Raw genomic sequence first — 57,671 nt, forward strand, 5'->3', positions numbered from 1 at the left:
TGCTGCTCGAGGCGCTGCTCGCCTGCGCCGGCGTGACGCTGCACTCGGTCGCCACGTCGATGGGTCTCGAGCTCCGCTCGGTGAGTGGTGCGGTGACCGGGGCGTTCGACGCCCGCGGAACGCTCGGCCTGGACCGGTCCGTCCCGGTCGGGGTCCAGGACGTGGTGGTGTCGTTCACCGTGGACAGCGACGCCGACGACACCGCGCTGGAACGGCTCGCGACCGCGACCGAGCGCTACTGCGTGGTCGGGCAGTCGCTGGCGCAGCCGCCGCGGATCGTGGTCGCCCGCGCCTGACGTCAGTCCGTGATCGAGCCGGTGCTCCGGCCGACGCTGATGGCGATGCAGGAGTAGTGGTGGTCACCCCTGCTCCAGGCGTCCTTCTCGGGGTAGATCCAGATGACCCCGACGTCGCGGTTGGCGTAGTGCTTCGGAGCCACCTGCTGGAGCTTGTCCTTGCACGGAGTCTCGCCGCTGCGCTGCAGGCTCTCAGGGCCCGGGTACGAGGCCTCGTTGATGGGCGCCTCGGCGTAGACCTCGCCCTGGTGGAGCTTGCTGCACGGGACGCCGTCCAGCGTGAAGATGGTGTCGCCCATCTTCACGTTGTCGAGTCCGTTGAAGCAGTCGCCGACCTTGAGGTCGAAGACCGAGACCTTGCCGCTCTTGGTGATGGTGCCGGTCGAGTCGCGGTCGGCGTTGTCCAGGCTGCTCACGACGGCGATGGTGACGCCGGCGACCAGCCAGATCACGTTCAGCACGATGCCGGCGATCGCGAGCCCCTTGCCCTTCTGGCCGGACTTGCCGGTCTGCACGAGCGCGACGATGCCGAAGATCAGGCCGAGGAAGCAGATCGGGATGATGCCGAAGATCAGTGCGGCGATCGCGAACCCGTTTGTCCCCGACTTCGGCGCCTGCGGCTGCTCGTAGGGCGAGCCGTACTGCGGCCAGGGTGCACCCGGTGCGGGCTGCACGGGCCACTGCTGCTCGTACGACGGCGGCGGGGTCTGGTCACCGGGAGGCGGCGGCGTCGGGTCCTCGGGAGGCTGGGTCACCCCGCGATGCTAAGTCCACCCCACCTCGTTGCGGACCTGTTCGGGTCAGCCGCCGGTGAGGTAGGCGTCGTCGATCGAGCCGGCCCGCCGGGTGTCGTACTCGACGAGGCAGGTCAGCTCACGGTCCCCGTGGTCCCACGAGCGTTGGGACGGGTAGACGTAGTCGACGCTCACCCGTTTGTCGTCGTAGGCCTGCGGGTGGTCCTCCTCGAGGCGCCGGAAGCAGTCGGTGTCGGCGCGCTTCCTGACCTGGGTGATACCGGGGTAGCGGCCGCTGGGCAGGTCGATCACGGCGAAGACCTCGCCCTCGTGCGCCAGGGCACAGGCGACCGGTTCGATGGATTCCGCCTTCAGCTCGCCCACCAGTCCGTTGACGCACTGGCCGACCTTGAGCCCGAAGCTCGCGTGTCGGCTCGGGCTCGGCTGGCTCACATCGCTGCCGTCGCTCGAGCTGATCAGCGCGACGGTGAACCCACCGATCAGCCAGACGACGTTCAGCACGATCCCGGCGATCGCGAGCCCCTTGCCCTTCTCGCCGGACTTGGAGGCCTGCACCAGGCCGACGATCCCGAAGATGATGCCGAGGAAGCAGATCGGGATGATGCCGAAGACGAGTGCGGCGATCGTGAAACCGTTCGTGCCGGACTTCGGCTGCTCGTACGGGGACCCCGCCGGTGGCCAGGGCGGGTACTGCCACGGCGGCGGCGGTGGAGGAGGCGCCGGCCACTGGTGCCCGTACGGGGGCGGCGGGTCGACCGGCGGCTGGCTCACGCGGCGATGCTAGATGTTCGGGGCAGCCCTCAGCGGGTGAAGGAGAGTTTCTGCGGCGACGTCGCCGCCAGGAGGCAGACCACGCGCCGGTCGCCCTTGTTCCAGGCCTTCTCCTCCGGGCGCACGAACCAGCGCTGGTAGGTCGCCGTCGCCGGCGGCAGGTCGTGGACACCGCACGCGGTCCGCGCCAGATCGTTGACCCCGCCGACGCCGGGGTAGGGAACGCCGACCGGTTGCGGGATCCGGGTGAGCAGGTAGACCTCCGAGGAGTGCTCGTGCGTGCACGGCACGGCGTGCACGGCGGTGTTCTTCGCGCCGAAGACGAACGGGTCGGTGATGCAGTCCCCGACCCGGAGGTCGTGCACCAGAGCCCGACCAGCCCGGACGACGGAGCCGCTGGCGTCACGTTCCGGCGGGCGGAACTTGACGTAGACGACCCCCACGGCGACGAGCACACTCACGACGCAGAAGGCGGCGAGCCCGATCAGGCGGTTCCGAGACCTCACCGGCGTGATGCTAGGCGTGATCGGTCCGGTTCATGGGCGGATCGCAACCGTGACAGTAAATCTGTCATGATCCCCAGCATGGCTATCGAACTGGGACAGGGCACCGGCCCGCTCAAGGGCATCAAGGTCGTCGAGATCGCGGGCATCGGCCCGAGCCCGCACGCCTGCACGCTGCTCGCCGACCTCGGCGCTGACGTCATCCGGGTCGAGCGCCCGGGCGGCCAGATGCTCACCGGCGGCAGCCACGACTTCCTGAACCGCGGCCGGCCCAGCGTCGCGCTGAACCTCAAGGACCCGGCCGCGGTCGAGACCGTGCTCCAGCTCGTCGAGGACGCGGACGTGCTCGTCGAGGGCATGCGCCCCGGAGTCACCGAGCGGATGGGCCTCGGCCCGGACGACTGCTTCGCGCGCAACCCGCGCCTCGTCTACGGCCGGATGACTGGCTGGGGCCAGACCGGTGAGTGGTCGCAGGCCGCCGGTCACGACATGAACTACATCGCGATCACCGGGACGTTGTTCGGTCTCGGCCAGACCAAGGACCGTCCCCAGTTCCCGACCAATCTCGTCGGCGACTTCGGCGGCGGCTCGATGTACCTCGTCGTCGGCATCCTCGCGGCGCTGCTCGAGGCCCGGGTCAGCGGCCAGGGCCAGGTCGTCGACGCCGCCATCGTCGACGGCACCGCGCACCTCAACGCGATGACCGCTGCCTTCCTCGAGGGCGGCAACTACCGGGAGGAGCGCGCCGCGAACCTGCTGGACGGCGGTGCGCCGTACTACGACATCTACGAGACCGCCGACGGCAAGCACATGTCGGTCGGCTCGCTGGAACCGCAGTTCTACGAGATCCTGATCGACCTGCTCGGGGTGCGGGACACGGCTCCCGACCGGTTCGACTTCGCCAAGGTCGACGAGCTCCGCGCGGTGTTCACGGCGAAGTTCGCCGAGAAGACCCAGGCCGAGTGGTGCGCCGTCTTCGACGGCACCGACGCCTGCGTGGCGCCGATCATCCCGCTCACCGAGGCGTTCGAGCACCCGCACATGAAGAGCCGCGAGGTCTTCGTGAAGCACCACGGCCGGATGCAGCCGGCACCGGCGCCGCGGTTCTCCCGGACCGGCGCGACCCTGGGCCTGCCGCCGGCCGGAGGGGCCGGGGAGCACACCCGCGAGGCGCTGGCTGCCTGGGGCATCGACAACGTCGACGCGCTCATCGGTTCGGGCGCCGCCGTCCAGATCTAGCCCGGACCGGCTCAGGCCAGCGCGATCACCGCGTCGCGGACGAATTCGGGATCGGTCAGCCGGTCGCCGTACAGGTCGCGGAGCTGGCCGACCCGGTAGCGCACGGTCTGCGGGTGCACGAACAACGCCGCGGCGACCTCGTCGCGCCGGCCCTGGTGCAGCAACCATGCCCGCAGGGTCTGCTCGAGCTTCTCCTGGGCAGCTGGCCGGACGGCGTCCAACGGTGCGAGGACGCGCGTCCGGAGGTCCGCCCGGGCGTCCGGCGCCGCCGTGACCACGAGGTCCGCGAGGTGCTGGTCGGTGTCGCCGAACAGGCTCAGCCGGTAGGCGTGCAGGGCGCGCAGGTACGACGTACGGACGGACGTCCACGGAACCGCCGGCCCGACGATCGCCTCGGTGTCCGCCGCGGCGCGCAGGACCGCGGCGCGGGCCCGGTCGGTGGGCATCGGGACCAGCACGACGTTCCAACCCGAGTCGAGCTCGTCCACCTCGTCGGCCAGATACAGGCTGCGGCTGTCGAGCTGGGCACGCGCGCCCCGGATCCGTGCCTCGGGGGCGACGAGGGCCGCCAGCCGCGTCGGCGGATTCCAGTCGGCCCGCTCGGCTGCGGAGACCAGCTCCTCCTCCGGCGCGCCGTCGAGGAGCCGGACCGTGAGCCGGTCGAGCCGCCGCTGACGGAGCCGGCCCGAGGTCGCGAGCTCGTCGGCATGACCGCTGACGCTGGCGTCGGAGAGCTCGTCGATGTAGGCGAAGACCAGCTCGGCGAGTCGGGCCAGCATCGGGGCGGACAGTCCGGCCGAGACCGCCGAGGTGCTCATCTCGCGCCAGGCGACCCGGGCCCCGACCCGGTAGGCCTGGGCGAGCGCGTCCATGGTCCGACCGCTGCGAGCCTCGCCACGGCCGAGTGCGTAGGCCGCCTCGAGCACCGCCTCGATCTGCTCGCCGGCGTCGATGCCCTCCCGGCGGCTGGCCAGGTCGAGGAATCCGTCCAGGGCGGTCTTCACCGCGATCTCGATGTTGCGGCCCATCTGCCCGCGGAACGGGTCCCGGTAGCTGGGCACCTCGCTGATCACCGCGGCGATCACCTGCTCGGCGACCTGGGCGATGTCGGTGCGCATCACCGCGGCGACATCGGGAGGTAGCCGTAACGCCATCTGAGAGCGGTCGCTCATGACTTCTTTATACGCTACGAACAAAAGAGAGCGCTAGATTCACTTGGCCAGGTCATGAGTTTGATCCGTGCGGACGTCATGCTTGCACCATGACCGACACACTCCTGCGCCCGAGCGAGGACCGCGCCACCCTGCGCGGTCGCCTGGTGCAGCTCGCCGAGGCGGCCACCACGCCGTTGATGCCGGCCGACTACCTCGACCTGATCGCTCCGCTGCGCCGCGGCACCGACCTGCGCGGTCGGATCGTCTCGGTGCACCCGGAGACCCGGGACGCGGCGACCATCGTGCTGCGGCCCGGCGTCGACTGGGCCGGTCACGTGCCGGGCCAGTACCTGCGGATCGGTATCGACGTGGACGGTGTCCGCGAGTGGCGGGCGTACTCGCTCACCCACGGACCGCGGGCCGACGGCTGCATCTCGATCACGGTCAAGGCCGTGCCGGACGGCAAGGTGTCGAACCACTTGGTGCACGCCGCGAAGCCCGGGACGCTGGTGCACCTGGAGCAGGCGGCCGGGGACTTCGTGCTCCCGTCCTCGCGGGGTGAGCTCGTCGAGACCAAGCTCCTCTTCGTCACGGCCGGGTCGGGGGTCACGCCGGTCATCGGGATGCTGCGCAACCTCTTCCCGGTGACGGACTCCGGCGTCGTGGACCTGCCGCGCAGCGCCGACCTCGACATCGTGGTGGTGCACGTCGCGCCGAGCGAGCCGGACTCGATCTTCCTCGACAACCTGCGCGAGCTCGATGCCCACGGCGCCGTCCGCCTGGTCCCCCGGTACGACGACGTGCACGGCGTCCTCGACGTCGCGGAGCTCTCCTCGCTGGTGCCCGACCTCGCCGAGCGCACCACCTACGCGTGCGGGCCGAGCGGTCTGCTGGACGCGCTCACCGCGCACCACGAGGCGGCCGGCCTACCGCTGTTCACCGAGCAGTTCCGCGCCGGGTTCGTCGAGGCGGGTGAGGGCGGAACCCTGACACTGGCCGACGGCCGCACCGTCGAGGCGGACGGTGCGACGCCGCTGCTCGACGTGGCCGAGGCCGCCGGCGCGCTGATGCCGAGCGGCTGCCGGATGGGCGTCTGCTTCGGCTGCGTCGTCCCCCTGAAGGAAGGCGCCGTGCGCGACCTGCGCAACGGCGCGATCACCACCGTCGACCCGATCAGCTCCGCCGCCGGCGGCGTACCGATCCAGACCTGCATCAGCGCCGCAGCCGGCGCCTGCCACATCGAGCGATAGGCCACGAGATGACCACCATCCAGAAGAAGAACGTCGACCCGACCGCGCACCTGACGCCCGAGGACATCGAGCAGCTCGGCATCGAGCTCGACGCCATCCGCCAGTCCGTGCTCGACGTGCGCGGCGAGGCCGACGCGAAGTACATCCGCAACGTCATCAAGACCCAGCGCGGTCTCGAGGCGGGCAGCCGCGCGGTGCTGCTGTTCTCGATCTTCCCGCCGGCCTGGCTGCTCGGCACCGCCGGCCTGAGCGTCGCGAAGATCCTGGAGAACATGGAGATCGGGCACAACATCCTGCACGGCCAGTGGGACTGGATGCGCGACCCGAAGATCCACTCCACCACCTGGGAGTGGGACATGGCGACGCCCGCCAAGCAGTGGCAGCACTCGCACAACGAGCTGCACCACACCTACACGAACGTCGTCGGCAAGGACAACGACCTCGGCTACGGGATCATGCGGGTCGACGAGGAGCAGCGCTGGCACCCGTTCTTCCTGGCCCAGCCGTTCTGGAACTTCATCAACGCCTGCTTCTTCGAGTACGGCATCGCTGCCTACGACCTGGAGCTCGGCAAGAACCTGAAGATCAAGAAGGAGAACCGCAGCGAGGAGTTCCAGGCCAACGTCAAGGGCGTGCTGGCCAAGATCCGCAAGCAGGCGACCAAGGACTACCTGGTGCACCCGGCGCTCTCGCTGCCGACCGGCTCGTTCCTGCCGACCCTGGCCGCGAACTTCACCGCCAACGTGGTCCGCAACCTGTGGAGCCACTCGGTGATCATGTGCGGTCACTTCCCCGAGGGGGTCGAGACCTTCGAGAAGAAGTCGATCGACGGTGAGACCCGCGGCGAGTGGTACCTGCGCCAGATGCTCGGCTCGGCCAACATCTCCGGCGGCCCGGCGATCCACATGATGACCGGCAACCTGAGCTTCCAGATCGAGCACCACCTGTTCCCCGACCTGAACAGCAACCGGTACGCCGAGATCGCTCCGCAGGTGCAGGCGCTCTTCGAGAAGTACGGCCTGAACTACCACACGGCCCCGTTCCCCCAGCAGGTGTACTCGGCGTGGCACAAGATCGTGCGGCTCTCGCTGCCGAACGGCTGGCTCGACGAGACCAACGCGAAGAACCTGCCGACCCAGCTGGTCAAGCTCTACAAGCTGACCACCGGCGGTCCGAAGGTGCGCCGGATGATCGAGCTGGCCGACCGTCGCGCTGCGAACGACAAGAAGCTCGCCGCCGCCTGACCAGGCGTCAGTCGGTCACGTCGTAGTGCACGTGGTCGCGGTGCTCGAGGATCGCGCGCTCCGCAGCGTTGTGCGCGTTCTGCGGGTCGGGCACGACGTAGTGCCGCCAGCCGTCGCGTCCCCGTGAGGCCGTCCAGATCCGGTCGTCGAAGATCACCGTCTCGATGGCCAGCCGGGACGCGTTCGCGACGAGGTACTGCGCGAGCTGCCAGCCGCGGTTCTTGTTCGCCGCGGTGATCGGGCGGAAGAACGTGTCGACGGCGCGGCCCTCGTAGTGGGCCGACCCCGGCATGTGCCCGGTGTGCACGCCGCCCGGGGCGTAGCCGCCGAGCGGGAGGTCCCCGAACCGCTTCAGCACGTCCTGCCGGACCCGCTCGGCCCGGGCTGTCAGGCCACGGCTGTCGAGGGTGTCCGGCTCCGACGTACCGGCTCCGCCGCTGCGGCAGGAGAGTGCCGCGTGCAGCCGGCCGGTGACGGCCTTCGCGACCAGGGCCGCGTCGTCGGGGGCGAGACCGGGTGCGGCCCGGTGCACGAGGGTCTTCGCCGCGGGGCCGCTCGGGCGCACCTGCGGCGCCAGCGCGGTGGTCACGGCCTCGGCCTGGTCGCTGCTGAGGTCGACCGTCCGTCCGCCCGCGGTGACCGTGCACGCCGGCCCGCTGAGCATCCGGGTGAAGATCACCACCGAGCCGGCGAGCAGCAGCAGAACGGCGGTGCCAACGACGATCCGACCGCGCCGGGTCAGGCTTCCACGAGTGCTCACGAGTCCCAGTCTTCCCAGCAGGCGCACCGTGTACCTCGTCCGCAGGTACCGACCTGCGGGCCCTGGGGAGGAGCCGCTCCGTCCGTGACGTGGACCACAGGCACCCGGCCATTGACCTTGACAGTATTACTGTCACAATGGCTGAGGCGCTCCTTCCCTGCGCGCCTTCACTTCGACATTGAGTTGGGACGGTCATGGCACAACCCGAAGCTTTTGTGTACGACGCCATCCGCACGCCGCGCGGCAAGGGCAAGAAGGACGGATCGCTGCACGCGACGAAGCCCGTCGACCTGGTCGTCGGTCTGATCGACGCGATCCAGGAGCGCAACCCGAACCTGGACCCGAACCGCGTCGACGACGTCGTCCTCGGTGTCGTCTCCCCGATCGGTGACCAGGGCGGCGACATCGCCAAGACCGCCGCGCTCGCCGCGGGTCTGCCCGAGACCGTCGCCGGCGTCCAGCTCAACCGCTTCTGCGCCTCCGGCCTGGAGGCCGTCAACCAGGCCGCCGGCCGGGTCCGCTCCGGCTTCGAGGACCTGATCCTCGCCGGTGGTGTCGAGTCGATGTCCCGCGTCGCGATGGGCTCCGACGGTGGCGCCTGGGCGGCCGACCCGCACACTGCGTTCCAGACCTCCTTCGTCCCCCAGGGCATCGGCGCCGACCTGATCGCCACCCTCGAGGGCTGGAGCCGCGAGGACGTCGACACCTACGCCTCGCAGTCGCAGGACCGGGCCGCCAAGGCCCAGGCCAACGGCTACTTCGACAAGTCCGTCGTGCCGGTCAAGGACCTCAACGGCCTGACCGTGCTCGGCCGGGACGAGTTCATCAAGCCGGGCACCACGCCGGAGAAGCTCGCCGGACTGAAGCCGTCCTTCCAGATGCACGGTGACCTCGGCTTCGACGACGTCGCGCTGCAGAAGTACCACTGGGTGGAGAAGATCAACCACGTCCACCACGCCGGCAACAGCTCCGGCATCGTCGACGGTGCGGCCCTGGTCGCGATCGGCACCGAGCAGGTCGGCAAGGACCTCGGTCTGGCCCCGCGGGCCCGGATCATCTCCGCCGCCGTCTCCGGCGCCGACCCGACGATCATGCTCACCGGTCCGGCTCCGGCTGCCCGCAAGGCGCTGGCCAAGGCCGGTCTGGAGGTCGAGGACATCGACCTGTTCGAGATCAACGAGGCGTTCGCCGCGGTCGCGATGCGGTTCATGCGCGACATGGGCATCTCCGACGAGATCACCAACGTCAACGGCGGCGCGATCGCCATGGGTCACCCGCTCGGCGCGACCGGCGCGATGATCCTCGGCACCCTGATCGACGAGCTCGAGCGTCGCGACCAGAAGCGCGGCCTGGCCACGCTCTGCGTCGGCGGCGGCATGGGCATCGCCACCATCGTCGAGCTCGTCTGAGCTCCCCACTCCGAGTCTTCAAGGAATACGCATGTCTGAATCCGCTGTGAAGTACGAGAAGGACGCCGACGGCATCGTCGTCCTGACGCTGGACGACCCGACCGCCAGCGCGAACACCATGAACGAGCTGTACGGCCGTTCGATGGACGAGGCCGTCACCCGGCTCGAGGCCGAGAAGGACTCGATCACCGGTGTGGTGATCACCTCCGCGAAGAAGACCTTCTTCGCCGGCGGCAACCTGAGCGACCTGATCAAGGTCGGTCCGGACCAGGCCGACGAGATCTTCGAGAAGGGCCAGGCCGTCAAGGCCCAGCTGCGCCGCATCGAGCTCCTCGGCGTTCCGACCGTCGCCGCGATCAACGGCGCCGCCCTCGGCGGTGGCCTCGAGATCGCGCTGGCGTTCAACCACCGGATCGCGGCGGACACCCGCCTCGAGATCGGTCTGCCGGAGGCCACCCTCGGCCTGCTGCCCGGCGGTGGCGGTGTCACCCGCACCGTGCGTCTGCTCGGCATCCAGTCCGCGCTGCTCGACGTCCTCCTCCAGGGCACCCGGTACCAGCCGGCCGCCGCGCTGGCCAAGGGCCTGATCCACGAGATCGTCCCGGCCGACCAGCTCGTCGACGCCGCGAAGAAGTGGGTCCTGGACAACAAGGACAACGACGAGGCCAAGAGCCAGCCGTGGGACCGCCCGGGTTACAAGATGCCCGGTGGCACCCCGTCGAGCCCCTCGCTGGCCGGCATGCTGCCTGCCTTCCCGGCCACCCTGCGCAAGCAGCTCAAGGGCGTCCGGATGCCGGCTCCCGAGGCGATCATGGCGGCGGCCGTCGAGGGCGCCCAGGTCGACTTCGACAACGCGGCCACCATCGAGTCGCGCTACTTCGCCTCGCTCGTCGTCGGTCAGACCGCGAAGAACATGATCCAGGCGTTCTTCTTCGACCTGCAGCAGATCAACTCGGGCGCGCTGCGTCCGCAGGGCGTGGAGAAGTTCCAGCCGACCAAGGTGATCGTGCTGGGCGCCGGGATGATGGGCGCGGGCATCGCCTACGTCTGCGCCCGGGCCGGCCTGGAGGTCGTGCTCAAGGACGTCTCGCTCGAGGCGGCCGAGAAGGGCAAGTCCTACACGGCCAAGCTGAACGAGAAGGCCGTGTCCCGCGGCAAGCTCACCCAGGAGAAGTCGGACGAGCTGCTCGGCCGGATCCTGGCGACCGACAACCCGGCCGACGCCAAGGGCTGCGACCTGGTCATCGAGGCCGTCTTCGAGGACCCTGCGCTGAAGAACAAGGTCTTCGCCGAGATCGCCGAGCACATCAACAGCGACGCGCTGCTGTGCTCGAACACCTCGACGCTGCCGATCACCGAGCTGGCCGCCGGTGTCGACCGTCCGGCCGACTTCATCGGTCTGCACTTCTTCTCGCCGGTCGACAAGATGCCGCTGGTGGAGATCATCCGCGGTGCGGAGACCACCGACGAGACGACCGCCAAGGCGATCGACATCGTCCAGCTCATCAAGAAGACGCCGATCGTCGTCAGCGACAGCCGCGGCTTCTACACCTCGCGCGTCATCGGCACCCAGATCAACGAGGGCATCTCGATGCTCGCCGAGGGCGTGCACCCGATGAGCATCGACCGGGCGACCACCATGGCCGGCTACCCGGTCGGCCCGCTGCAGATCAGCGACGAGCTGAACATGGAACTGATGTACAAGATCCGCAAGGCGTCGATCGAGGCGACCGAGCGCGACGGCGGCACCTGGGTGGCGCACCCGTCGGAGGTCGTCATCGACAAGATGATCGAGCTGGGTCGCTCCAGCAAGCTCGTCGGCAAGGGCTTCTACGAGTACGACGAGAACGGCAACCGGACCGGCCTGTGGCCCGGGCTGGCCGAGGCGTTCCCGGTCGCTGCCGAGCAGATCCCGCTCGAGGACATCCAGGACCGCCAGCTGGTCGTCGAGGCCATCGAGACCGTCAAGTGCTTCGACGAGGGTGTGCTGCACTCCGCCGCCGAGGCCAACATCGGCTCGATCTTCGGCATCGGCTTCCCGGCGGTCAAGGGTGGCGCGATCCAGTACATCAACGGCTTCGAGGGCGAGGCGGGCCGTGGCCCGGCCGGCTTCGTCGCCCGGGCCCGCGAGCTCGCCGCGAAGTACGGCGAGCGCTTCGAGCCGCCGACCAGCCTGGTCGCGGTCGCGGAGAGCGGCGGCACCTTCCCCGCCTGATCGACACCTGAGCCGAAGCCCCCGACTGGTCTGGTCGGGGGCTTCGGTCATTTCGGGCATTCTTCGCCGCGGTCAGGACGAGTCTTGGAGAATGCCTGGGTGAGCAGCTCAGGGGGGAACGAGATCGAGCGCATCCACATCCGCGGGCTGTGGGTGCGCTTCGGCTCGGTGGAGGCCGTGCGCGGGATCGACATCTCGGCGTACGCCGGACGCGCGACCGCCCTCCTCGGGCGCAACGGGGCCGGCAAGTCGACCACGATGCGGGTGCTCGCCGGCGTGATCCCGCCGACCGAGGGGGAGGTGGTCGTCGACGGTGTCGACGTCCGCCACGACCCGCTGACCGTGAAGCGCTCCACCGGCTTCTGCCCGGACGTCGGCGGGCTGGTCCCGCGGGCGACGCCGTGGGAGCACCTCCAGCTGGCCGCCCGGTTGCGCCGGATGCAGGGCTGGGAGCTGCGCGCCCAGGACCTGCTCGAACGCTTCGACCTCGGCGCCGCGGCGCACCGGGTCACCGGCGGGTTCAGCCACGGCATGGGTCGTCGGCTCTCGGTGGTGCTGGCTGCCTTCCACGAGCCGTCGGTGCTGCTGCTCGACGAGCCGTTCGATGGCGTCGACCCGCTCGGGGTCGAGGCCACCCAGCGGGTGATCTCGGACGCGAAGGACCGCGGTGCCGCCGTGCTCGTCTCCACCCACCTGCGCGACCTGGCGATGGAGGCCTGCGAGGACGCCCTGGTCCTGCGCGGCGGCTCGGCGGTCGCGGCACTCGGGTCCGAGGACCTGGTCGGGGAGGACGGCGCTCGTGCCTACCGAGCACTCCTGGACTGAGCTCCGCCGCGGCGCCGAGGACCTGCGCGCCCTGCTGGCGTTCCGTCGCAGCGGCCTGACCCCGGTCTCGCGCAAGCGGCTGCGGATCGGCGGCGGCCTCGTCATCACGCTCACCGTCGCGGCGATTGCGCTGCCGGCGTACCTGAAGGAGCCGCTGGGGCGCAACGTCGGCGACCTGGTCGCGATCATGCCGACCTTCTACCTCGGCTTCCTCGTGCTCTCCGTGCTCGCGGCGGTCAGCTCCGGCGGTGGGCGCGAGCTCGTCCCGCGCGACCAGGCCGTCGCCTACCCGGTCTCGACGGTCACCGAGCACCTCGGCGCCCTGCTGCTCGCCCCGCTCAACGTCGCCTGGCTGATCCAGGCCTGGGCGCTGCTCGGCAGCACGACCTACATCTTCGGACCGCACTACCTCCCCGCCCAGGTGACGCCGGTCCTGCTCTGGATCGTGCTCTCCACCGCGGTGGGTCAGGTCGTCGGGTGGGCCTTCGAGGGCATCCGTCGCGGCCCGCACGGGACCTGGGTCGCGCGGGGCATCACGACCGCTTTCGGGGCCGGCGTCCTCGCCCTGGTCCTGACCCACACGCTGACCAACGTGCTCGACCACAGCCCGACGGTGCGCATCTACCTGGCTGCCAGCTACGGCGGTGGTGCCGACTGGGGACGGTGGAGTGCGTACGTCGCGGTTCTACTGGCGATGATCGCCGCCGCCGTGCTGATCGGGCTGCTGCCGGCGCGGTGGGCCCTGCAGCGCCCGCAGCGGGAGGAGCTGCGACTGGAGTCCGGCCACCACGAACCTCCGCCGAACCCGCGCTCGGACCTGGTCGCGATGGTCCGGCTGGACCGGGCCTCGGTCTGGCGCTCGGTTCCGCTGCGCCGCGGCCTGCTCGTGCTCGGGATGATGCCCGGGGTGGTGGCCCTGGGCGGTGCGCTGACCTGGGACCTCGTCACGATCCTGCCGGGCTTGGTGGCTTCTGGCGGCGCGCTGCTGTTCGGGGTCAACGCCTGGTGCCTGGACGGTCGCGGCGCGCTCTGGCGCGACAGCCTGCCGACCTCGCCACGGATCTCCTACCTGGCCAAGGTGGTCGTGCTCTTCGAGGTGCTGCTCGTGACGGGCCTGATCACGATCGCACTGGCGGCGTTCCGCGCGGGTCGCCCGACGGCGGCCGAGCTGGTCTCGGTGCTCGCGGCCCTGGTGGTGGTGGCCGCCCAGGTGGTGGCGACCTCGATGCGCTGGTCGGTGACCCGGCCCTACGCCTCGGACATGCGCAGCGCCCGGGCGACGCCCGCACCGCCGGTGGTGATGGCCGGCTACTCGGCCCGTCTGGCCGTGAAGACCACGGTCGTCGGGCTGGTGTTCTCGGCGACCGCGATCGCGAGCACCTGGCTGGTGCCGTTCCTGGTCGCGGTGCCGATGCTGCTCTGGTCGGCGTACCGCCTGGCGCGCACCGAGTCGGCCTGGGCCGAACCTCTGGTGCGCGCCAGGGTGGTCGCCGTGGTCGCGAGCTAGCGCCCCGGGGCGACTACTTCTTCGAGGACTTCGCGCAGGCCGAGGCCTTCTTGTCGCTGGCCGCGTTCAGCGCGGTCGCGTCGGAGGACTGGGTCTGGTTGGCCACGATCAGCTTCTTGATGTCGGAGATCGGCATCGTCCGCTTGAAGCACGCCTCGAGCTTGGCGGCGTCGATCGTCTTGTCGCTCTTGGCGACCTGCTGGGCCTGGACCTTCTGGTAGTCGACGCAGCCGAGGAACGCGTCCGCGTAGTTGCCGGAGGTCTTCGCGTCGAGGTCGGCGCCCGCGGTGTTGAACTCACCGGTGTCGGTGATCACCTGGGAGGAGAGCAGCCGCTGCACCCCGGCAGTCTTGACGAACTTGCTCGCGAAGCACGTGACGTCGCTGTCGTCCAGCACGCCGGTGGTCGACTTCTCGAACGCCGTGGTGACGGTCTTGTCGTAGGCCTTGAGGGCGTCCTTCTCGTTGATGCAGTCGAGCAGCGCCTTCGAGAACGCGTTCGACGTCTTCTTGTCGACGTTCGCGCCGTTGGTGTTGTAGCTGTCGTCAGCGGCGACCGCCTTGGCGGACTTCAGCTTCTTCTCGCCCACGTCCCCGACGAACTTGTCCGCGACGCAGGTCGCGTCCTTCTTGGACAACAGCGCGTCGTCCGGCTTGGAGATCGCCGTGGCGATCGTCTTGGAGATCTTCTGCTCCGTCTTGGTGAGCTTCACGCCGCCGCAGGCGGTCGCGAGGAGCAGGACAAGGACACCGAGGGCAGCCGGAAGGGCCTTCTTCATGGTTTCTCCGAATGTCGAACGAGGCGCAGAGCGCGCGCGGAATCGGGTCCACCCTGCCCTATCGACCTGTGAAGGAGCCAAACGCGTCTCAGCCCGAGGTCGGGACCCTCGGATACGTAACCTCGCGTCAGGTTTCTCGTTGAGCCGAGTGATCGTGCCAAAGGATCCGGGGGGAGCCTTTGGGATTCATGGCGTCGTTCTGGGAGACCGAAGCATGAAAAAGTACGGGTATGTCTTGCTTGTGGCTATTGTCGCGCTGCTCGTGAGCGTGGGCTTGGCGACCTCCGCCGATGCGAAGGCTGATGCGAAGTCCCGGTCGACCACGACCCAGCAGGTCGGCGCGAGCCAGCCGACCCCTGCCGGCCCGGACCGAATCGTGCTGCTCAGCGGCCTGGTGCTGCTGCTCGCGGGTGCCACCGCCGTGACCGTCGCGCGACGCAACGCGGAGGAAGTCGAGCTTCCTGGTCAGACCGCCTAGTCTTCCCCCGTGGTGATCTCGCCTGGGTTCAAGCTGTCGCGCCGTCACGTGGTTGTGGGGCTGAGCCTGATCGGGTTCTTCATCGTCGGGATCTTCGCCTGGCAGGCCTGGACGGCATCGCGAGCGCTCCTCGACGCCCGCACCCACGCCGAGACCGTGCAGAAGCGGATCAAGGCGGGCGACTTCGACGGAGCCAACCGAGCGCTGGCCGAGCTGCGCTCGAACACCAGCAAGGCGCACGACTCGACCGACGGCCTGCTCTGGGACCTCGGCAAGCACATCCCGTACTTCGGTCGGAACGTGGGCGCGGTGCAGACCGTCTCCGAGGTGCTGGACACCGCCACCCAGGTGAACGCGCCGATCGCGCTCGAGCTCAGCCGGGCTGTCGACGCCGGGGTGTTCCGACCGGACAAGGGCCAGCTCAACCTGACCGAGATCCAGAAGCTGACGCCGAAGGTGAATCGCGCCGCCGCCTCGATCGAGAAGGCCAGCCGCGACCTCGACGGGATCCGCAGCGGCAAGCTGGTCTTCCCGTTCAACGACCTCGTCGGTGACCTCAAGGACGAGGTCGAACGCGCCCGGTCCGCCTCGACCGCGACCGCCACGGCCTTCGACCTGATGCCGCAGATGCTCGGCGCCGACCAGCCGCGCGACTACCTGCTCATCATCCAGAACCCCGCCGAGCTGCGCGCCACCGGAGGTCTGCCCGGATCGCTGGCGGTCCTGCACGCGGACAAGGGCCGGATCACCATGGGGTGGCAGGGCTCCGCCGGGGACGTGAACCCGTTCAGCGGGCCCGTGGTGACGCTTCCCAAGGACACCCTCCAGCAGTACGGGCCGACGATGGCCACCGACTTCCGCGACATCAACTTCACCCCGGACTTCCCCCAGGCCGCCCAGATCGCCAAGGCGATGCTGGCCCAGAAGCTGAAGATCCACGTCGACGGCGTGGTCTCGGTCGACCCGCTCGCCCTGGCCGGTCTGATGCAGGGCACCGGGCCGATCAACGCCGGCCACGGCGTGGTGCTGACCGCGAGCAACGTGGTGCCGGTGCTGCTGAACCAGACCTACCAGTCGATCCAGGACGCCGCCGCTCAGGACACCTTCTTCGAGAACGTCGCCCGGAAGATCTTCGACGCGGTCACCACCGGCCAGGGCAACCAGCAGCTCGCCATCACCGGGCTCGCCAACGCGACCAACCAGCACCGGGTGCAGCTGTGGTCGGACCGCGATGACGAGGAGTCCCGCCTGGCCGGGACCGCGGTCGGCGGTGCTCTCGGCGGGAAGTCGGGGAGGACGCCCCAGGTCGGGATGTACATCAACGACTCGACCGCCGGGAAGATGGACTACTACCTGCAGTACCGCAGCTCGGTCTCCGCGGTCGACTGCCGCCGGCACGGTGCCCAGGACCTGCGGGCCTCGGTCTCCTTCGTCTCCACGATGCCGAAGGACTACCAGCGGCTCTCCGAGTTCATCACCGGGACCGGTGCCTACGCGCCCAAGGGGACGATCGCGTTCAACCTGCGCTTCTACGCCCCGTACGGCGGGGAGATCGTCGGCCTGACCGTGAACGGCAAGCCGAACTCGGCGACCGCGGACCTGCACCACGGCCGCCAGGTGGCGTTCCTCCCGGTCGCGCTCAAGCCCCAGGAGCAGGTCATCGTGACCGCCGACATCCGCACCGCCCCCGGCCAGGACGGCGACGGCGTCTTCAGCTTCACCCCCGGGATGATCCCGGCGCCGAACGGGGTCACGTTCACCTCGGCCTGTGACTGACCTCGCTGTTCCGACGGAACCGTGACAGCGCTACTGTCATCGTCATGGATTTCTCTCCCTCGCCGCGCGCTGCCGAGCTGACCGCGCTGGTCTCCGCATTCGTCCGTGACGAGATCGAGCCGCGGATGGCCGAGTACCACCACGACGTCTCCGCCGCGCGGGAGTCGGGCACCTGGGCGGAGTCGCCGATCATGGCCGAGCTCCGCACCAAGGCGCGGGCCCAGGGGCTCTGGAACCTCTTCCTGCCGGTCGGCCACGACCAGCCGTACGCCGAGCAGTTCGGCACCCACGGCGGGGCCGGCCTGAGCAACACCGACTACGCGCCGCTGGCCGAGCTGATGGGGCGGGCGACCTTCCTGGCGCCGTACGTCTTCAACTGCAACGCACCCGACACCGGCAACATGGAGGTGCTGCTCAAGTACGGCACCGACGAGCAGAAGAAGCAGTGGCTCGAGCCGTTGCTCGACGGGCAGATCCGCTCGGCGTTCGGGATGACCGAGCCGGGCGTCGCGTCCTCCGACGCCACCAACATGGCGGCCACCGCGGTCGTCGACGGCGACGAGGTCGTGGTCAACGGTCGCAAGTGGTTCTCGACCGGCGTCGGACACCCGGACTGCAAGATCATGATCTTCATGGGGCTCTCGGATCCCGACGCCGACCGCCACCACCGGCACACCATGGTGCTGGTGCCGCTGGACAGCCCGGGCGTGAAGATCGAGCGGATGCTCTCGACGATGAACGTGTACGACGAGCCTGTCGGCCACGGCGAGGTCTCGTTCGACAACGTCCGGGTGCCGAAGGACAACATCCTGCTCGGCGAGGGACGCGCGTTCGAGATCGCCCAGGGCCGTCTCGGTCCGGGCCGCATCCACCACTGCATGCGCCTGATCGGCCAGGCCGAGGTCGCCCTCGAGCTCGCCATCAAGCGTGGCACCTCGCGGACCGCGTTCGGCAAGCCGCTGGTCAAGCTCGGCGGCAACCAGGAGCGCATCGCGGACGCCCGGATCGCCATCGACCAGGCCCGGCTGCTGGTCCTGAACGCGGCCTGGAAGCTCGACGTCGGCGGCCCGCTGAACGCGCTGTCCGAGGTCAGCCAGATCAAGGTGATCGTGCCGAACGTCGCTCAGCAGGTCATCGACATGTCCATCCAGGTGCACGGGGGTGGCGGACTCGCCCAGGACTCGATGCTCTCGGCGATGTGGACCAACGCGCGCGCCCTGCGGCTGGCCGACGGACCTGACGAGGTGCACCGCGGCGTGGTCGCCCGGCTGGAGATCGGCAAGCACCTCTGATGCGTGCGCTCGTGACGGGCGGGGCTTCCGGGCTGGGTGCTGCGCTGTGCCGGGCCCTGGTCGCCCGCGGTGACGAGGTGCTGAGCGCCGACGTGAACCCGCCCGCCGAGCCGCTCGACGGGGTCGAGTACCTGACCCTCGACGTCCGCTCCGACGACGACTGGGCCGCGGCGCACGCGCGGGTCCTGGAGAAGTGGGGCGAGCTCGACCTGCTCTTCAACAACGCCGGCGTCGCCGGTGGCGGCCGGGTCGACGTGGCCGGGATGGACGAGTGGGAGTGGATCACCCAGATCAACCTGTTCGGCGTCGTCCGCGGTACTCGTGCCTTCGTCCCGCTGATGAAGGCCCAGGGCAGCGGCACCATCGTGAACACCGCCTCGCTCGCGGGTCTCGTGCACCCGGCCGGGATGGGCTCCTACAACGCGGTGAAGGCCGCGGTGGTCGCGTTCTCGGAGACCATGGGGCACGAGCTCGCCGAGTTCGGGATCAAGGTCAGCGTGGTCTGCCCGTCGTACTTCCGCACGCCGCTCATCGACAACATGCAGGGGACCGACGTCGCGATCGGCTCGGTGATCGGGGCGCTCGTCGCGAACTCACCGACGAGCGCCGACGACATCGCCGCGGCGGTGCTCGCCGGGATCGAGGCCGGCGACGAGGTGATCCTTCCCGACGAGGCAGCGCGCGCGGCGTACGGGCTCAAGGTCGCGGACCGCGACGGCTACAACCAGGTGATGCGGCACCAAGCCGCCCGGCTGAACGCGATGGGGTCATGACGCAGATCGAAGGAGCATCCGCAGTCCGTTCCGAGGACGCCTTCGACCTCGAGGCGGTCCGGGCATGGCTCGCCGGGCACGGGGTCGACCTCGCGGGCGAGGTCGAGATCCAGCAGTTCGGCGGCGGCGCCTCGAACCTGACCTACTCCCTGCGCACCGCGGACCAGGACCTGATCCTGCGCCGGCCGCCGGTCGGCAAGAAGGCAGCGGGCGCGCACGACATGGGGCGCGAGTTCCGGGTGCAGTCGGCGCTGAAGGCGCCCTTCGGGCTGGTGCCGGACATGGTCGCCTTCTGCGACGACGAGTCCGTCCTCGGCTCGGACTTCTACGTGATGCAGCGGCTCGACGGCGTCATCCCGCGTCGCGACCTGCCGCCCGGTCTCGAGCTCGACGAGGGTGCTGCGCGGGCGCTCTGCACCACCTTCGCCGACACCCTGATCCAGCTGCACCGGGTGGACACCTCGATCCCGGAGGTCGCGGCGATCGGCAAGGGCAGCGGGTACGTCGAGCGGCAGATCACCGGCTGGTCGACCCGCTACCGCAACGCGATCACCTCGGACGCCCCGAGCTTCGAGGGCGTGATGAGCTGGCTGGCCGAGACGATGCCGGCCGACGTGGCGAACTGCGTGATCCACAACGACTTCCGCTTCGACAACGCGGTGCTCGACAAGGGCATCCTCGACGGCGAGCCGGCGCGGATCATCGGCGTCCTGGACTGGGAGATGGCCACCCTCGGTGACCCGCTGATGGACCTCGGCGGCAACCTCGCCTACTGGGTGACGCCCGAGGACGACGAGGGCTTCCAGCTGGTACGCCGCCAGCCCAGCAACCTGCCCGGCATGTTCAGCCGCGCGGAGTTCGTGGAGTACTACTGCGCGCAGATGGGCTACTCGGTCACCCCCGAGCAGTGGAAGTTCTACGAGGTCTACGGGCTGTTCCGCTTCGCCGTGATCGCCCAGCAGATCTACTACCGCTACTTCCACGGCCAGACCACCAACCCGATGTACGCCGCGTTCGGCCAGGCCATGCCCTACTACGAGGACCGCTGCCTGCGGATCATCGGCGGAGGCGCCTGAGCGTGGGTCAGATCCTGCTGGTCCGGCACGGCCAGGCGTCGTTCGGCTCGGCCGACTACGACGCGCTCTCGCCGCTCGGCTTCGAGCAGTCCCGGATGCTCGGCGAGGCACTAGGGGCGCGCGGGATCGTCGCTGACGCGGTGGTGCACGGGACGATGCGGCGGCACCGCGAGACGGCCGAGACCTGCGCCGCCGCGGCCGGGTGGTCCGCGGCTGCGACGGTCGATCCGGGCTGGGACGAGTTCGACTTCCTCTCAGTCCTGGCGGTGCACCCGCACGAGTACGGCCCGGAGCCGACCAAGGCCCAGTTCCAGCTGATCTTCGAGGAGGCGACCGGTGCTTGGATCGCCGGCGCAGACCGCGAGTACGCCGAGACCTTCACCGGCTTCAGCGCCCGGGTGCACGAGGCGCTCGAGCGGGTGCGCTTGTTCGACGGGACCGTGGCCGTCTTCACCTCGGGGGGACCGATCGGCTGGGCTGTCTCCGAGGTCCTCGCCGAGGGCGGGAGCGCCGATCTCTGGACGCGGCTGAACCGGATGGCCGTGAACTCGGCGCTGACCCGGCTGGTGTCGGGCTCGCGCGGCCTGAACCTGCTGACCTACAACGACCAGTCCCACCTCGACGGCGTCGCGGGCGCCGTCACCTACCGATAGGCGACCCCATGTCACAGCACAGTTCAAGCAGGGCGATCCTCATCACCGGCGCGAGCAGCGGCCTCGGGGCCGAGATGGCACGGCAGTTCGCGGCCAAGGGCTACGACCTCGCGCTGTGCGCCCGGCGCACCGAGAAGCTGGACTCGCTCAAGGCCGAGATCCTCGCCGCGGACCCGAACCGGCGGGTCGAGCTCCGGGCGCTCGACGTCACCGACGACGACCAGGTCTTCGAGGTCTTCCGGGCGTTCAAGGCCGACTTCGGCACCATCGACCGGATCATCATCAACGCCGGCCTCGGCAAGGGCGCGCCGCTCGGCACCGGCAAGTACTACGCCAACCGCGAGACCGCGATGACGAACTTCGTCGCCGCCCTGTGCCAGTCCGAGGCGGCGATGGAGATCTTCCGCGAGCAGAACGCCGGGCACTTCGTGATGATCAGCTCGATGTCGGCGGTGCGCGGCATGCCGAAGACGCTGACCACGTACGCCGCCACCAAGGCCGGCGTCGCCCACCTCGCCGAAGGTCTGCGCGCCGAGCTGTACGGCAAGCCGATCAAGGTCACCGTGCTCTACCCCGGCTACATCGCCTCGGAGATGAACGACCGCATCGACGGCAAGAAGAACCCGATGATGGCCTCCACCGAGGACGGGGTGAAGTCGATGGTCTCCGCGATCGAGCGGGAGGTCGGCTCGGCCTCGGTGCCGGCGCTGCCCTGGGCGCCGCTCGGCGTCGTCATGAAGCACGCGCCGATGCCGATCTTCAAGAAGCTGATCTGACCAGGAACTGGCTGACGAGGCCGGGAACGGCTGCGTCGGCGAGCGCCACGGCGGTGGCCTCCTCGACGTCGAGCACCTCGTAGGACTGCCGGCCGGCCGCGGTTGTCGCGGTCAGCGACACGAGTCCGGCCCGGCGCTGGAAGAACGTCTGCTTGATGTTCCAGCCGATGACGCCGGTGCGCTGCAGCGCGTCCCGACGACCCCGGAAGCAACCCCACCGCATCACCACGTACGCCGGGGTGAGCGCGTGTCCGAGCCGCTGGTAGCGGTCCCGCGCGAGGAGGACGCCGAGCACCGGGAGCGGCGCGGTCAGGACGACCCACCACCACGGCGTCGGGCCGAGCAGCACCAGGAGCAGCAGGACCAGCGGGACCAGGGCGAGCGGGACGATCGCCCGGATGTAGCGGCGGCGCTGCGCCGCTGGGCCGTGCTGGACCAGGTCCGCGTGCAGCGGCCCGGCCTCGGCGAGGACGTGCTCACCGACCCCGATCACGACCGGTCGCGGTGCCGCCGGGACCATCGGCGAGCTGCCTTCCGAGCGTCGGTCCAGACCCGTGACGATCGCGTTCAGCCGGCCGGCTCCGGCCAGTCGCAGTCCTAGCGGTTCGTGCACCTCCAGGCCTCGCAGCCGGTCCAGGTCGATCGTGGTCTCGCGGGTCGTCAGCGCGCCCCGGCGTACGTGGTAGGTGCGGGAGCGGTCCTCGCGGGTCAGCGTGAAGCCCCAGTTCTGGAGCAGGTAGCCACCGCTGGCCAGGATCGCGGAGAGGACGACGAACCCGGCCACCAGGCTGAGCACCAGGACGGAGACGGCCACGTCGGCGAGGCTGCTGACCGCGTCCGAGTTGGCGATGTCGGAGATCAGGTTGCTGCCCGCGAGCGGACCTCCGACGGCGCCGAGTGCACCGACGGCGATGAGCACGCCCGAGGAGGTCAGCGGCGCGTAGCGGACCCAGCGAGGGTCGAAGCGGAGGATGACGTGGCTCGCCGGCGCTGCGGCCGGCCCAGCAGCGGTTCCTGGGCTGGTTGAGCCTGTCGAAACCTCGGGCGCGCGGTGCAGCAGCTCGGTGCGCAGCCGTTGAGCCTCCTCGCGACCGAGGGAGTCGAGCACCAGCCGGGAGTCGCCGCCCTTCTTGGCGCTGCCGGTGCCGATCTCGACCTTCTCCAGGCCGAGCAGCCGGTGGATCAGGGTGGCGGTCAGCTCGACGGTGCGGACCCGGTCCAGGGGAGCGGTGAGCACGTTGCGGCCGAGGATGCCGCGGTGCAGCTCGATCTGCCCGGGCGTGATCCGGAACTTGGTGCTGGCGAAGCGGATCAGGCCGATCGCGATCGGGATCGCGACCCCGATGTAGTGCCACGGCCCGCCGTTCTCGCCCCCGGAACCGAGCACGAAGATGCCGATGATGACCGGCAGGAACCGGATCACCTCGTTGACCGGGTGCACCAGCAGCATCCGCAGGTCGAGGCGGCGCCACTCCGCGTCGTGGCGGAGTTCGCTGACGGGCTCGCTGACGGGCTCGCTGACGGGCTCGCTCACGTGGCGTCGCCGCCCTCGGCCTCGGCCCGCCGGGTGAGGTCGTCGACGAGGCGTTCGGCGGTGACCCGGTCCAGGCCCTCGATGCGCAGCGGGCCGGCTGCCGAAGCGGTGGTGACGGTGACGGTCGCCAGCCCGAGGACGCGGCCGACCACGCTCTGCTCGAGGTCGACGGTCTGCACCCGTGACATCGGAGCGATCCGGCGCTCGCGGGCGATCCAGCCGGTCTGGGTGTAGACCGCGGTGGCCGTGGTCTCCCAGCGGTGCACCCGGTAGCGGTAGATCGGCATCAGCACCACGTCGGCCAGCGCGACCACGGCGTACATGATCCACACCCAGAGGGGAAGGTCCCAGGCACCGGTCAGCTGGAGGACCAGGGCCACGACGAACGGGACCAGGGCGCGGATGGCCGCGCCCGTCCGCCAGACGATGCGGGCTCGAGGTGAAACCAGGTTGGCCGGGTCGCGCAGGACCGGTCCGGAACCGAGCTCGGAGTCAGCCATGCCGACACCCTAGTCAGGCGAGCAGCAGGTCGATCGCTGGTTTTTGGCCTGACCGCCCTAGTCGGCCTGGTCACCCTGGTCACCGCGCGAGCGCAACGGATGCCGCACCAGGTAACTCCAGGCCGCGCCACCGGCGAGGAAGGCCACCCCAAGACTCGCCACGCTCTGCAACACATTCATGCGCTCTGCCTCCCGCTGCTTCATTGTCTACGGACATGGCAAGGGCACCTTCATTACGTCATCAGGCCAGCAGCAGGTCGATGACAGTCATGGCGTCGTCAACGGCGGTGTCCTGCTGGACGATGGCGTCGTTGTAGACGAAGCCCTCGATCAGCCGGACCACGGCGTACGCCAGGGTGTCGACCGGCCCGCGCGGGGTCCAGGTGCAGCGGTCGGCCTCCGCCTGCATCAGCCGGGCAACCTCGGCGACGAGCCGGTCCTGGAAGGGCCCGCGAGCGGTGAGCAGGCGTAGCGCGGCGTGGGTCTCGTTGCGGAGGAAGGCGTGCAGCGGTTCGGAGCTGACCACGGTCTCCAGGTACAGGCGCAGCGCCTCCCGCAGCCGGCTCGCCCCGCGGCGGCGCGAGGTGCCGGCCCAGATGTCGGCGATGGCCTTCTCGGATAGGTCCCAGATCACGTCGGCGAGCAGCTGCTCTCGGCCGCCGGTCCATCGGTAGAGCGTGTTGCGGGAGATCGCCAGCTCCCCGGCCAGCTCCCGCATGTCCAGTCGTTCGCCGGCCACGTAGGTTCGCGTCGCGGCGGCGTACGCGTCCGGGGGAGTGACCATGGCGACAGCCTAGCCGCTTGTGTGACACATCGAGAATGTGTCACCCTCGGAGTATGGATGCTGACGTCATCGTCGTAGGAGCCGGCCTGGCCGGGCTCGTCGCCACCGCCGAGCTCGCCGACGCGGGCAAGAAGGTCCTGCTGCTGGACCAGGAGCCGGAGCAGAGCCTCGGCGGCCAGGCGTTCTGGTCGCTCGGCGGGCTGTTCCTGGTCGACAGCCCCGAGCAGCGCCGGATGGGCATCAAGGACTCCTACGACCTCGCGCTCCAGGACTGGATGGGCAGCGCGCAGTTCGACCGCGAGTCGGACTACTGGCCGCGCAAGTGGGCCGAGGCGTACGTCGGCTTCGCTGCCGGCGAGAAGCGGCAGTGGCTCTACGACCAGGGCCTTCGGGTCTTCCCGGTCGTCGGTTGGGCCGAGCGCGGTGGTGGCCTCGCGGGTGGGCACGGCAACTCGGTCCCGCGCTTCCACCTGACCTGGGGGACCGGCCCGGGTGTGGTCGCTCCGTTCGAGCGCCGGGTCCGCGAGGCCATGGGCAAGGGTCTGGTCGAGCTGCGCAACCGCCACCAGGTCGACGAGCTGGTGAAGACCGACGGCACCGTCACCGGCGTTCGGGGGACTCTGCTGGCTCCGGACTCGATGGAGCGGGGCGAGGCCTCCAACCGCGAGTCGGTCGGTGACTTCGAGTACGCCGCGCAGGCGGTGATCGTCACCTCGGGCGGCATCGGCGGCAACCACGACCAGGTCCGCAAGCAGTGGCCGGTCGACCGACTCGGCCAGCCGCCGAAGTTCATGGTGGCCGGCGTCCCTGCGCACGTGGACGGCCGGATGCAGTTCATCACCGAGGCCGCAGGCGCCGAGATCATCAACCCGGACCGGATGTGGCACTACTGCGAAGGCGTCCGGAACTGGAACCCGATCTGGGCCAACCACGGCATCCGGATCCTGCCGGGCCCGTCGTCCTTGTGGCTCTCGGCCACCGGCGAGCGGTTCGGTGCGCCGTACCTGCCCGGCTTCGACACCCTCGGCACCCTCGGCGAGATCATGCGCACCGGGTACGAGTACTCCTGGTTCGTGCTGACCCAGAAGGTCATCGAGAAGGAGTTCGCGCTCTCGGGTTCGGAGCAGAACCCGGACCTGACCGGCAAGGACATCAAGCTGCTGCTCTCCCGGGTCAAGGCCGGCGCACCCGGTCCGGTGGAGGCGTTCAAGCAGCACGGCGAGGACTTCGTGGTCGCGAAGAACGTCAGCGAGCTCGTCGCCGGGATGAACAAGGTGGCCGGCAACGACCTGATCACCGTCGAGGGGCTGACGAGGACGATCACCGAGCGCGACCGCGAGCTCGACAACGCGTTCTCCAAGGACGTGCAGATCACCTACCTGCGCCAGCACCGCAGCTACCGCGGCGACAAGCTGATCAGGGTGGCCAGCCCGCACAAGTTCCTCGACGAGAAGAACGGCCCGCTGATCGCGGTCCGGCTCAACATCCTGACCCGCAAGACGCTCGGCGGTCTGCACACCGACCTGGACGCACGGGTGCTCCAGCCCGACGGAACTCCGCTGCCCGGCGTGTACGCCGCGGGTGAGGTCGCGGGCTTCGGTGGCGGCGGCGTGCACGGCTACAACGCGCTCGAGGGCACCTTCCTGGGTGGGTGCATCTTCTCCGGCCGGACGGCCGGTCGCGCGGCTGCCGCGGCGCTCGGCTGACGGCTAGGCTGCCTCCCATGAGCGGACGCGTCGTGCACTTCGAGATCCCCTTCGACGACGGGGACCGGGCCCGCAAGTTCTATGCCGATGCCTTCGGCTGGGTGGTCAACGAGATCCCGGACATGCACTACACGATCGTGCAGACCGGGCCGACCACGGACGAGGGCTTCCCGGCCGAGGTCGGCTTCATCGGCGGCGGCATGCTCAAGCGTGAGTCGCCCACCGACCGCCCGGTGATCACCATCGACGTCGAGGACATCGACGCAGCCCTGGACAAGATCGAGGCCCTGGGCGGCAGCAAGCTCGTCGGTCGCCAGGAGGTCGGCGAGATGGGCTACGCGGCGTACTTCAAGGACGTCGAGGGCAACCTGATGGGGCTCTGGCAGGCGCGCTGATCCTGCGTCTACCGACCGCGCGGGGAAGGCTCAGGAGCGGATCGCGGCGAGGAGTTCAGGGGTGAACCTGGCTCCAGGTAACTTCGCGGACTCCACCACCATGGTGACGACACGGCGGACGGAGTCCACCTCTCGTTGTACCTCCACCCATCGCTCCTCGCTCCCAAGGTCGCCGGCGTACTTCTGGTCGATGGACTCGAAGATTTGCGCTACGGCCGTGGTCGCGAAATCGACGCCCCACGCGATGGCAGCGAGAGCCGCCGAGTAGGCGGCGACAGTTTGCGGACGATCGAAATCATCCGGCCCGTCCTGGCCCTCATTGTGATTCAGCGGGCTGCTCAGGAACTCAGCCAGCGCGCCGGAGATTGCGTAGTGCTGGGCGTCGTCACCACCCAGGTACTCCCAGACTCGGTCTAGGTGGGCGTGCCACAGCGTGCTGGTTTGGTTCTGCAGGTCCGGTAGGTCTTCGACGATTCGGAAGGTCTTCTCAGCCGCGCTTGCGGCGATGGCTGTGGTCGCAGAAGCTCGCCGTCCACCTGCTCGAACACGGTAGATCTCGTCGCGAACCCAACGCTCCAGATCATCGGTAACGCGAAGTTCCCGCTGGAGGTTTGACTCGCGGCGCCGACCGAACATTGTCTGAGCCTCCCAGACTCTCAACCAGCGACGAGAAGTTGTCCGATCAGATCCTGAAGGCGGTCGAGCTCTGGCTTCAGCCCGAGCGGCTCGGCCTGGTCCGCGATCATCGAGCGGAACAGGTAGCCCTCCTCGACCAGGCGCGCGTCGACGTGGCCGAAGACCTCGAGCGTGACGGTGCCGTAGAGCCGCGACCAACCCTGGGTCAGCGTCCAGACCAGGCCGGCCAGGTCGCCCTTCATCGCCGGGTCGACGGGGGCGTCCGGGACCTCGAGGATCGCGGCCAGCCCCGGCTCCAGGTCGGCCAACGCCGGCACCGGGAAGCGGTACGCCTCCCACAGCGCGACCAGCAGGCCGGAGAAGACCATCCCGCTGGAGCCGTCGTACTCCTTGATGCACTCGACGTCGACGTTCGCAAAGATCAGCGCGAACTCCTTGCGGTTGCCCAGCGCCCACTGGCGGAACTCGACGCAGGCCGCGATCAGCTGGGCGGCCGGGTCGTCGGCCGGCTGGGCAGCGGCAGCTGCGGCGATCTTGCCGGCGACCTCGCCGTCGATCGCGATCGCGATCATCCGGACGAGCTCCTCGTGGCTGGCGGCGTACCGGTAGAGGGCGGGGGCGGTCAGCCCGAGCTCACGGGCCACCGCGCGCAGCGTCACCTCACCACCGTCGGCGAGCAGGCTCCGCGCCGCACTGACGATCCTTGCCTCGGTGTCGATGCGGTTCTGCTGCCGGGTGGTCGGCGCTTCGGTGACGGTCACGTGACCTGCCTCTCGTCGTCGAAGAACTTTTCACAACTGACTTGACGAATCATAGTTTACACCGTTTACAGTTAACGGTGTAAACCTTCCACGAGGAGTCGTCATGCTGAACCGCTGGATCCAGTTCCTGCTCACCCGGGCGAGGTTCGTGCTCGTCACCGGCCTGTTGGTCACGATCGCGGCCGCCGCCTTCGGGCTCGGCGTCTTCGACTCCCTCGGGAAGGGCGGATTCGACGACCCCAAGTCCGACTCGGCCAAGGAGCTCGCCCACGAGCGGGCCGTCTTCGGCAACAAGAACGTCGACGTGATCGCGATCTACCGCAGCAAGGACCTGGTCGCGTCCGACCCGCAGTTCCAGGCCGAGGTCGAGAAGACGCTCGCCGGGATCCCGCGAGGGACCACCACGGCCGTGCTGACGCCCTGGCAGACCAAGGACCCCGGGATGGTCAGCACCGACAAGCACGCCGTCCAGGTGCTGGTGTCGCTGACCGGCGAGACCCAGGCCCAGCAGAGCGACAACAACGACCTGGTGATGCCGGCGCTGAAGAAGACCGACGGTGACCTCGAGGCCGATATCGCCGGGCCGTGGGCCGTCTACAGCGGCGTCAACGAGACCGTCAGCTCCGACCTGGCTCGCGCCGAGGCGATCACGCTGCCGATCGTGCTGATCCTGTCGCTGCTGATCTTCGGCAGCCTCGTCGCCGCGTCGATGCCGGTCCTCGTCGGCGCCATCTCGGTGCTGGGCGCGCTCGCGGTCGTCCGGCTGATCACCCTCTTCGGTGAGGTCTCGGTGTTCTCGATCAACGTGATCTCGCTGCTTGGCATGGGTCTGGCCATCGACTACGCGCTGTTCATCATCAGCCGGTTCCGCGAGGAGCTCGCGGTCCTGCCCGACGAGCCGGGTGCGTCCCGCACGGCCATGCGGGCGACGCTGCAGACCGCCGGCCGCACGGTGCTGTTCTCCGGGTTCACCGTTGCCGCTGCCATGTCGGCGCTCCTGGTCTTCCCGCAGAACTTCCTGCGCAGCCTCGGGTACGGCGGCATCGCGGCCGTGCTCGTCGGCGTGACCACCGCGCTGACCGTGCTGCCCGCGATCCTGATCCTGCTGGGCCGTCGGATCGACGCCGGCCGGATGCCGTGGCGCCGCAACCGCGCCGTCGGTGTCGACAACGACCACGGTGCCTGGGCCCGCCTGGCGCACGCGGTGATGGGTCGCCCGGTGATCGTGATGGCCGTGATCATCGGCGGTCTGCTCCTGGTCGCGTCCCCGTTCCTCGGCGTGAAGTGGGGCTCGGTCGACTACCGGGTGCTGCCCCCGGACCACCCGGCGCACGTCGCCGCGGAGAAGCTGAACCAGGAGTTCGGCCAGGAGAAGTCGACCGCCAACGTCCTGCTCGACACCGACAGTGCCCGTGCGGTCAGCGCTTACGTGAAGCAGGCCGAGGACGTACCCGGCGTGCTCGACGTGCGCACCGTGGAGCAGAAGGGCGGCGAGACGCTGCTGCGCGCGACCTGGTCCGGCAACAGCCAGACCGACGTCTCACGGCAGGTGGTCAAGGACCTGCGCGCCATCCAGGGTCCCGACGGCGAGCACGTGCTGATCGGGGGGCTCTCGGCGAACACCGTCGACCTGCTCGCGTCGATCAAGTCGCACCTGCCCTGGATGGGCCTGATCATCGTGATGGTCATGCTGGTGCTGCTGTTCCTGGCGTTCGGCTCGGTGGTGCTGCCGATCAAGGCCGTGCTGATGAACATGCTGTCGATCAGCGCGTCCTTCGGCGTGATCACCTGGATCTTCGCCGGCGGTCACCTCGAGGGCTTCCTCGGCTACACCTCGACCGGGTTCCTCGACGCGACCCAGCCGATCTTCATGCTGGCGATCCTCGTCGGCCTGTCGATGGACTACGAGGTCTTCCTGCTCAGCCGGGTGCGCGAGCAGTGGGACCGCACCGCCGGCAGCGGCATGACCGAGGCGGAGCGCAACACCGACGCGGTCGCGGTCGGGGTTCAGAAGACCGGGCGGATCATCACCTCGGCCGCGCTCCTGCTCGCGGTGGTGATCGGCGGGTTCTCCACCAGCGGCATCGTGTTCATGAAGATGATCGGCGTCGGCATGCTGGTCGCACTGCTCGTCGACGCGACCATCGTCCGCGCGCTGCTCGTGCCCGCGACGATGAAGCTGCTCGGCAGATGGAACTGGTGGGCACCCGCCCCGCTCCGCCGTTTCTGGGATCGGTACGGACTGCGTGAAGGCGAGAGCGGTCCATCAGTTCACCACCGGGAGCTTGAGCACCTGGCCGGCTGAACCGGTGGTGATCGCCACCGGGTTGGCCACCAGGCCGCCGCGGTAGTTCAGCGAGCTGCCGGAGATCACCAGGCGGATCTTGTGCCCGGCCGCGAACCGGTGCACGAACGCCGGCAGCGTGACCGTGAACGGCTGGCTCACGTCGGGGACGCGCACCGGCGCCGTCAGGTAGCGGATGTCGTTGCCCCGGTAGGTGTTGCCCGGCGGCACGTCCTGGATGCGGATGAACAGGACGAGCTGGCCGGGCTCACCGGCGCCCTGGGTCGCTTGTGCCGACGGCGAGGTGACCTTCAGGGTGAGCTTCGGCGAGCCGACCACGTCGACCTTCTGGGTCAGCGTCGGGGTGATGTAGTCGGCGTACGTCCCGAGCACGTCCACCTCCGGGCGCGGCGCGAACGCCGAGCCGATCGCGTCCAGGGAACCGAACTCGGCCGGCAGCCCGGCGGGCACGGTGGTGAGCAGCTGGTTGCTCTTGGCGATCCCGAGCAGGTTGGTGGTCAGCCCCTGCTTGCTGGTCAGGTAGTAGTTCTTGGTGGTCCCCACCGGGAAGGTCGGGGAGGTGGCGTACGCCGGGGCGGCGTTACCGGTGTAGGGCACCCAGTCGCGGAAGTAGGCGAACTGCGGACCCGTGCTGACGTTGCTGTCCTTGAGGTAGTGGTCGAACCAGTTGCTGATCAGACCGGTCTCGTACTGCGCCGACGGGTCCGGGTTGCTCAGGTCGATCTCGCCGGGCGCCGGGCCGCCGGAGTGGCCCCACGACTGCCAGATCATCTTGACCGGGGTGCCCTGCGCCTTCAGGCCGTTGTAGTTGGCGATCGCCTCGTTGAGGTTGAACAGGGTGTCGGTCTCGCCCTGGAGCAGGTAGACGGGCACCTTGATCTTCGGAAGGTACGACGCCACCGAGGCGTGCCGCAGGTGCTGCTGCGAGGCGCTGTCGAAGTACCCCAGCCCGCCGGCGTTGATCAGGGCGGGGCAGACCCAGGTGGCGAAGCCGGCGCACGGGAACAGTCGGCTCGGGTCCTCCGGTGCGTGCGCGAAGGCTTGGGAGATGCCGTCGAAGGTGAGCAGCAGACCCCAGGTCAGCTTGGTGGTGCCCGAGTTCGCCGTGGTGACGCCGGTGGTCTGGTTCGTGTTGTTCGGACCGAGGGAGTAGGTCAGGTCGCTCCACGTGATGATCGGGACGATCGTGTCCACCCGGTGGTCGACCCCGGCGATCGCGAACTGGATCTGACCTCCGTACGAGCCTCCGACCATGCCGACCCGCGGGTCGTAGGTCTGCGGCACTCCGTCGTGGTCGAGCGCGTCGTGGACGATCGAGTTGAGCACCGGTGCCGAGGTGGTGTGGGCCGCGTCCGTGTACGCGATCCCGGGCGCACCTCCGAGGTAGCTCACCAGCTGCGAGCCGGCGACTCCGTCGAAGTCGGGGTCGTCGAGGGTGATCTTGCAGGTCGATCCGCCGGAGCCGAGGCCCGAGTAGGAGAGGACGGCGTACCCGCGCTGGGCGAACGCCTTGCCGATGCCGGCCTGGTCGTCCTTGGAGCCGCCGAAGCCGTTGGTCGTCAGGATCGCGGGAACCCGGCTGGTCGGGCTGGCGCTGTTGGGCAGGTACAGGTCGCCGACGATGTCGCAGGGAGTGGCGCCGTCGGGGCCGGTGTTGACCTTGAAGTGCAGCGTCGTCACCGAGTAGCTGGTGTCGGCGGTCGCGCTGGGCGAGAGTCCGACGGTACCGGCGAGGCCGGCGGAGAGGGCGAGGGCGGCGACCGGAGCGATACGGCGGGTGAGGATGCGGCGCATGGTGGCTCAACGACGCGTCCGGAGGGCCGGTTACGCGCGGGTAGACCACCGGGAATGCCGAGCTCGACCATGTGGTTGAATAGTTAACTAATCAGGAGGACCCATGGAATACGGCATCTTCACCGTCGGCGACGTGACCACGGACCCGACCACCGGCCGGACGCCGAGCGAGCACCAGCGGATCAAGGACACGGTCGCGCTGGCGCTCAAGGCCGAGGAGGTCGGCCTGGACGTGTTCGCCACCGGAGAGCACCACAACCCGCCCTTCGCCGCGCCGGCCAACCCGCCGGTGCTGCTGGCGCACATCGCCGCGAAGACCGAGCGGATCAAGCTCTCCACCTCGACCACGCTGATCACGACCAACGACCCGGTCAGGATCGCCGAGGACTACGCGTACCTCCAGCACCTGGCCGACGGCCGCATGGACCTCATGCTCGGCCGCGGCAACACCGGCCCGGTCTACCCGTGGTTCGGCAAGGACATCCGCGAGGGCATCGGGCTGGCCATCGAGAACTACGCGCTGCTGCACAAGCTCTGGCGCGAGGAGAACATCGACTGGCAGGGCAAGTACCGCACCCCGTTGCAGGCCTTCACCTCCACCCCGCGACCGCTGGACGGCACCCCGCCGTTCGTCTGGCACGGCTCGATCCGCAGCCCCGAGATCGCCGAGCAGGCGGCGTACTACGGCGACGGGTTCTTCTCCAACCACATCTTCTGGCCCGCCGAGCACACCGCCCGGATGGTCGCCCTGTACCGGGCGCGGTTCGAGCACTACGGCCACGGCAAGGCCGAGGACGCCATCGTCGGACTGGGCGGACAGGTCTACCTGGCCCGCAACAGCCAGGACGCCGTCCGTGAGTTCCGGCCCTACTTCGACGTGGCCCCGGTCTACGGCCACGGGCCGTCGCTGGAGGACTTCATGGAGCAGACCCCGCTGACCGTCGGGTCGCCGCAGCAGGTCATCGAGCGGACGCTGTCCTTCAAGGAGTACGCCGGCAACTACCAGCGCCAGCTGTTCCTCGTCGACCACGCCGGGATGCCGCTGGACAAGGTCTTGGCCCAGCTCGACCTGTTGGGCGAGGTCGTCGCCGAGCTGCGCAAGCACGAGGATCAGCCCGCGGTGGTTGAGCCCGTCGAAACCCCGGACACCGAAGGGAGTTTGCGATGAGGAAGATCGTCGTCGTCTCGGCCGGCCTCTCCGATCCGAGCTCGACCAGTCTGCTCGCCACCCGGCTCGGCGACGCGACCGTCGCCGCGCTGGGCGAGGAGGCAGAGGTGACCCACGTCGAGCTGCGCCCGCTGGCGCACGCGCTGACCGACCACCTGCTGACCGGCTTCGCCTCCACCGAGCTGGCCAGGGCGCAGGAGGCCGTCGCGCAGGCCGACGCGGTGATCGCCGTGACCCCGGTGTTCAGCGCGTCCTACTCCGGACTCTTCAAGACCTTCTTCGACGTCCTCGAGACCGGCTCGCTCGACGGCACCACGGTGCTGGTCGGCGCGACCGCCGGGACCGCCCGGCACAGCCTCGTGCTGGAGCACGCGCTGCGGCCGCTGTTCAGCTACCTGCACGCGGTCGTGGTCCCCACCGGCGTCTTCGCGGCGAGCGAGGACTTCGGCGGCACGGACCTGGAGCGCCGCATCGAGCGGGCGGCCGGCGAGCTCGCGACGCTGGTGGCAGCTCGGCCCGAGACGGCGCGCCTCGACCAGTTCGACCGGGACCTGGCTGCGATGGGCGACTTCGAGGACCTGCTTCGGGGCTGACGAGTCCTAGTCGGCGGCCGGCACGGTGACGTGCAGGCCGAGCTCTCGGGCCGCCTGGGCCCTGCGGACGTCGAAGGTCACCAGCTCGTCGACCTCGAGCCTGATCGCCGAGGCCAGGTGCAGCGCGTCCAGCGTGCGGAGGTTCGGCTCGGCGAACAGTCCGGCTTCGAGGAACAGGCTCTGCGGCAGCTCGGCCAGCGAGATCCCGTCCAGCACCGTGGTCACCGACTGCTGGTTGAGCTGGTGCCGGACGGCGAAACGGCGCGGCTCGGTCTCCAGGAGCAGGGACGAGACCAGGCCGGTGTCCGACGAGGCTGCGGTGTAGCGCGCGTAGCACAACGGCTGAGTCAACCACCGTTCTCACTGAAGTGCTGCAGGTCCTTGAGGCTGTGCCAGGTCCCGCCCCAGGTCCAGCCGATGCTCCGGAAGGCGCGCACGACCACGCCTCCGGGAAGGATCATCCCGGGCCGGCGCCAGGACCGGTTCGTGTACGCGCCGGCCAGCTCGGGGAGCACCAGGCTCCCCTTCTCGTAGGGGTTCTGGAACGGGTTCACGTCGACCGCGAGGCCGTACGCGTGCTGGCTGAGGACCGTGGCGCCGCGCACCGGGCGGCAGTTGAAGGCGGCCGTGTCGTTGCCGTCCCCGGTCGGCCGGGCGTGGCGTTGAGAACGCCCGGTGATCACCATCTGCTCGATCGGGAAGCGGTGGTCCCACAGCTGGTGGAAGACCCGGACCAGGTCGCGCGCGACGGCGCCGTTCACCAGCAGCTCGCCGGTGTGGCGGTGGCCGTCGAAGCCGCGGAAGGTCAGCCGGATCCAGGCCAGGTCACCGGCCCGCACCGGGCAGCCGTGCTGCCAGGTCGAGCGCCGGATCACCGAGCGTGGCGCCGGGTCGGTGATCCGGGCCGCGAAGCCGGTCCCCGGCAGCATCGGCAGCCGGTCCGGAAGGGTGAACCGGCGGTTGCGCAGCTCCGGCGGGGTCGGCTTCTGCAGGCCGAAGCCGCTCGAGGTCCGCGGGAGCGGTCGCGTGCCCAGCCAGGTCGGGGGCGCGGTTCCAAGCGGCGCTGCCCGCTTCTTCGTGGTGACGCTGGGTGACGGGGTGGTCGTCGGTGCCGAAGCCGAGCTCGCCGGCGAGACGGGTGGGCGGGCCGCGGGGATCGTCACCGTGCCGCAGCCGGCGACGGCGAGCAGGACCAACCCGAGGAAACCCTTCACCCCAGACCCTTACGCGGTTGGCCGCACTCTCAAACGGTCCGGCTCAGTAGCCCTGCGGCTGGGTGAAGAACCGGTGCGGGTCATAGGTCCTGCGCACCTGGGCCAGGCGGGTCGCGTTCGCGCCGAAGTAGGCCGCGAGCGGATCCGCGAGCTTCGCGTCGGCGTAGTTCACGTAGGCGTGGTTCTCCCAGTAGGGCGTCATCGCGGACCGGAATCCGCGGACGAAGGTGTCCGCGGCCGAGGCGCGTGCTCCGGTGAACGTCGCGGTGTACTGCACGGTCATCAACGCCTCGCGGTGCACGAACGCGGTCGACGCCGGGTCGACGTCGGCGACCTTCCCGCCGAGCAGGTCCATCGAGATGCCGGCTTCCTTGAGCTCGGTGCCCGCGTCGTGCACGTGGTCCAGCAGCGTGCCGATGCCGGCGGCGGGCAGGGCGCGGTAGCCGATGTGCGAGGTGGCGCCGAACGCCTCTCGGTCGAGGTCGCCTCCCGGGCCGGTGTGGCAGCGCGCGACCGGGATCGACGAGCAGCCGGCGTACGACGCCATCGCCTGGGCGTAGGTGCGCGGGGTGGTGGTGTGGGTCGAGGGCTTCGGGCAGTGGGTCAGCAGGCCGGACAGGTCGGGCGAGCCCGCGCCGGTCCAGGTCCCGGCCACCAGGATCGTGGGGCCGGACGGGTGGGTGGCACCGCCGAGCACCTTCAGGGTCGACCACAGTCGCGCGTCCGCTGACGACCCCCAGGCCTGCCAGGCCTGGATCACCTGCGGGGCCGCGGCGATCGGCCACGAGAGGTAGAACGTCTGCAGCCGGGGCGCGGGTGCGGTCGCGAACCTGAACGAGGTGACGACCCCGAGGTGGCCGCCACCGCCACCGCGCAGCGCCCAGAAGAGATCAGGGTCGTGGTGGGCGTCCACGGTGCGGGTCCGTCCGTCGGCCGTGACGACCTGCAGCCCGGTGACCGAGTCGCAGGTGAGGCCGAGTGCCCGGGTCAGCACCCCGACGCCGCCGCCGAGGGTGAGGCCGCCGATGCCGACGGTCGCGCACGAGCCGCCGGGGATCGCCCGGCCGCGGTCGGCGATGGCGGCGTACACCGGGGCGAGCGCGGCACCTGCGCCGATCGTTGCGGTGGTGCCGTTCAGCGTCACCCGGGACAGCCGTCGGCAGTCGATCACCAGCCGCCCCGCCCCGGCGGACCAGCCCGGGTAGCTGTGGCCGCCGGAGCGGATCGCCACCGGGAGGCCGTTGTCCTGCGCGAACCGCAGCGCGGTCGCCACGTCGTCGGCGTTCGCCGCGGTGAGGACGGCGAGCGGCCGGGCGCCGTCGTACCGGGGGTTCTCGGTGAGCCGCGCCTGGTCGTAGGTGGCCGAGCCCGGTCGCGCCAGCGTGCCGTCCACGTGGCGGGCGAGCTGGGACCAGCCAGGACCCGAGGTCGCGGTGCGACTGGTCGACGGGGTCGGAGGGGTCGACGCCGGGGGCGTCGTGGCAGGGCTGGACGGACTCTTCTCAGCACACCCGGTGGACGCTGCGAGCACGCCGACGCCGAGCAGCAGCACCTCACGCCTGGTGAGCGTCATCCGAGTGCCCTCCTCCTCTCCTGACCCCGTCGAAGACTAGGACGCCCGTCCCAGCGAAAAGGTTGGCAGCGACGTTGTTACTCGCGGGTTCTACGATGAGCGCATGGAGCGCACGATCTACGACGACGACCACGAAGCCTTCCGTTCCTCGGTGAAGGAGTTCCTCGACCGCGAGGTGACGCCGCACGTCGAGGAGTACGCCGAGAACCACGCGCTGCCGCGCGAGTTCTGGCTCGCGGCCGGCAAGCAGGGCTTCCTCGGTCTGGAGATCCCCGAGGAGTACGGCGGCGCCGAGGCCGGCGACTACCGCTTCAACGCGGTGCTCACCGAGGAGATGGCCAAGGTCAACATGGCGCTCGCCTCCTGCGTCGGCATCCACGCCGACATCGTGGCGCCGTACCTGGTGCACCTGACCAACGACGAGCAGCGCAAGCGCTGGCTGCCGGCGTACGCCGCGGGCGAGATCCTCGGCGCCATCGGCATGACCGAGCCGTCGGTCGGCTCGGACCTCGCGAACCTCAAGACCACCGCGGTCAAGGACGGCGACGACTGGGTCATCAACGGCTCCAAGACGTTCATCACCAACGGGTACAGCGCGAACCTCGTCGTGGTCGCCGCCCGGACCGCACCGGAGAAGAAGGCGAAGGGCATCTCGCTGTTCGGTGTCGACACGAGCAAGCCGGGCTTCTCGCTGGGTCGCAAGCTCGACAAGGTCGGGCAGCCGGAGTCCGACACCGCCGAGCTCTCCTTCGTCGACGTCCGGGTCAGCAACGACGACCTGATCGGCCCGCTGGACACCGGCTTCATCTCGATGATGCAGTTCCTGCCGCAGGAGCGCCTCAACTGTGCGATCGCGAACATCGCGCACGCCAAGCAGATCCTGCTCGAGACGGTCCAGTACGCCCACGACCGCAAGGCGTTCGGCCAGTCCATCGGCAACTTCCAGTGGAACAAGTTCCTCATCGCCGAGCAGGTCACCAAGATCGAGGTGACCGAGGCCTACCTAGACCAGTGCGTGGTCGCGCACGCGAGCGGCAAGCTCACCGCGACCGACGCAGCGAAGGCCAAGTACTGGACCTCGCAGGTGCAGAACGAGGTCATCGACCACTGCGTGCAGATCCACGGTGGCTACGGCTACATGAACGAGTACCGGGTCGCCCGGGCCTGGCGTGACGCCCGCGTCACCAAGATCTGGGCCGGCTCCAACGAGATCATGAAGGAGCTCATCGGCCGCGACCTCGGCTTCTGACCCGAGATCCGAAGGAGTCGATGACGCAGCGGATGTTCGTGGCGGCGCTGCCGCCCGAGAACGTCGTCGAGGATCTCGACGAGTTCCTCGCCGTACGCCGGGACGCCGACCGCGGTCTGCGGTGGGCGGCGCCCGAGCAGTGGCACCTGACGCTGGCGTTCCTGCCGGCGGTGGCCGAGCGCGTCTACGACGACCTGTGCGATCGGTTCGTGCGTGCCGCTCGTAAGCGGGCTCCGATGACGCTCGCCCTGGCCGGCGGCGGCGCGTTCCCGAACCCCGGCCGCGCGAAGGTGCTCTGGGCGCGCGTCGAGGTGGACGACCGCGTCGAGCTCGACCGGCTCGCGACCGGGTGCCGCGCCGCCGCGACCAAGGCAGGCGTCGCGGTTCCGGGGGAGCGCTTCACGCCGCACCTGACCCTGGCGCGCGCGGCCAGGCCGTTCGAGGCGACCCGGTGGCTGCGGGTCCTGGAGGCCTACCGCAGCCCGGAGTTCGCGCTCGACGAGGTCGCCCTGATCGCTTCCCACCTGGGCGAGGGAGCCCGCGGCCGACCGCGTTACGAGGTGCTCCAACGCTTCGCGCTCGGCAATTTCCGGGCCGACGCGGACCCGAAACCCGACCTAGACCACTCCTGAACCTTCCGTAACCAGGACACCACCAGTGTCGTCGCACCTGACCCACGAGTCCTGTTGGCGCTCATCAGGCCACTCGGGTTGACGACTTTCACGCCTGTGAACAGGGCTGTTCCCGTTCCTCGATCTTCACACGCCGATTTTCGGATGCTCTGAGTTCCGGCACCCCGGACACCTTGAAGCAGGCCGGGCGGCCGAAGGAGCAAATGCGAATTAACGGACTCCGTTGACGCGCCTCCTTGCCCGGCGGAAATATTCGCTCGCTCCGTCGAGTGACGGCGCAGGGGGAAGACCGTGGGGGTTTTCGCATGTCTCAGCACGCCGCTGGAACGCGCCGCAGCAGGTTCGCGCGTCTCCGCAAGTTCTTGTTCGTCGGCGTTCTCGTCGGCGCTCTCGGATTCAGCTCGCCGGCCATGGCCTCGGTCCTCGGCGTGATCATCCAGCTCCCGGGAGCGACGGCACCGACGAACCTCACCGTGGGGGTCGACGACACCCTCGGTGCGAACGCGGTTGCTGACCTCACCGGGATCAACCCGACGCTGGACAACATCCTCGGCGTGACCAACGTTCCGGGCGGCGTCACCCAGACGACCACGACCCTCACCCAGCTCCTCAACGGGCTGAAGACCGGCGCTGCCGTTGCCGCGCCGGTGGTCTCCGCGCTCGCCACCGAGGCAGCCGGGACCGCGATCACGAACCTGCAGACGCGCGCGCAGAACACCGCTGCCGCGGCTCTGGCGCTCGACCCCGCGGGCGTGACCGAGCAGACCCAGGGCATCCTCACCGACCTGCAGGGCCAGGCCCTCGGTGAGGTCGCCGGCCTGCTGCCGCTGGCACTGACCACGGGCCTCCAGGTGGCCCAGAGCATCGTCACCCCGGTCTGCTCGCTGACCGCGATCCCGGGGATGTTCCTTCCGGGCGTCGGCCTGGACACCACCCGCACCTACATCACCGCGCTGCCGCTGATCCAGCAGACCGACGCAGCCACCAACCAGCTGCTGCGCGACACCTACTCCAAGGTCTACGACGACACCCTCGCGTCGGTGAACAACATCCCGAACGTCGGTCCGATCGCCAGCGCCCTGCTGACGCTGCTGAAGTACAACTGGACCTCGACCTACACCCCGCCCGGTTCCTCGACGCCGATCGTCACCGAGACTAAGGCGCTGATGAACGTGCCGACCCCGATCGACGTCGACCACGACGGCCTGTTCGACCTGTGCGGCACCACCAGCTTCGCGCTCACCGGCTCGGGCACGAGCATCACCGGCATCAAGTTCACCCAGACCATCACCAAGATGCCGCTGGCCAAGCCGGTCCTGCCCGTCGACATCACCGGCGGTCTGCTGAACGTCATCAACTTCGGCTACGACACCACCGAGTCGACCGTCCCGATCGTCTACACGACCTCGGCGACGCTGGACACCGCGAACAGCGCCAAGCTCAACATCGACGACAACTTCGCCGTGCACCGCGGGACCAACCTGACGATCCCGCCGATCATCCTCAAGGACCTGAACCTCACCAACGGCACCCTGCTGCCGACGATCCCGCCGCTGTTCACCCCGGCGCCGAAGCCGATCGTCACGCAGAAGGTCTGCATCGGCGCGTGCTCGGGCCTCTCGATCAACTACCGGTTCGAGAACGTCCCCACCGCGACGCACGTCGACGCCCCGCTGGCCAGTGCCGGCGTGAACGTCAACTACACCGGCGCCCAGACCTCGGACTCGTTCGGCTACAAGTTCGCCGTCGGTTCGAGCCTGTCGCTGGGCACGGCGGTCGGTACCGACCGGCCCGCGGTGGGCAGCACGCCGGCCCGGGTGTTCTCCGCCCCGACCGCGGCAACCTCGTGCCTCTCGATCAGCGACGGGACCTGCTCGCCGAACGCGGCCAGCGGTGACTCGATCTCGTCCGGGTTCACGGCGTCCTCGCCGACGTCGCTCGACCAGGACGTCCAGATCGGTGGTACCAACTCGCCGAACAACTGCACGGCGATCGCCTCGCTCGGCGTGGGCGTCCGCATCAACGACACCACGGCCTTCAACACCAGCGCCAAGAAGGGCAGCGCCACCGTCGGTGCCGGCCACTTCGCGATCGACACCGGCAACGACGAGGTGGACGGCTGCTACGCGCCCGGTTCCACCCTCGCCCTCGCCGGCGCGCCGGTGGTGACCCTGCCCAGCGGCTTCAAGGCGGCGAACCGGCAGGCGACCTACCACTGGACCACCAAGTCGCTCGGCCTGCAGATCGACCAGACCGTGCCGGACACCAAGACCGGCACGATCACCTGCCCGGCCGGCACCGCGGCGAACGTCAACCCGGTCTTCCCGACCGGCACGCTCGACCTCGCCCCGGTGATCTGCTTCCTCCCGACCACGGCCGGCACGGTGACGATCGGGGGTTCGCCGACGGTGGACTCGACCCTGACCGCGAACCTCGCGGGCTGGGGTCCGGGCGCCCCGAACGCACCGAGCTTCACCTACCAGTGGAACAAGTGCGCCGCGGACGGCAGCAACTGCCAGCCGATCCCCGGAGCGACCAACGCGACGTACACGCTGCAGTACGGCGCCGAGACCGGCCCGCCGCCGGTGGAGCCGACGGACTGGCACCACAAGTTCACGGTGACGGTGAAGGGTCACAACCTGGACGGCGACGCCCAGGTGACCTCGGACAAGACCCCGCTGGTCGAGCTCCCGCCGCCGCCGGTCAACACGGTCGCCCCCGTGCTCGGCTCCAACCGGCACGTCGGTGACGCGACCACGCTGTCCAGCCTGGGCACGTGGAACCCCGGCGCGACCAGCTACAAGTACCAGTGGCAGCGCTGCCTGGACTCGATGGGCCTGATGTGCACCGACATCGCCGGGGCCAACGGGACCGCGACCAGCGCCGCCGGGGTGAGCTACGTGCTCACGACCGCGGACAAGGCCCGCTACATCCGGGTCTCGGTCACCGGTCACAACCATGGTGGCGACAGCGCCCTGCCGGCGTACTCGAACATCGGGTACGTCCCGGGTGACCCGGTCAACACCGGCAACCCCCCGGGCATCAAGAACGGTCCGGCCAACGCCGTCGGCGCTTCGGTGGCGACCGGTGACACCCTGACCGCGAGCACCACGACCAACGACTGGTCCGACACCAACGCGCCGTTCACCTACCAGTGGCAGCGCTGCGACGCCGGCGGCAACAACTGCGTCGACATCGGCGGTGCGACCAGCTCGCAGTACACCGTCCAGCACCCGTCCGACGACGGCTCGACGCTGCGCGTCAAGGTGACCGGCCACGGCCTGAACGGCACCGGTGACGCCTACAGCGGCACCACCGGCGTGGTCCTGTTCAACGACCTGTCGGCCAAGCCGGTGACCCAGATCCCCGACGGCACGGTCAACGCCACCGTCGCCGGATCCGGGTCGACCACCTACGTCGGAGGCAGCTTCGACACCGTGGGTGCGCCGACCGGCGGTTCGGGCCTGGTCGACGACGGTCTCAAGGCCGGCAGCGACGTCACGGGCAAGACCGTGAAGCTCGCCTCGGCCACGGCCGGTGCCGCCAACGGCGGCGTGCTGGCCACCGTGCCGGACGGCACGGGCGGTTACTTCCTGGGTGGTTCCTTCACCCAGGTCAAGGGCATCCCGTGCCCGGGCCTCGCGCACCTGGTGAGCGACGGCTCGGTCGACCAGACCTACTGCTACAGCGGTCTGAACGGAACCGTCCGGGCTCTCACCCGGGTGAGCAACGGGACGTCCAAGGTGCTGGCCGTGGGTGGTTCGTTCACCTTCGGCGGGCACAGCAACCTGATGTTCATCGACCCGGCGGCACCGGCGAGCCCGGTGTACCTCGGTGGCGGTGACCCGAACGGAGTCGTCAAGACGCTGACGTCCAACCTGACGAACACGGTCTTCCTCGGAGGCCAGTTCAGCCAGGCCGGCGGCACCAGTGCCGGTCTGGTCGCAGGCGCCTCCCTGACCTGGACCGGGACGCAGCTGAGCTCGGTGGCCCGCAACGGCTGGACGCTCGGCGTCTGCCAGGGCGCGCTCACCGGGACCTCGGCCTGCACCGAGCCGACCGCCACGGTGAACACCTTGTCGTGGCTGTCCAGCAGCGTCGTCCTGGTCGGTGGCCACTTCGACCGGACCTACGCCGTCGTCGCCGGTACGCCGTCCACGACCACCCGCAACAACGCGGCCCTGGTCGCCGACTCGGCGTACTCGCTGCTCGGCTGGAACCCGAACATCGCCGGTGGTGCTGCCACGGTCAACGCGATCGCTCCGCAGCCGGTCAACGGGATCAGCAACATCCCGGTCTACATCGGCGGTGACTTCACCTCGATCGCGGGTACCGCGATCAAGAACCTGGGTGAGTTCGGGTCGAGCTTCGTGGGAGGCAACGCGGCGCTGACCAACACCTCCAACAACGCCGGCCCGCCGATGGCCACCTGGCTGCCGAACCCGAACGGTCCGGTCACCAGCCTGGCATGGGCGGGGACGACCTCGTCGAGCACGCTGATCGTCGGTGGTGGGTTCACCACGATCGACACCCGGCCGAACACCAGCACCCCGTTCACGACCCTGGTCCGGCACCGCCTGGCCAAGATCAACATCGCTGGCTCGACCAGCACGACCCTCCCGGTCGTCGACGCCAGCTGGGACCCGAACGCCGGTCGCACGGTCCGCACGGTCTCGCGGGACGCCACCCTGGGCACCGTCACCGTCGGTGGTGACTTCCTCGTCCTCGGTGGTCAGACCCGCAACAACCTGGCCGAGTTCGACCCGAACACCGGCGTCACCAGCTGGAACCCGAGCGCCGACGGCACCGTCAACGCGCTCTCGTTCCTCGGCGGCACGGTCTACGCGGGCGGCTCGTTCGCCAACGTGGGTGGTTCGGCCCGGCCGAACCTGGCGGCGATCAACGGTTCCACCGGTGCGGTCACCGGCTGGAACGCGGCCGGTGCCAACGGCACGGTCAACGCGATCGACACCCAGGGCGGCGTGGTCTACGTCGGTGGTCAGTTCACCAGCCTCGCGGGAGCTCCGCGCACCAACCTCGGTGGCGTGGACGCGTCGAGCGGCGCGGTACTGGCCGGCTGGACCCCGAACCCGGACGGTCCGGTGCTCTCGGTCCGGCGCAGCGGAGGCACCGACGTCTACGTCGGTGGTTCGTTCGCCAACATCGGTGGTCAGGCGCGGAACAACGTCGCGGCCATCGGGAGCGACGGCAACGCCACCGCGTTCGACCCGAACGCCAACGGCGCGGTCCGCTCGATCGTGGTCAACCTGGGCGACGTCTACCTCGGTGGTGACTTCACCCAGGTCGGCGGTCAGGGTCGGGCGCACGTGGCGGTGACCGACGCGGTCAGTGGCGCGGTGGGTGGCTGGAACCCGGGCGTGGACGGCAACGTCAACGCGCTGTTCCTGGTCGGCAGCCAGCTGTTCGTGGGCGGCCAGTTCACCAACGCCGGCGGTGCCGCGCGGAAGAACCTGGCCAACCTCGACACCGGCAGTGACAACGCCCTGGCGTTCAACGCGGCGCCGAACGACGTGGTCAACGCCATCAGCCGGACCAGCGGTGGCTCCATCGCCGTCGGTGGAAAGTTCACGATCATCTCCGGCCAGGCCGCTCCCGGCCTAGGCTTCTACGGAGGCTGATCGGGCCGGATGGTCATGACAACCCGACCGGGACCGCAGGGGTGCGGAACCCGGTCGGGTTGTCCACGAGAGGGGTGACGTGAGCGGTTCGCACCGCGCTCCCGACCGGGACGGACCGGGAGGCACGCTTCCGGGTCTGCTCACCCGTCGGGTGGTGTCCGTCGTCGAGCGCCGGGCCGCACGACAGGCCGAGCGCGACGCCGCGGACCGCGCCGCCGGACGCGCGGAGCGGGTCCCCGCGCCCCGGGTGCATCGGCCCGGTCGGAGCGGGATCCGCTGGTACCGCACCGGCGCCGGTCAGCTCACGATCGCCGGGTGCGCTGTCGTGGCCGCCATCCTGCTGCGGACGCTGGCCCCCGGAGGCGCCGACGCCCCGGGGGTGCCGCTGGGCCAGGGCCTGCCGCACTTCGGCGCCGACTGGACGACGACCGACGGCTCGAAGTACCGCATCACGGTGACCCCGCTGGCAGAGCTCAGCTCCAAGCCGAGCGCCGACGGGTGCGTTCCGGCCCCGGCGGACGGCTTCGTCAACGCGCGCTTCGGCATCCGGATCTCCAACTTCAGCGGCCGCAAGGCGGACGTCCCGGCGATCGACTTCGGCGCGAACCTGGATGCCAGCGGCGTCGCGAACCCGACGGTCATCGACCTTCAGCCCGACCGGAGCAACGTCGCGGTGACCCCGCACCCCGGGGACCGCTGCAGCGGTGCTGCGTCGATCCGGGCGGGTGGCCGCAAGCAGCTGGACGACGGCGAGGTGCTCGACCTCGTCGGCGTCGTGGGTGGGATCGCGATCCCGGTGCAGCCGGGAGTCTCGGTGATCATCCGCTACCGGGCGGCCTCCGGCCCGACGGAGCTGCTCGCTCCGTTCCCGGCGTTCCCGGTCGGCTCCTGACGTCAGCGGGCGGCGTACCGGGCCAGCGCCTCGCGCCGTTCCTCGGCGTGGTCCACGACCGGTCGCGGGTAGTCGGCCTCGTAACCGAGGTCGTGCTTCCACGGCTCGTGCGCCGCTGACCCGGGCAGGTGCGCGAGCTCGGGGACCCAGCGGCGCACGTAGTCGCCGTCCGGGTCGAACTTCTTGCCCTGGGTGACCGGGTTGAAGACCCGGAAGTACGGCGCGGCGTCGGTCCCGGTCCCGGCGACCCACTGCCAGCCGTGGTTGTTCGAGGCCAGGTCGCCGTCGACGAGCAGGTCGAGGAAGTGCCGCGCGCCGGCCGGCCACCAGGCGTGCAGGTCCTTGGTCAGGAAGCTCGCCGTGATCATCCGGACCCGGTTGTGCATCCAGCCCTCGTGCCGGAGCTGGCGCATTCCCGCGTCCACGATCGGGTAGCCGGTGCGGCCCTCCCGCCACGCGTCGAGCGCGTCGCCGGGGTCGTCGTACCCGATCGCCAGACGGCGCAGGTCGGTCCAGGCGGAGTCGGGATGGTGCCAGAGCACGTCGGCGTAGAAGTCGCGCCAGGCCAGCTCGGTGGCGTAGCGGTGGGCGCCCTCCCCGTCGGCGAGGTCGGCGAGCAGCTGGCGCGGGTGCACCGCGCCGGACTTCAGGTACGGCGACATCCGGGAGGTCCGGTCGGCGGCCGGCAGGTCGCGGGCCTCGTCGTAGTCGCGGACGTCGGCGTCGAGGAACTGCCGCCACCGCGTCAGCGCGGCGTCCTCGCCAGCCTCGGGCATCTGGGCGGGCGCCTCCTCCACACCGGCGCGGAGGTGCTCGATCGCCGAAGCGTCGCAGGGCAGGTCGGCCCAGCTGACGGCCGGCGCTGGCAGCGGGTCGGCGTGGCCGTGCGCGAACCACGCCTTCGAGTAGGGCGTGAACACCTGGTACGGACCGCCCTGCTGGGTGCGCAGCGTGCCGGGCTCGACGACGTACGGAGTGCCGTCCGGCTGGCCCCGCACGCCGATCTCCGCCAGCGCCGCCGCAACCCGGGCATCGCGTCTCCGGCCGTACGGCGTGGTCTCGGCGGTCACGTGCACGGCGTCGGCATCGGCAGCACGCGCCACGGCGGGCACCACCTCGGCCGGGTCGCCGACCTTCACCACCAGGGAACCGCCGGTCGCCTCGTCGAGGGCTCGCACGGAGGCTGCGATCCAAGCGCGGCGGGCCGGACCGCTGTTCTTCCAGAGGGTCCGGTCGAGGACGAAGAGCCCGACGACCTCGCCGCTCGCCGCGGCCGCGGTCAGCGCCGGGTGGTCGCCGAGGCGCAGGTCGCGGCGGAACCAGAGCACCGAGGTCATGGCGTCGAGCCTATTGTTCGGACCATGAAGATCGCAGTGATCGGAACAGGCTCGGTCGGTCGCACGCTCACCGACGGGTTCCGCCGGATCGGGCACGACGTGGTCATCGGCACCCGCGACGTGGCGGAGACGCGCGGTCGCGCGGAGTGGGCAGACGAAGCGGCCCTGGTGCCGTTCGCCGAAGCCGGGGACGGCGCCGACCTGGTCGTGAACGCGACCGGGGGGAACGTGAGCGCCGACGCCCTCGCCCACGTGGACCTCGACGGCAAGGTCCTGCTCGACGTCGCGAACCCGCTCGACTTCTCGAACGGCTTCCCGCCGACGCTGACGGTCAAGGACACCGACAGCCTGGCCGAGCAGCTCCAGCGGGCGTTCCCCACGGCCCGGGTGGTGAAGTCGCTCAACACGGTCAACGCCGCCGTGATGGTGGAGCCGGCGAAGCTGCCGGGTGAGAGCACGATGTTCCTGGCCGGCGACGACGCCGAGGCCCGTGCGCTGGTGCGCGGTCTGCTGACCGACCTGGGCTGGGCCGACGTGGTCGAGTTCCCGAGCCTCGACGCCGCCCGCGGGCTGGAGATGTGGCTGCCGTTGTGGGTGCGGTTGATGGGGAACCTGGGCACCGCCGACTTCAACCTCAAGCTGGTGCGGTGACCGGGCGAAACCCGGCCGAAACCCGCGTTCAGTAAGGTCGAGGCATGTCCTACCTGCTGCGCGTCGAGCTCCCCGACGTCCCCGGTTCGCTGGGACGGCTGGCGAGCGCGATCGGTGCTGCCGGTGCCAACATCGAGGCCATCGAGATCGTGGCGAAGGACCCGGTCGCGGAGGTCGCGGTCGACGACGTCTTCATCGAGGCGAACCCCGGCGTCATGCCGGACAGCATCGTCTCCGCCTGCACCGCGCTGGACGGCGTCCGCGTGCTGTGGATCTCCCGGTACGCCGCGGGCGGGAACCTGTTCCTCGACCTCGAAGCCGTCGAGTCGATGACCCAGAACCCCGCGGGCGCGATCCAGACGCTGGTCGACGCCCTGCCTGAGGTCTTCCGCGTGGACTGGGGCGTGGTGATGACGCGGGAGGGGGACGGCGCCAAGATCACCCACGGCACCCCGGCCGCTCCGAGCGACGTGCCGCACGGCGTCACCTGGCCGGCGAACCTCGAGAAGGCCTCGGTGATCGACGTTCCCGAGGAGTGGTCCGAGCTGGTCGTCGCCGCCTCGCCGCTGAACTCCGACGAGCTGATCGTGGTGGGCCGTCGTGGCGGCCCGGACTTCCAGGACTCCGAGATCGCGAGACTCGCGCACCTCGTCGCCATGGCCGCGTCCCTGCGCCGCAACGCCTAGGACGTTTGCGTCGGGTCTCACCGCTAGCCTGCCGACGTGACCCTGCACCTGCACCACGCCGACAGCACCGACGTGCTGGCCGGTGCACTGGCGCAGGTGCTGGCGCAACCGCTGGCCGACCCCTTCGCGCAGGAGGTCGTGGTGGTCCCGGCCAAGGGCGTCGAGCGCTGGTTGGCCCAGCGGCTCTCGCACCGGCTCGGCGCCGGCTCGGGCCAGGACGGCGTGTGCGCGGGAGTCCGGTTCCTGAGCCCGCGCTCGCTGGTCGCGCTGCTCACCGGGACCGAGCGCACCGATCCCTGGGACCCCGACCGACTGGTGTGGCCGCTGCTCGAGGTGATCGACGCAAGTCTCGACGAGGACTGGTGCGCCACGTTGGCGCGGCACCTCGGCCGGGAGGAGACCGGCGTCGAGGCCGAGCTGCGCGAGGGGCGCCGCTACTCGGTCGCGCGTCGGCTGGCCGGCCTGTTCACCGGGTACGCCGCCCAGCGCCCGGCCCTGGTGACCGCGTGGCGCGAAGGACGGGACGAGGACGGCATCGGGCACCGCCTGGACGACGACCTGCTCTGGCAGCCGCAGCTCTGGCGCGGCCTGCTCGACCGGGTCGACGCACCACCTCCCGACGTACGGCACGCCGCGACGCTGGAGAAGCTGCACGCCGGCGGTGACGACCTCGACCTGCCCGGGCGACTCTCGCTGTTCGGCCACACGCGACTGCCGGAGACCGAGATCGAGCTCCTCGCCGCTCTGGGGGACCACCGCGACGTGCACCTGTGGCTGCCGCAGGTCTCGGCTTCGCTCGCCGACGACCTGACGGAAGCGGTGGCCGGCGGGCGGGTGCCACGGTCGGCGGACGGGACCGCGCACCTGGTCGGCCACCCGCTGCTCGCCTCGCTCGGACGGGACGCGCGGGAGCTGCAGCGCTCGCTGGCCGGGGTCGGGGTGACGGAAGCGATCGTCGAACCGAGCCACGCCCCCGAGCGGTCGGGGCTGCTCGGCTGGCTCCAGCACGACCTGCGCGCGAACGCGGTCGCCCCCGCTGACCTGGCGTCCGCGCGGACCCACGACCACGGCGACCGCTCGGTGCAGGTGCACGCCTGCCACGGACCGGCCCGCCAGGTCGACGTCCTCCGCGAGGTGCTCGTCGGTCTGCTGGCCGACGACCCGACGCTGGAACCGCGCGACATCCTGGTGATGTGCCCGGACGTCGAGACGTTCGCTCCGCTGATCGAGGCGGGGTTCGGGCTCGGGGAGGTCTCCGAGGGCAGCCACCCCGCGCACCGCCTCCGGGTCCGGCTCGCCGACCGGGGGTTGCAGAGCACCAACGCTCTGCTCGCCGTCGCCGGCCACCTCGTCGACCTCGTCGGCGGGCGTGCGACCGCGAGCCAGGTCCTCGACCTGCTCGCTGACGACGCGGTCCGTCGACGGTTCGGGTTCGACGACGACGACCTCGCGCAGCTGACCCGGTGGGTGGCGGACTCCGAGGTGCGCTGGGGTCTGACGCGCGAGCACCGCACCGACTTCGGTCTCGGCGCCCTCGAGCAGAACACCTGGCGTGCCGGCCTGGACCGCGTCCTGGTCGGGGTGGCGATGGCCGAGGAGCAGGTGCTGCTCGGGCGGACCCTTCCGCTGGACGACGTCGGCTCGGGTTCGATCGACCTCGCCGGCCGGTTCGCCGAAGCCGTCGACCGGGTGCAGCGTGCGGTCGAGGACCTGCAGCAGGCCCGGTACGCCGGCGCCTGGGTCTCCGCTCTGTCCGCGGGCGTCCAGTCGCTCACCGCGGTCGACCGGGACGACGCCTGGCAGGTCGTTCAGCTGGAGCGCGAGCTGGCCTCGATCGGGAACGGTGCGGACGGCCAGCCCGTCCAGCTCCGCGTCGCGGACGTGCGTGCACTGCTGACCCAGCGCCTGGCCGGCCGCCCGACGCGAGCCAACTTCCGGACCGGCACGCTGACCGTCTGCACGATGGTGCCGATGCGCTCGGTGCCGCACCGGGTGGTCTGCCTGCTCGGGCTCGACGACGGGGTCTTCCCGCGGACGACCACCGCCGACGGCGACGACGTGCTCGCCCGTGACCCGCTGACCGGCGAGCGCGACCCGCGCAGCGAGGACCGTCAGCTGCTGCTCGACGCCGTGCTGGCCGCGACCGAGACCCTAGTCATCACCTACTCGGGCGCGAGCGAGCACACCGGTCAGCCCCGGCCCCCGGCAGTTCCCGTCGGCGAGCTGCTCGACGCGCTGGACCGCACCTCCGCGGCCCCGGTCCGTGACCGGGTGCTGATCACCCACCCGCTCCAGCCCTTCGACCCCCGGAACCTCGTGCCGGGAGAACTGGGCACCCCCGGTCCGTTCAGCTTCGACGCCGCGGCCCGTGCCGGGGCGCTCGCCGCCCGGCACCCGCTCCCGGTCCCGCCGTTCCTGGGTGCTCCGGTCCCGACCGAGCCCGAGGCCGACGTCACGCTCGCGGAGCTCCTGGACTTCTACCGCAATCCCGCACGGGCGTTGCTGCGACGGCTCGACATCGCCACCGCCTACGACGCCGACGAGATCCGGGACGCCATCCCGATCGACCTCGACAGCCTGGAGACCTGGTCGGTCGGCGACCGGATCGTGTCCTCGCTGCTCACCGGTGCCGACCCGCAGGCGTGCATCGACGCCGAGCTGACCCGGGGTTCGCTCCCGCCCGGGGACCTCGCCCCGGAGCGCCTCACCGAGATCCTGCGGAACGCCGAGGAGGTGCTGAACAGCAGCGCACCGGTGCGGGTGGGTGACCCGCGCTCGCTCGACGTCGTCGTCGACCTGGGCGGCGGCCGCCGCCTGGTCGGCGCGGTGCCCGGGATCTACGGCGACGCGGTCGTCCGGCTCACCTACTCCTCGCTGCGGGCGAAGCCGGCGCTCGGGCTGTGGCTCGACCTGCTGGCCGCACAGGCTGCCCTGCCCGACGAGCAGCTGACCGGGCACGCCTTCGGCAAGGGCTCGGCCCGCAAGCGCGGCCAGGCCTCGATGGGCCCGGTGAGCGCCGAGTTCGCCCGGGACCACCTGCGTCGGCTCGTCGAGATCCGCGACCGTGGCCTGACCGAGCTCGCACCGCTCCCGCTCGCCACCGGCCGCGCCTGGGCCGTCGGCCGCGAGCAGAGCCTGAACAAGGCGAGCTGGCAGGCCAAGGACGCCTGGGCCGCGAGCGACAGCTCGCCGGTCCCGGGCGAGAACGAGGACGTCGCGTTCGTCCGGCTGCTCGGGACACGGGCACCGGTGGAGGCGCTGGTCGGCCTGGAGTCGATCGCCACCGCGGTCTGGGGACCGCTGCTCCAGTACGAGCGGGGGTGGTGAGGGTGGAGGAGTTCGACATCCGCGCCCCGCTGCCGACCGGGACCGTCCTGCTCGAGGCGAGTGCGGGCACCGGCAAGACCTGGACGATCGCGGCGCTGGTCGCCCGCTACGTGGCCGAGGGTGAGGCCACCCTGGACCAGCTGCTGGTCGTCACCTTCGGACGTGCCGCGAGCCAGGAGCTGCGCGAGCGAGTCCGGGAACGTCTCGTCGCCCTCGAGGGGGTGCTGTCCGACCTGGTGCTCACCGGATCGACGACCCGCGAGCGCGACGACCTGGTCGACCTCGTGGTCGCCGTGGACGAGACCGAGCTGCGGAGACGACGCGGACTGGTGCGCGACGCGCTGACGTCGTTCGACTCCGCAGCCATCGTCACCATCCACCAGTTCTGCCACATGGTGCTCAAGGGCCTCGGCGTCGCGGGGGACACCGACGCCGGCGCGACCCTGGTCGAGGATCTCGACGACCTGCTCGTGGAGGTGGTCGACGACCTCTACCTGCGCGACCACGCCGACGCCACGTCCGCGCAGGCCTTCCCCCGCAAGGAAGCGCTCACGCTCGGCCGCGAAGCGGTGCGCGACCCGCGCGCGCGGCTGGAGCCGGCCGATGCGCCCGAGGACAGCATCGCGGGCATCCGGGTCGCGTTCGCCGGCAAGGTGCGCACCGAGTTCGACCTGCGCAAGCGCCGCCTCGGCGTGCTCTCCTACGACGACCTGCTCGGTCAGCTCGCCGACGCCCTGGAGGATTCCGACGCCCCGGCCCGCTCCCGCATGCGTCAGCGGTGGTCGGTGGTGCTGGTCGACGAGTTCCAGGACACCGACCCGGTGCAGTGGCAGGTCTTCGACCGGGCGTTCAGCGGCGTGGCGACGATGGTGCTCATCGGCGACCCGAAGCAGGCGATCTACGCCTTCCGGGGTGGCGACGTCTTCACCTACCTCCAGGCCAAGCAGTCGGCGGACGTGCACCAGACCCTCGGCGTGAACCGGCGCAGCGACGCCGGCCTGCTCGCGCAGGTGCAGGTGGTGCTCGAGGGTGCCGAGCTCGGGAGCCCGGAGATCGTCGTGCTGCCCGTCGAGGCCAGCCAGCCGGCCTCGCGACTGGCGGCACCGGGCGCCCCGTTCACGGTCCGGGTGCTCACCCGCGAGGACCTCGGCGCGCCGCCCAACAAGCTGGCCACCGTCGGCGGGGTGAACCAGCGCATCGCGGCGGACGCCGCAGCGCAGGTCAAGCAGCTGCTGACCTGCGGCGCGACCTTCGTCGACGAGACCGGGGAGCGGGAGCTCACGGCGGGTGACATCGCGGTGCTGGCGTACCGACGTGCGCACCTGGACCAGGTTCGCGAGGCGCTCGCCGAGGTCGGCGTACCGGCGGTGATCGCGGGGGGTGGCAGTGTCTTCGACACGCCTGCGGCCGCCGAGTGGCGCTCGCTCCTGGAGGCCCTCGAGCAGCCGCACCGCTCGGCGCGGGTGCGTGCTGCCGCGGTCACGTCCTTCTACGGGTACACGGTGGCCGACCTCGTCGACGGTGGTGACACGCTCACCGAGCAGCTCTCCGACCGGTTGCGGGACGTGGCAGCGCTGCTCGGCGAGCGCGGGGTTGCCGCGGTCTTCGAGACGGCCGTCGCGCGTGACGGACTCAACGCCCGTGTCCTCGGCCGGGTCGGGGGTGAGCGCCACCTCACCGACCTGCGGCACGTGGCCGAGTCGCTGCACGACGTGGCCAGCCGCGAGCGCCTCGGCCTGGTCGCCCTGCTCGCCTGGATGCGTGAGCAGATGTCCGAGGAGCTGACCCAGACCGCGACCGAGCGCACCCGCCGCCTCGACAGCGACGCCCACGCCGTGCAGCTGGTCACCGTCCACGGGAGCAAGGGCCTGGAGTACCCGGTGGTGCTGCTCCCCTTCGTCTCGGACCGGTACGGCGGCAGGAAGGCCGAGGTGCTGGCCTACCACGACGAGACCGGCGAGCGCGTCGTGCACGTCGGAGGCTCCGACGGCCGGCCGGCAGCGCTCGACAACCAGACCAAGGCCGAGGACGACGGCGAGTCGTTGCGCTTGCTCTACGTGGCGATGACCCGGGCGAAGTCCCGGTTGATCGCGTGGTGGGCGGCCGGCAACAACGTCCCGACGTCGCCGCTGAACCGGCTGCTGCTCGGGCGCAAGCCGGGGGACGGGGGCTCGGCGCCGCGCGTCGAGCCGGGACCCGATGCCGAGGTCGTCCGCTGGCTGCGGGCGTGGGAGGGGCGCCGGGGGCCGGCCGTCCAGCAGGCGCTGGCGGTCGACGTCGACCCGGCACCGTTGCCGGCTGACGAGCGGGAGCTGGCGGTGCGGACGTTCTCGCGGGTCGTCGACACCGCGTGGCGGCGCACCTCCTACTCGTCGTTGTCCGCGGCCGGGGCCGCGCACGCCGAACCAGCGGTGGGCAGCGAACCCGAGTCCGCACCCCGCGACGACGAGGAGATGGGTCCGGACGCGGTGATCGCCGAGCCGTTGGACGACGCCGCGCTCCGCTCGCCGATGGCTGACCTCCCGGTGGGTGCCACCTTCGGTTCGCTGGTGCACGCGGTCCTGGAGCACACCGATCCCGCAGCACCCGATCACGACGGCGACCTGCGATCCGCGATCAGCGCCGAGATCGCCGAGCAGCTGCTGGCCTGGCCGCAGGACGTCGACGCCGAGGCGCTCGCGGACGCCCTGCTGGCCGTCTACGCGAGCCCGCTCGGTCCGCTGGTCGGGGAGGCGACCCTGGGCACCATCGCGATGGCCGACCGGCTCTGCGAGCTCGACTTCGAGATGCCGCTGGCCGGCGGTGACCTCGCCCGCACCACCCGGGCCGACGTGCGCCTGGCCGACGTGGGCCCGCTGCTGCTCGCGCACCTGCCTGAGGGGGACCCGGTCCGCGGCTACGCCGAGGCACTCCGCGACCCGGCCCTCGGTTACCAGCCGCTGGTCGGGTACCTGACCGGCTCGATCGACGTCGTGCTGCGGATCGGGGACCGGTTCCTGGTCGTCGACTACAAGACCAACTGGCTCGGACCGCGCGAGGCGGAGCTGACCGCGCTCGCCTACGCCCCCGACGCCCTCGACGGCGCCATGGGTCACTCCGACTACCCGCTGCAGGCGCTCCTCTACGCCGTGGTGCTGCACCGCTTCCTGCGCTGGCGCCTGCCCGGTTACGACCCGTCCGAGCACATCGGCGGCGTCCTCTACCTCTACCTGCGCGGGATGTGCGGACCCGAGACACCGACCTTCCGGCACCGGGGGCAGGACGGCAACCCGGCCGGCATCTTCTCCTGGCAGCCGCCGGTCGCCCTGGTGCTCGCCCTCTCCGACCTGCTGGACGGCGTGACGGAGGTGAGGTCGGCGTGACCGAGATCTTCGAACCCACCGACGCCTGGGACCACCGCTTGGCCCTGGGTGCGAGCGGTGAGCTGGCCGAGCTCAACCTCGCCGGTGTGCTCACGGCGGCCGACGTGCACGTGGCGCTGCGGATCGGCCGCATCGGCGGCGAGTCCGACCCGAGCGTGCTGCTCGCTGTCGCCCTCCTCGTGCGTGCGGTCCGGCACGGCTCGGTGTGCCTCGACCTGACGCGGGTCGCCGAGCTGGACGCCGACCGCGCCTGGCCGGAGCCGGACCGGTGGCTCGCCGCGGTGTCGGCGAGCCCGGTGACGGGGACGGCGCTGCAGGTGGAGGACGGACTGATCTACCTCGACCGCTACTGGCGGCAGGAGGGCGACGTCGTCGAGGACCTGCTCGCGCGGGTGGCTCGCCCGGCACCGCACGTCGACGAGCAGCGTGTCGAGCAGGCCCTGGGTCGGCTGTTCGCCGGGCCCACCTACGCCGAGCAGCGCGCGGCCGCCGACGCCTCGGTCCGGCGCTGGACCTCCGTGCTCACCGGCGGCCCCGGTACCGGCAAGACGACCACGCTGGCCCGGTTGCTCGCCGTGCTCACCGACGCCAGCGACGCGCCGCTGCGGATCGCCCTGGCGGCACCGACCGGCAAGGCAGCGGCGCGGATGACCCAAGCCCTGGCCGAGGCGACGCGGGCCGAGGACTTCCCGCTCGCCGACCGGGTGCACGTGGAAGGCCTGGAGGCCTCGACCCTGCACCGGTTGCTGGGCACCCGGCCGGACAACGGGACCAGGTTCCGGCACCACCGTGGCAACCGGCTCCCGCACGACGTCGTGGTGGTGGACGAGACCTCGATGGTCTCGCTCACCCTGATGGCGCGCCTGGTGGAGGCGGTCCGCCCCGACGCGCGGCTCATCCTCGTCGGCGACTCCGACCAGCTGGCCTCGGTCGAGGCCGGCGCCGTGCTGCACGACGTCGTCCTCGGCTTCCGCGACCGGGAGCCCTCGCCGGTGAGCCACCTGGTCACCTCGCACCGGTTCGGCGACGCGATCGGTGCGCTCGCAGCGGCGGTCCGCGACGACCGGGCCGACGAGGCCTGGTCCGTGCTCGTCCAGGGCTCGGCGAACATCGAGCTCGTCGACCCCGCGGATGAATCGCGGATCCGCGAGCTGGTCGCGGGCCCGGCGTTCGAGGTGCGCGACCTGGCACTGGCCGGGGACGCTCGCGGAGCACTGGCAGCGCTGGAGTCGCACCGGCTGCTGTGCGCGCACCGGCAAGGCCCGTACGGCGTCGCGTGGTGGAACGAGCGCATCGAGCGCTGGATCGGCGAGCGCGACGGTCGGGACTGGTTGCCCGCCCACTACCCGGGCGAACCGCTGATCGTGAACAGCAACGACTACGGACTGCGCCTCTGGAACGGGGACACCGGGGTCGTGGTCGGCGAGGACGACGGCGACCGTACGGCGGTCTTCGACATCGGCGGAGAGGACCGGGTGCTCGCGCTCTCACGCCTGGCCGACGTCAGCACCGCGCACGCGATCACCGTGCACCGCAGCCAGGGCAGCCAGTTCGGCACGGTCACGGTGCTGCTGCCCGAGCCGGAGTCGCTGATCCTCTCGCGCGAGCTCCTCTACACCGCGATCACCCGGGCGCGCGACGTCGTCCGGATCGTCGGGACCGAGGAGTCGCTGCGCGCCGCGATCGCACGGCCGGCGCAGCGCGCTTCCGGGCTCGCCGCCCGGCTCGCCCGACCTAGCTGATCGGGCTGAGCAGGAACAGCGGGATCTCCCGGTCGGTCTTCGTCTGGTAGGTCGCGTAGGTCGACCAGGTGTCGACGGCGTGCTGCCACCAGTCCGCGCGCTCGGCGCCGGTGAGCAGCCGGACCGCGTAGGTCTTCTTCACCGCGCCGTCCTGGAGCTCGACCTCGGGACGCGCCAGGAAGTTGTAGTACCACTCCGGCTGGTCCGGGGCACCGCCCTTGGAGGCGACGGCCAGGTACTCGCCGCCGCGCTCGACGCGCATCACCGGGTTCTTGCGGAGGTTCCCGGACTTCGCGCCGACCGAGGTGATCACCACGATGGGGTCGCCGGAGTCGCGCAGCGTGTTCGCCTCGGCGCCGTTGGACGCCTCGAACGCTGCGACCTGCTCGCGGACCCAGTCCGCCTTGCTCGGGACGTACTCGCCTTGAAGGGTCATACCTGGTCAATGCCCGCGGACCCGCTCCCATTCCCGGCCCGTGCTGGGTGAGCCGGTCGAAACCCGCCCCGATAGATTCCGGTCATGAGCGCGATCGACGGAGTCAGCGACATCTTCGACCCGGCCGACTGGGACGACGTCCCCGGCTTCGAGGACCTGACCGACCTGACCTACCACCGGGCGAAGGCGCACGGCACCGTGCGGATCGCGTTCGACCGTCCGGACGTCCTCAACGCGTTCCGCCCGCACACCGTCGACGAGCTGCTGCGCACCCTCGAGCACGCCCGCACCTCCGCCGACGTCGGCTGCGTGCTGCTCACCGGCAACGGGCCGAGCACCAAGAACGGCAAGCACGCGTTCTGCACCGGTGGCGACCAGCGGATTCGCGGCAAGGCCGGGTACCAGTACGAGACCGCCGGGCACGACGACGAGGGTGCGCCACCGAACCCCATCGACGCCGCCCGGCTGGCCCGGCTGCACATCCTGGAGTGCCAGCGGCTGATCCGGTTCATGCCGAAGATCGTGATCTCCGTCGTGAACGGCTGGGCGGCTGGCGGCGGGCACTCGCTGCACGTGGTCAGCGACCTGACCCTGGCCAGCGCCGAGCACGGTCGGTTCAAGCAGACCGATGCCGACGTCGGTTCCTTCGACGGCGGGTTCGGGTCGGCGTACCTGGCGCGTCAGGTCGGTCAGAAGTTCGCGCGCGAGATCTTCTTCCTGGCCCAGGAGTACTCGGCCGAGGACGGCGTCCGGATGGGCACCGTCAACAAGGCGGTCCCGCACGCGGAGCTCGAGAAGACGGCGCTGGAGTGGGGTCGCCTGATCAACGGCAAGAGCCCCACCGCCCAACGGATGCTGAAGTACTCGTTCAACCTGATCGACGACGGCCTGGTCGGCCAGCAGCTCTTCGCCGGCGAGACCACCCGCCTGGCCTACATGACCGACGAGGCGCAGGAGGGCCGCGACCAGTTCCTGGAGAAGCGCGAGCCGGACTGGTCGCCGTACCCCTGGTACTACTGACGGCGCAGCGCTGTCGCGAGTACCCGCAGCTCGGGTACCCGGAGAGTCCTCGCCGCCGCCAGGAACACGCTGCCGAAGACGGCCACCTCGGCGGCGGTCAGGAGCAAGGCGTCTGCCTTCGAGGTCGGTGACAGCACCCACTGCCCGGTCGTCAGGCGAACCGCGAGCAGGCAGATGATCGCGGCCAGGGCCGCGCTCAGCCCGA

48 protein-coding genes (2 of these 48 running past the window's edge) are annotated in these 57,671 nt (G+C 70.4%); 30 read left to right on the forward strand and 18 right to left on the reverse strand.

Annotation, left to right across the window (positions count from 1 at the left end; genetic code table 11):
* Window positions 1-296, forward strand: the 3' portion of a protein-coding gene (locus EFL95_RS18815) for an OsmC family protein (RefSeq protein ID WP_123235649.1). It extends 208 nt beyond the left edge of the window; 296 of the gene's 504 nt are visible here — the last part of the coding sequence; its start codon lies beyond the left edge, outside the window; it ends in the stop codon at window positions 294-296.
* Window positions 297-298: 2 nt separating this feature from the next.
* On the opposite strand, the gene EFL95_RS18820 is transcribed toward EFL95_RS18815, so the two are convergent.
* The 3 genes from EFL95_RS18820 to EFL95_RS18830 are packed head-to-tail and all read right to left on the reverse strand — an operon-like array spanning window position 299 to window position 2,328.
* Window positions 299-1,051 (reverse strand): DUF4190 domain-containing protein, encoded by a 753-nt coding sequence (locus EFL95_RS18820; protein WP_123235650.1) that lies wholly within the window; start codon window positions 1,049-1,051, stop codon window positions 299-301.
* Between the two features lie 45 nt (window positions 1,052-1,096).
* A complete protein-coding gene (locus tag EFL95_RS18825) occupies window positions 1,097-1,822 on the reverse strand; it encodes a DUF4190 domain-containing protein (RefSeq protein WP_123235651.1) in 726 nt (241 codons plus the stop codon).
* A 29-nt stretch (window positions 1,823-1,851) separates the two neighbouring features.
* Window positions 1,852-2,328 (reverse strand): septum formation family protein, encoded by a 477-nt coding sequence (locus tag EFL95_RS18830; RefSeq protein ID WP_183407270.1) that lies wholly within the window; start codon window positions 2,326-2,328, stop codon window positions 1,852-1,854.
* Window positions 2,329-2,406: 78 nt separating this feature from the next.
* Here EFL95_RS18830 and EFL95_RS18835 point away from each other — a divergent pair, with 78 nt between their 5' ends.
* Window positions 2,407-3,564, forward strand: a complete 1,158-nt coding sequence (locus tag EFL95_RS18835) for a CaiB/BaiF CoA transferase family protein (protein ID WP_123235653.1) — start codon at window positions 2,407-2,409, stop codon at window positions 3,562-3,564.
* Window positions 3,565-3,575: 11 nt separating this feature from the next.
* Here EFL95_RS18835 and EFL95_RS18840 read toward each other — a convergent pair whose 3' ends face one another.
* Entirely contained in the window at window positions 3,576-4,736 is a 1,161-nt protein-coding gene (locus EFL95_RS18840; protein ID WP_123235654.1) for a PucR-like N-terminal domain-containing protein, read from the reverse strand.
* An 89-nt stretch (window positions 4,737-4,825) separates the two neighbouring features.
* Here EFL95_RS18840 and EFL95_RS18845 point away from each other — a divergent pair, with 89 nt between their 5' ends.
* Together EFL95_RS18845 and EFL95_RS18850 are read left to right on the forward strand one after the other, a co-directional pair.
* Window positions 4,826-5,968: a ferredoxin reductase gene (locus EFL95_RS18845; RefSeq protein ID WP_123235655.1), complete on the forward strand. Its 1,143-nt coding sequence runs from the start codon at window positions 4,826-4,828 to the stop codon at window positions 5,966-5,968.
* Window positions 5,969-5,976: 8 nt separating this feature from the next.
* Entirely contained in the window at window positions 5,977-7,212 is a 1,236-nt protein-coding gene (locus EFL95_RS18850; RefSeq protein WP_123235656.1) for a fatty acid desaturase family protein, read from the forward strand.
* A 7-nt stretch (window positions 7,213-7,219) separates the two neighbouring features.
* Here the strand turns inward: EFL95_RS18850 and EFL95_RS18855 are convergent, their stop codons facing one another.
* Window positions 7,220-7,972: a VldE C-terminal domain-containing protein gene (locus EFL95_RS18855; RefSeq protein ID WP_123235657.1), complete on the reverse strand. Its 753-nt coding sequence runs from the start codon at window positions 7,970-7,972 to the stop codon at window positions 7,220-7,222.
* A 194-nt stretch (window positions 7,973-8,166) separates the two neighbouring features.
* Here EFL95_RS18855 and EFL95_RS18860 point away from each other — a divergent pair, with 194 nt between their 5' ends.
* The 4 genes from EFL95_RS18860 (at window position 8,167) to EFL95_RS18875 (ending at window position 13,928) form a co-directional block, all read left to right on the forward strand.
* Window positions 8,167-9,381 (forward strand): acetyl-CoA C-acetyltransferase, encoded by a 1,215-nt coding sequence (locus EFL95_RS18860; RefSeq protein ID WP_123235658.1) that lies wholly within the window; start codon window positions 8,167-8,169, stop codon window positions 9,379-9,381.
* 31 nt (window positions 9,382-9,412) lie between these two features.
* Window positions 9,413-11,596, forward strand: coding sequence for a 3-hydroxyacyl-CoA dehydrogenase NAD-binding domain-containing protein (locus EFL95_RS18865; RefSeq protein WP_123235659.1), 2,184 nt, complete (start codon window positions 9,413-9,415; stop codon window positions 11,594-11,596).
* A gap of 99 nt (window positions 11,597-11,695) precedes the next feature.
* Window positions 11,696-12,421: an ABC transporter ATP-binding protein gene (locus EFL95_RS18870; RefSeq protein WP_123235722.1), complete on the forward strand. Its 726-nt coding sequence runs from the start codon at window positions 11,696-11,698 to the stop codon at window positions 12,419-12,421.
* The gene (locus EFL95_RS18875; protein WP_123235660.1) at window positions 12,396-13,928 is read left to right on the forward strand and encodes a hypothetical protein; all 1,533 of its coding nucleotides are present in this window, start codon (window positions 12,396-12,398) and stop codon (window positions 13,926-13,928) included. Before EFL95_RS18870 ends, EFL95_RS18875 begins: the two co-directional genes overlap by 26 nt.
* A 13-nt stretch (window positions 13,929-13,941) precedes the next feature.
* Here the strand turns inward: EFL95_RS18875 and EFL95_RS18880 are convergent, their stop codons facing one another.
* Window positions 13,942-14,706 (reverse strand): hypothetical protein, encoded by a 765-nt coding sequence (locus EFL95_RS18880; protein WP_123235661.1) that lies wholly within the window; start codon window positions 14,704-14,706, stop codon window positions 13,942-13,944.
* A 262-nt stretch (window positions 14,707-14,968) separates the two neighbouring features.
* Here EFL95_RS18880 and EFL95_RS18885 point away from each other — a divergent pair, with 262 nt between their 5' ends.
* From EFL95_RS18885 to EFL95_RS18915, 7 genes are read left to right on the forward strand one after another with little or no spacing between them, the layout of a single operon-like run.
* Window positions 14,969-15,184, forward strand: coding sequence for a hypothetical protein (locus tag EFL95_RS18885; RefSeq protein ID WP_148045114.1), 216 nt, complete (start codon window positions 14,969-14,971; stop codon window positions 15,182-15,184).
* A 9-nt stretch (window positions 15,185-15,193) separates the two neighbouring features.
* On the forward strand, window positions 15,194-16,960 hold the full coding sequence (locus EFL95_RS18890; protein ID WP_123235663.1) for a DUF4012 domain-containing protein: 1,767 nt from the start codon (window positions 15,194-15,196) through the stop codon (window positions 16,958-16,960).
* A gap of 44 nt (window positions 16,961-17,004) precedes the next feature.
* Window positions 17,005-18,252, forward strand: coding sequence for an acyl-CoA dehydrogenase family protein (locus EFL95_RS18895; protein WP_123235664.1), 1,248 nt, complete (start codon window positions 17,005-17,007; stop codon window positions 18,250-18,252).
* Window positions 18,252-19,025 carry an SDR family NAD(P)-dependent oxidoreductase gene (locus EFL95_RS18900; RefSeq protein ID WP_123235665.1) on the forward strand — a complete coding sequence of 258 codons (774 nt, stop codon included), beginning with the start codon at window positions 18,252-18,254 and terminating at the stop codon, window positions 19,023-19,025. The genes EFL95_RS18895 and EFL95_RS18900 overlap by 1 nt, the downstream gene beginning before the upstream one ends.
* Window positions 19,022-20,101, forward strand: coding sequence for a phosphotransferase family protein (locus tag EFL95_RS18905; protein ID WP_123235666.1), 1,080 nt, complete (start codon window positions 19,022-19,024; stop codon window positions 20,099-20,101). The genes EFL95_RS18900 and EFL95_RS18905 overlap by 4 nt, the downstream gene beginning before the upstream one ends.
* 2 nt (window positions 20,102-20,103) lie before the next feature.
* Window positions 20,104-20,754, forward strand: coding sequence for a histidine phosphatase family protein (locus EFL95_RS18910; RefSeq protein ID WP_123235667.1), 651 nt, complete (start codon window positions 20,104-20,106; stop codon window positions 20,752-20,754).
* 8 nt (window positions 20,755-20,762) lie between these two features.
* Window positions 20,763-21,530 carry an SDR family oxidoreductase gene (locus tag EFL95_RS18915; protein ID WP_123235668.1) on the forward strand — a complete coding sequence of 256 codons (768 nt, stop codon included), beginning with the start codon at window positions 20,763-20,765 and terminating at the stop codon, window positions 21,528-21,530.
* On the opposite strand, the gene EFL95_RS20095 is transcribed toward EFL95_RS18915, so the two are convergent.
* From EFL95_RS20095 to EFL95_RS19660, 3 genes are all read right to left on the reverse strand, one after another.
* Window positions 21,514-23,064: a PH domain-containing protein gene (locus EFL95_RS20095; protein ID WP_123235669.1), complete on the reverse strand. Its 1,551-nt coding sequence runs from the start codon at window positions 23,062-23,064 to the stop codon at window positions 21,514-21,516. The two genes, EFL95_RS18915 and EFL95_RS20095, sit on opposite strands and share 17 nt — an antisense overlap.
* Complete coding sequence (locus EFL95_RS18925; RefSeq protein ID WP_123235670.1) at window positions 23,061-23,564, reverse strand: PH domain-containing protein; 504 nt, start codon at window positions 23,562-23,564, stop codon at window positions 23,061-23,063. The genes EFL95_RS20095 and EFL95_RS18925 overlap by 4 nt, the downstream gene beginning before the upstream one ends.
* A 241-nt stretch (window positions 23,565-23,805) precedes the next feature.
* The gene (locus EFL95_RS19660; RefSeq protein WP_183407271.1) at window positions 23,806-24,348 is read right to left on the reverse strand and encodes a QsdR family transcriptional regulator; all 543 of its coding nucleotides are present in this window, start codon (window positions 24,346-24,348) and stop codon (window positions 23,806-23,808) included.
* A 53-nt stretch (window positions 24,349-24,401) separates the two neighbouring features.
* On the opposite strand from EFL95_RS19660, the gene EFL95_RS18935 reads away from it, so the two are divergent.
* Entirely contained in the window at window positions 24,402-26,054 is a 1,653-nt protein-coding gene (locus tag EFL95_RS18935) for an FAD-binding dehydrogenase (protein WP_123235671.1), read from the forward strand.
* A 17-nt stretch (window positions 26,055-26,071) separates the two neighbouring features.
* The gene (locus EFL95_RS18940) at window positions 26,072-26,449 is read left to right on the forward strand and encodes a VOC family protein (RefSeq protein ID WP_123235672.1); all 378 of its coding nucleotides are present in this window, start codon (window positions 26,072-26,074) and stop codon (window positions 26,447-26,449) included.
* Window positions 26,450-26,479: 30 nt separating this feature from the next.
* Here EFL95_RS18940 and EFL95_RS18945 read toward each other — a convergent pair whose 3' ends face one another.
* On the reverse strand, window positions 26,480-27,085 hold the full coding sequence (locus tag EFL95_RS18945; RefSeq protein WP_123235673.1) for a hypothetical protein: 606 nt from the start codon (window positions 27,083-27,085) through the stop codon (window positions 26,480-26,482).
* Between the two features lie 20 nt (window positions 27,086-27,105).
* On the reverse strand, window positions 27,106-27,846 hold the full coding sequence (locus EFL95_RS18950; RefSeq protein WP_123235674.1) for a TetR/AcrR family transcriptional regulator: 741 nt from the start codon (window positions 27,844-27,846) through the stop codon (window positions 27,106-27,108).
* A gap of 103 nt (window positions 27,847-27,949) precedes the next feature.
* On the opposite strand from EFL95_RS18950, the gene EFL95_RS18955 reads away from it, so the two are divergent.
* Window positions 27,950-30,151: an MMPL family transporter gene (locus EFL95_RS18955; protein ID WP_123235675.1), complete on the forward strand. Its 2,202-nt coding sequence runs from the start codon at window positions 27,950-27,952 to the stop codon at window positions 30,149-30,151.
* Here the strand turns inward: EFL95_RS18955 and EFL95_RS18960 are convergent.
* Window positions 30,113-31,945 carry a CocE/NonD family hydrolase gene (locus EFL95_RS18960; protein WP_123235676.1) on the reverse strand — a complete coding sequence of 611 codons (1,833 nt, stop codon included), beginning with the start codon at window positions 31,943-31,945 and terminating at the stop codon, window positions 30,113-30,115. The two genes, EFL95_RS18955 and EFL95_RS18960, sit on opposite strands and share 39 nt — an antisense overlap.
* Before the next feature lie 103 nt (window positions 31,946-32,048).
* On the opposite strand from EFL95_RS18960, the gene EFL95_RS18965 reads away from it, so the two are divergent.
* Window positions 32,049-33,113, forward strand: a complete 1,065-nt coding sequence (locus tag EFL95_RS18965) for a CE1758 family FMN-dependent luciferase-like monooxygenase (protein ID WP_123235677.1) — start codon at window positions 32,049-32,051, stop codon at window positions 33,111-33,113.
* Window positions 33,110-33,706 carry an FMN reductase gene (locus EFL95_RS18970; RefSeq protein WP_123235678.1) on the forward strand — a complete coding sequence of 199 codons (597 nt, stop codon included), beginning with the start codon at window positions 33,110-33,112 and terminating at the stop codon, window positions 33,704-33,706. Before EFL95_RS18965 ends, EFL95_RS18970 begins: the two co-directional genes overlap by 4 nt.
* A gap of 6 nt (window positions 33,707-33,712) precedes the next feature.
* Here the strand turns inward: EFL95_RS18970 and EFL95_RS18975 are convergent, their stop codons facing one another.
* Genes EFL95_RS18975 through EFL95_RS18985 form a run of 3 tightly spaced genes read right to left on the reverse strand, consistent with a single transcriptional unit; the run spans window position 33,713 to window position 36,493 of the window.
* The gene (locus EFL95_RS18975) at window positions 33,713-34,057 is read right to left on the reverse strand and encodes a PIN domain-containing protein (RefSeq protein WP_123235679.1); all 345 of its coding nucleotides are present in this window, start codon (window positions 34,055-34,057) and stop codon (window positions 33,713-33,715) included.
* A complete protein-coding gene (locus EFL95_RS18980) occupies window positions 34,054-34,920 on the reverse strand; it encodes a M15 family metallopeptidase (RefSeq protein WP_221176510.1) in 867 nt (288 codons plus the stop codon). Before EFL95_RS18980 ends, EFL95_RS18975 begins: the two co-directional genes overlap by 4 nt.
* Window positions 34,921-34,963: 43 nt before the next feature.
* A complete protein-coding gene (locus EFL95_RS18985; protein ID WP_123235680.1) occupies window positions 34,964-36,493 on the reverse strand; it encodes an FAD-binding oxidoreductase in 1,530 nt (509 codons plus the stop codon).
* A 103-nt stretch (window positions 36,494-36,596) separates the two neighbouring features.
* Between EFL95_RS18985 and EFL95_RS18990 the strand changes: the two genes are divergently transcribed.
* The 4 genes from EFL95_RS18990 to EFL95_RS19005 all read left to right on the forward strand — a co-directional run bounded on the left by EFL95_RS18990 (window position 36,597) and on the right by EFL95_RS19005 (window position 44,905).
* Entirely contained in the window at window positions 36,597-37,742 is a 1,146-nt protein-coding gene (locus EFL95_RS18990; RefSeq protein WP_123235681.1) for an acyl-CoA dehydrogenase family protein, read from the forward strand.
* Between the two features lie 20 nt (window positions 37,743-37,762).
* Window positions 37,763-38,374 carry an RNA 2',3'-cyclic phosphodiesterase gene (gene thpR / locus EFL95_RS18995; RefSeq protein WP_123235682.1) on the forward strand — a complete coding sequence of 204 codons (612 nt, stop codon included), beginning with the start codon at window positions 37,763-37,765 and terminating at the stop codon, window positions 38,372-38,374.
* 305 nt (window positions 38,375-38,679) lie between these two features.
* Window positions 38,680-44,013 carry a beta strand repeat-containing protein gene (locus EFL95_RS19000; protein WP_148045115.1) on the forward strand — a complete coding sequence of 1,778 codons (5,334 nt, stop codon included), beginning with the start codon at window positions 38,680-38,682 and terminating at the stop codon, window positions 44,011-44,013.
* 79 nt (window positions 44,014-44,092) lie between these two features.
* Window positions 44,093-44,905: a hypothetical protein gene (locus EFL95_RS19005; RefSeq protein WP_123235684.1), complete on the forward strand. Its 813-nt coding sequence runs from the start codon at window positions 44,093-44,095 to the stop codon at window positions 44,903-44,905.
* Window positions 44,906-44,907: 2 nt separating this feature from the next.
* Here the strand turns inward: EFL95_RS19005 and EFL95_RS19010 are convergent, their stop codons facing one another.
* Entirely contained in the window at window positions 44,908-46,242 is a 1,335-nt protein-coding gene (locus EFL95_RS19010; RefSeq protein ID WP_123235685.1) for a cryptochrome/photolyase family protein, read from the reverse strand.
* Window positions 46,243-46,266: 24 nt separating this feature from the next.
* Between EFL95_RS19010 and EFL95_RS19015 the strand changes: the two genes are divergently transcribed.
* Genes EFL95_RS19015 through recD form a run of 5 tightly spaced genes read left to right on the forward strand, consistent with a single transcriptional unit; the run spans window position 46,267 to window position 56,010 of the window.
* Window positions 46,267-46,893, forward strand: a complete 627-nt coding sequence (locus EFL95_RS19015) for an NADPH-dependent F420 reductase (protein WP_123235686.1) — start codon at window positions 46,267-46,269, stop codon at window positions 46,891-46,893.
* A gap of 44 nt (window positions 46,894-46,937) precedes the next feature.
* Window positions 46,938-47,579, forward strand: a complete 642-nt coding sequence (locus tag EFL95_RS19020; RefSeq protein ID WP_123235687.1) for an ACT domain-containing protein — start codon at window positions 46,938-46,940, stop codon at window positions 47,577-47,579.
* Between the two features lie 36 nt (window positions 47,580-47,615).
* Window positions 47,616-50,906 carry an exodeoxyribonuclease V subunit gamma gene (gene recC / locus EFL95_RS19025; protein ID WP_123235688.1) on the forward strand — a complete coding sequence of 1,097 codons (3,291 nt, stop codon included), beginning with the start codon at window positions 47,616-47,618 and terminating at the stop codon, window positions 50,904-50,906.
* Complete coding sequence (locus tag EFL95_RS19030) at window positions 50,903-54,268, forward strand: UvrD-helicase domain-containing protein (protein WP_246005051.1); 3,366 nt, start codon at window positions 50,903-50,905, stop codon at window positions 54,266-54,268. Before recC ends, EFL95_RS19030 begins: the two co-directional genes overlap by 4 nt.
* Window positions 54,265-56,010 (forward strand): exodeoxyribonuclease V subunit alpha, encoded by a 1,746-nt coding sequence (gene recD, locus EFL95_RS19035; protein ID WP_221176511.1) that lies wholly within the window; start codon window positions 54,265-54,267, stop codon window positions 56,008-56,010. Before EFL95_RS19030 ends, recD begins: the two co-directional genes overlap by 4 nt.
* Here recD and EFL95_RS19040 read toward each other — a convergent pair.
* Window positions 56,003-56,446 (reverse strand): nitroreductase family deazaflavin-dependent oxidoreductase, encoded by a 444-nt coding sequence (locus EFL95_RS19040; protein WP_123235690.1) that lies wholly within the window; start codon window positions 56,444-56,446, stop codon window positions 56,003-56,005. The genes recD and EFL95_RS19040 overlap by 8 nt on opposite strands.
* 84 nt (window positions 56,447-56,530) lie before the next feature.
* Between EFL95_RS19040 and EFL95_RS19045 the strand changes: the two genes are divergently transcribed.
* Window positions 56,531-57,466 (forward strand): 1,4-dihydroxy-2-naphthoyl-CoA synthase, encoded by a 936-nt coding sequence (locus EFL95_RS19045; RefSeq protein ID WP_123235691.1) that lies wholly within the window; start codon window positions 56,531-56,533, stop codon window positions 57,464-57,466.
* Here EFL95_RS19045 and murJ read toward each other — a convergent pair.
* On the reverse strand, window positions 57,460-57,671 hold the 3' portion of the coding sequence (murJ, locus tag EFL95_RS19050) for a murein biosynthesis integral membrane protein MurJ (RefSeq protein ID WP_123235692.1). 1,423 nt of this gene lie beyond the right edge of the window; the window shows 212 of its 1,635 coding nt (coding positions 1,424-1,635); its start codon lies off the right edge, out of view; its stop codon occupies window positions 57,460-57,462. The two genes, EFL95_RS19045 and murJ, sit on opposite strands and share 7 nt — an antisense overlap.

Origin of the sequence: Nocardioides marmorisolisilvae, from assembly GCF_003725775.1 — a bacterium.
Classification (GTDB): domain Bacteria; phylum Actinomycetota; class Actinomycetes; order Propionibacteriales; family Nocardioidaceae; genus Marmoricola; species Marmoricola marmorisolisilvae.

Excerpts from the sequence above, each read along its gene's own strand:
- EFL95_RS18935 (WP_123235671.1), top strand. The coding sequence starts at position 24,402 with ATGGATGCTGACGTCATCGTCGTAGGAGCCGGCCTGGCCGGGCTCGTC.
- EFL95_RS18985 (WP_123235680.1), bottom strand. The coding sequence starts at position 36,493 with ATGACGCTCACCAGGCGTGAGGTGCTGCTGCTCGGCGTCGGCGTGCTC.
- EFL95_RS18945 (WP_123235673.1), bottom strand. The coding sequence starts at position 27,085 with ATGTTCGGTCGGCGCCGCGAGTCAAACCTCCAGCGGGAACTTCGCGTT.
- EFL95_RS19000 (WP_148045115.1), top strand. The coding sequence starts at position 38,680 with ATGTCTCAGCACGCCGCTGGAACGCGCCGCAGCAGGTTCGCGCGTCTC.
- EFL95_RS18845 (WP_123235655.1), top strand. The coding sequence starts at position 4,826 with ATGACCGACACACTCCTGCGCCCGAGCGAGGACCGCGCCACCCTGCGC.
- EFL95_RS18895 (WP_123235664.1), top strand. The coding sequence starts at position 17,005 with ATGGATTTCTCTCCCTCGCCGCGCGCTGCCGAGCTGACCGCGCTGGTC.
- EFL95_RS18835 (WP_123235653.1), top strand. The coding sequence starts at position 2,407 with ATGGCTATCGAACTGGGACAGGGCACCGGCCCGCTCAAGGGCATCAAG.
- EFL95_RS18840 (WP_123235654.1), bottom strand. The coding sequence starts at position 4,736 with ATGAGCGACCGCTCTCAGATGGCGTTACGGCTACCTCCCGATGTCGCC.
- EFL95_RS19045 (WP_123235691.1), top strand. The coding sequence starts at position 56,531 with ATGAGCGCGATCGACGGAGTCAGCGACATCTTCGACCCGGCCGACTGG.
- EFL95_RS18940 (WP_123235672.1), top strand. The coding sequence starts at position 26,072 with ATGAGCGGACGCGTCGTGCACTTCGAGATCCCCTTCGACGACGGGGAC.
- thpR (WP_123235682.1), top strand. The coding sequence starts at position 37,763 with ATGACGCAGCGGATGTTCGTGGCGGCGCTGCCGCCCGAGAACGTCGTC.
- EFL95_RS18905 (WP_123235666.1), top strand. The coding sequence starts at position 19,022 with ATGACGCAGATCGAAGGAGCATCCGCAGTCCGTTCCGAGGACGCCTTC.
- EFL95_RS18955 (WP_123235675.1), top strand. The coding sequence starts at position 27,950 with ATGCTGAACCGCTGGATCCAGTTCCTGCTCACCCGGGCGAGGTTCGTG.
- EFL95_RS18915 (WP_123235668.1), top strand. The coding sequence starts at position 20,763 with ATGTCACAGCACAGTTCAAGCAGGGCGATCCTCATCACCGGCGCGAGC.
- EFL95_RS18990 (WP_123235681.1), top strand. The coding sequence starts at position 36,597 with ATGGAGCGCACGATCTACGACGACGACCACGAAGCCTTCCGTTCCTCG.
- EFL95_RS18880 (WP_123235661.1), bottom strand. The coding sequence starts at position 14,706 with ATGAAGAAGGCCCTTCCGGCTGCCCTCGGTGTCCTTGTCCTGCTCCTC.
- EFL95_RS19660 (WP_183407271.1), bottom strand. The coding sequence starts at position 24,348 with ATGGTCACTCCCCCGGACGCGTACGCCGCCGCGACGCGAACCTACGTG.
- EFL95_RS18965 (WP_123235677.1), top strand. The coding sequence starts at position 32,049 with ATGGAATACGGCATCTTCACCGTCGGCGACGTGACCACGGACCCGACC.
- EFL95_RS19015 (WP_123235686.1), top strand. The coding sequence starts at position 46,267 with ATGAAGATCGCAGTGATCGGAACAGGCTCGGTCGGTCGCACGCTCACC.
- EFL95_RS18970 (WP_123235678.1), top strand. The coding sequence starts at position 33,110 with ATGAGGAAGATCGTCGTCGTCTCGGCCGGCCTCTCCGATCCGAGCTCG.
- EFL95_RS18850 (WP_123235656.1), top strand. The coding sequence starts at position 5,977 with ATGACCACCATCCAGAAGAAGAACGTCGACCCGACCGCGCACCTGACG.
- EFL95_RS18900 (WP_123235665.1), top strand. The coding sequence starts at position 18,252 with ATGCGTGCGCTCGTGACGGGCGGGGCTTCCGGGCTGGGTGCTGCGCTG.
- EFL95_RS19010 (WP_123235685.1), bottom strand. The coding sequence starts at position 46,242 with ATGACCTCGGTGCTCTGGTTCCGCCGCGACCTGCGCCTCGGCGACCAC.
- EFL95_RS19040 (WP_123235690.1), bottom strand. The coding sequence starts at position 56,446 with ATGACCCTTCAAGGCGAGTACGTCCCGAGCAAGGCGGACTGGGTCCGC.
- EFL95_RS18960 (WP_123235676.1), bottom strand. The coding sequence starts at position 31,945 with ATGCGCCGCATCCTCACCCGCCGTATCGCTCCGGTCGCCGCCCTCGCC.
- EFL95_RS18925 (WP_123235670.1), bottom strand. The coding sequence starts at position 23,564 with ATGGCTGACTCCGAGCTCGGTTCCGGACCGGTCCTGCGCGACCCGGCC.
- EFL95_RS19020 (WP_123235687.1), top strand. The coding sequence starts at position 46,938 with ATGTCCTACCTGCTGCGCGTCGAGCTCCCCGACGTCCCCGGTTCGCTG.
- EFL95_RS18865 (WP_123235659.1), top strand. The coding sequence starts at position 9,413 with ATGTCTGAATCCGCTGTGAAGTACGAGAAGGACGCCGACGGCATCGTC.
- EFL95_RS18860 (WP_123235658.1), top strand. The coding sequence starts at position 8,167 with ATGGCACAACCCGAAGCTTTTGTGTACGACGCCATCCGCACGCCGCGC.